Source organism: Nocardia sp. NPDC102475 (assembly GCF_055584605.1).
In genome coordinates, this window is record NZ_JBVJLS010000013.1 from 228655 (window position 1) to 270941 (window position 42287).

At 67.0% G+C, this 42287-nt stretch carries 38 protein-coding genes and 1 pseudogene (1 of these 39 running past the window's edge); 14 read left to right on the forward strand and 25 right to left on the reverse strand.

Annotated features, from left to right (window positions below; genetic code table 11):
- The 3 genes in view from ACZ60G_RS24275 to ACZ60G_RS24285 are tightly spaced (at most 9 nt apart) and all read right to left on the reverse strand, a layout consistent with a single transcriptional unit that may run on beyond the window.
- Positions 1–649, reverse strand: the 5' portion of a protein-coding gene (locus ACZ60G_RS24275; protein WP_465812492.1) for a sucrase ferredoxin. It extends 263 nt beyond the left edge of the window; the window shows 649 of its 912 coding nt (coding positions 1–649); its start codon is at positions 647–649; the stop codon falls past the left edge of the window.
- Positions 649–1215: a YdeI/OmpD-associated family protein gene (locus tag ACZ60G_RS24280; protein WP_465812494.1), complete on the reverse strand. Its 567-nt coding sequence runs from the start codon at positions 1213–1215 to the stop codon at positions 649–651. The genes ACZ60G_RS24275 and ACZ60G_RS24280 overlap by 1 nt, the downstream gene beginning before the upstream one ends.
- Positions 1216–1224: 9 nt before the next feature.
- Positions 1225–2019, reverse strand: coding sequence for an alpha/beta fold hydrolase (locus tag ACZ60G_RS24285; RefSeq protein ID WP_465812496.1), 795 nt, complete (start codon positions 2017–2019; stop codon positions 1225–1227).
- A 402-nt stretch (positions 2020–2421) separates the two neighbouring features.
- Here ACZ60G_RS24285 and ACZ60G_RS24290 point away from each other — a divergent pair, with 402 nt between their 5' ends.
- Positions 2422–3120 (forward strand): class I SAM-dependent DNA methyltransferase, encoded by a 699-nt coding sequence (locus tag ACZ60G_RS24290; RefSeq protein ID WP_465812498.1) that lies wholly within the window; start codon positions 2422–2424, stop codon positions 3118–3120.
- Here the strand turns inward: ACZ60G_RS24290 and ACZ60G_RS24295 are convergent, their stop codons facing one another.
- The 3 genes and pseudogenes from ACZ60G_RS24295 to ACZ60G_RS24305 form a co-directional block, all read right to left on the reverse strand.
- Positions 3121–4689: a DNA polymerase Y family protein gene (locus ACZ60G_RS24295; protein ID WP_465812571.1), complete on the reverse strand. Its 1569-nt coding sequence runs from the start codon at positions 4687–4689 to the stop codon at positions 3121–3123.
- Between the two features lie 661 nt (positions 4690–5350).
- Positions 5351–6130: a hypothetical protein gene (locus ACZ60G_RS24300; RefSeq protein ID WP_465812500.1), complete on the reverse strand. Its 780-nt coding sequence runs from the start codon at positions 6128–6130 to the stop codon at positions 5351–5353.
- 316 nt (positions 6131–6446) lie between these two features.
- A pseudogene (locus ACZ60G_RS24305) lies at positions 6447–6758 on the reverse strand (RNA-guided endonuclease InsQ/TnpB family protein); the annotation flags it as partial.
- On the opposite strand from ACZ60G_RS24305, the gene ACZ60G_RS24310 reads away from it, so the two are divergent.
- Positions 6712–6915 carry a hypothetical protein gene (locus tag ACZ60G_RS24310; protein WP_465812576.1) on the forward strand — a complete coding sequence of 68 codons (204 nt, stop codon included), beginning with the start codon at positions 6712–6714 and terminating at the stop codon, positions 6913–6915. The pseudogene ACZ60G_RS24305 and the gene ACZ60G_RS24310 overlap by 47 nt on opposite strands.
- A gap of 61 nt (positions 6916–6976) precedes the next feature.
- The gene (locus tag ACZ60G_RS24315) at positions 6977–8104 is read left to right on the forward strand and encodes a serine/threonine-protein kinase (RefSeq protein WP_465812501.1); all 1128 of its coding nucleotides are present in this window, start codon (positions 6977–6979) and stop codon (positions 8102–8104) included.
- A gap of 194 nt (positions 8105–8298) precedes the next feature.
- Here ACZ60G_RS24315 and ACZ60G_RS24320 read toward each other — a convergent pair whose 3' ends face one another.
- Complete coding sequence (locus ACZ60G_RS24320) at positions 8299–8934, reverse strand: response regulator (RefSeq protein WP_040686746.1); 636 nt, start codon at positions 8932–8934, stop codon at positions 8299–8301.
- Positions 8935–9079: 145 nt separating this feature from the next.
- Positions 9080–10483, reverse strand: coding sequence for an ATP-binding protein (locus ACZ60G_RS24325; protein WP_465812503.1), 1404 nt, complete (start codon positions 10481–10483; stop codon positions 9080–9082).
- A gap of 340 nt (positions 10484–10823) precedes the next feature.
- On the opposite strand from ACZ60G_RS24325, the gene ACZ60G_RS24330 reads away from it, so the two are divergent.
- The 4 genes from ACZ60G_RS24330 (at position 10824) to ACZ60G_RS24345 (ending at position 17640) form a co-directional block, all read left to right on the forward strand.
- Positions 10824–11468, forward strand: coding sequence for an MspA family porin (locus ACZ60G_RS24330; protein ID WP_465812505.1), 645 nt, complete (start codon positions 10824–10826; stop codon positions 11466–11468).
- Positions 11469–11586: 118 nt separating this feature from the next.
- Positions 11587–15627, forward strand: a complete 4041-nt coding sequence (locus ACZ60G_RS24335) for an NACHT and WD repeat domain-containing protein (protein WP_465812507.1) — start codon at positions 11587–11589, stop codon at positions 15625–15627.
- Positions 15628–15716: 89 nt separating this feature from the next.
- Entirely contained in the window at positions 15717–17435 is a 1719-nt protein-coding gene (locus ACZ60G_RS24340; RefSeq protein WP_465812509.1) for a PspC domain-containing protein, read from the forward strand.
- Complete coding sequence (locus ACZ60G_RS24345; protein WP_465812511.1) at positions 17428–17640, forward strand: hypothetical protein; 213 nt, start codon at positions 17428–17430, stop codon at positions 17638–17640. The genes ACZ60G_RS24340 and ACZ60G_RS24345 overlap by 8 nt, the downstream gene beginning before the upstream one ends.
- A gap of 216 nt (positions 17641–17856) precedes the next feature.
- Here the strand turns inward: ACZ60G_RS24345 and ACZ60G_RS24350 are convergent, their stop codons facing one another.
- On the reverse strand, positions 17857–18312 hold the full coding sequence (locus ACZ60G_RS24350; protein ID WP_465812513.1) for a hypothetical protein: 456 nt from the start codon (positions 18310–18312) through the stop codon (positions 17857–17859).
- Between the two features lie 75 nt (positions 18313–18387).
- Positions 18388–19962, reverse strand: coding sequence for a glutamine-hydrolyzing GMP synthase (gene guaA, locus ACZ60G_RS24355; RefSeq protein WP_465812515.1), 1575 nt, complete (start codon positions 19960–19962; stop codon positions 18388–18390).
- A 60-nt stretch (positions 19963–20022) separates the two neighbouring features.
- Between guaA and ACZ60G_RS24360 the strand changes: the two genes are divergently transcribed.
- The gene (locus ACZ60G_RS24360) at positions 20023–20823 is read left to right on the forward strand and encodes an alpha/beta fold hydrolase (RefSeq protein WP_465812517.1); all 801 of its coding nucleotides are present in this window, start codon (positions 20023–20025) and stop codon (positions 20821–20823) included.
- 88 nt (positions 20824–20911) lie between these two features.
- Here the strand turns inward: ACZ60G_RS24360 and ACZ60G_RS24365 are convergent, their stop codons facing one another.
- Together ACZ60G_RS24365 and guaB are read right to left on the reverse strand one after the other, a co-directional pair.
- Complete coding sequence (locus ACZ60G_RS24365; RefSeq protein WP_465812519.1) at positions 20912–22084, reverse strand: GuaB3 family IMP dehydrogenase-related protein; 1173 nt, start codon at positions 22082–22084, stop codon at positions 20912–20914.
- 331 nt (positions 22085–22415) lie between these two features.
- Positions 22416–23960 (reverse strand): IMP dehydrogenase, encoded by a 1545-nt coding sequence (guaB, locus tag ACZ60G_RS24370; protein ID WP_465812521.1) that lies wholly within the window; start codon positions 23958–23960, stop codon positions 22416–22418.
- Positions 23961–24344: 384 nt separating this feature from the next.
- On the opposite strand from guaB, the gene ACZ60G_RS24375 reads away from it, so the two are divergent.
- A complete protein-coding gene (locus tag ACZ60G_RS24375; protein WP_465812523.1) occupies positions 24345–24758 on the forward strand; it encodes a DUF5319 domain-containing protein in 414 nt (137 codons plus the stop codon).
- 216 nt (positions 24759–24974) lie between these two features.
- Here the strand turns inward: ACZ60G_RS24375 and ACZ60G_RS24380 are convergent, their stop codons facing one another.
- From ACZ60G_RS24380 to ACZ60G_RS24390, 3 genes are all read right to left on the reverse strand, one after another.
- Positions 24975–26060, reverse strand: a complete 1086-nt coding sequence (locus ACZ60G_RS24380) for an anti-sigma-D factor RsdA (RefSeq protein WP_465812525.1) — start codon at positions 26058–26060, stop codon at positions 24975–24977.
- Positions 26053–26631 carry a sigma-70 family RNA polymerase sigma factor gene (locus ACZ60G_RS24385; protein ID WP_040686727.1) on the reverse strand — a complete coding sequence of 193 codons (579 nt, stop codon included), beginning with the start codon at positions 26629–26631 and terminating at the stop codon, positions 26053–26055. The genes ACZ60G_RS24380 and ACZ60G_RS24385 overlap by 8 nt, the downstream gene beginning before the upstream one ends.
- A 127-nt stretch (positions 26632–26758) precedes the next feature.
- A complete protein-coding gene (locus ACZ60G_RS24390) occupies positions 26759–27616 on the reverse strand; it encodes a hypothetical protein (protein WP_465812527.1) in 858 nt (285 codons plus the stop codon).
- A 630-nt stretch (positions 27617–28246) separates the two neighbouring features.
- Between ACZ60G_RS24390 and ACZ60G_RS24395 the strand changes: the two genes are divergently transcribed.
- The 3 genes from ACZ60G_RS24395 (at position 28247) to ACZ60G_RS24405 (ending at position 29707) form a co-directional block, all read left to right on the forward strand.
- A complete protein-coding gene (locus tag ACZ60G_RS24395; RefSeq protein ID WP_014981828.1) occupies positions 28247–28540 on the forward strand; it encodes a WhiB family transcriptional regulator in 294 nt (97 codons plus the stop codon).
- 338 nt (positions 28541–28878) lie between these two features.
- A complete protein-coding gene (locus ACZ60G_RS24400) occupies positions 28879–29454 on the forward strand; it encodes a sigma-70 family RNA polymerase sigma factor (protein WP_040686725.1) in 576 nt (191 codons plus the stop codon).
- A 1-nt stretch (position 29455) separates the two neighbouring features.
- Positions 29456–29707, forward strand: a complete 252-nt coding sequence (locus tag ACZ60G_RS24405; protein WP_465812529.1) for an RskA family anti-sigma factor — start codon at positions 29456–29458, stop codon at positions 29705–29707.
- A 140-nt stretch (positions 29708–29847) separates the two neighbouring features.
- On the opposite strand, the gene groL is transcribed toward ACZ60G_RS24405, so the two are convergent.
- Both groL and groES read right to left on the reverse strand, forming a co-directional pair.
- Positions 29848–31458, reverse strand: a complete 1611-nt coding sequence (gene groL / locus ACZ60G_RS24410) for a chaperonin GroEL (protein ID WP_465812531.1) — start codon at positions 31456–31458, stop codon at positions 29848–29850.
- A gap of 88 nt (positions 31459–31546) precedes the next feature.
- Complete coding sequence (gene groES, locus ACZ60G_RS24415; RefSeq protein WP_040686722.1) at positions 31547–31846, reverse strand: co-chaperone GroES; 300 nt, start codon at positions 31844–31846, stop codon at positions 31547–31549.
- A gap of 707 nt (positions 31847–32553) precedes the next feature.
- Between groES and ACZ60G_RS24420 the strand changes: the two genes are divergently transcribed.
- Entirely contained in the window at positions 32554–34098 is a 1545-nt protein-coding gene (locus ACZ60G_RS24420) for a DUF7159 family protein (RefSeq protein WP_465812534.1), read from the forward strand.
- A 228-nt stretch (positions 34099–34326) separates the two neighbouring features.
- Here ACZ60G_RS24420 and tsaD read toward each other — a convergent pair whose 3' ends face one another.
- The 7 genes from tsaD to ACZ60G_RS24455 form a co-directional block, all read right to left on the reverse strand.
- Positions 34327–35367, reverse strand: coding sequence for a tRNA (adenosine(37)-N6)-threonylcarbamoyltransferase complex transferase subunit TsaD (tsaD, locus tag ACZ60G_RS24425; protein ID WP_465812536.1), 1041 nt, complete (start codon positions 35365–35367; stop codon positions 34327–34329).
- Complete coding sequence (rimI, locus tag ACZ60G_RS24430) at positions 35364–35867, reverse strand: ribosomal protein S18-alanine N-acetyltransferase (RefSeq protein ID WP_465812574.1); 504 nt, start codon at positions 35865–35867, stop codon at positions 35364–35366. Before rimI ends, tsaD begins: the two co-directional genes overlap by 4 nt.
- 62 nt (positions 35868–35929) lie before the next feature.
- The gene (tsaB, locus tag ACZ60G_RS24435) at positions 35930–36643 is read right to left on the reverse strand and encodes a tRNA (adenosine(37)-N6)-threonylcarbamoyltransferase complex dimerization subunit type 1 TsaB (protein ID WP_465812538.1); all 714 of its coding nucleotides are present in this window, start codon (positions 36641–36643) and stop codon (positions 35930–35932) included.
- An 89-nt stretch (positions 36644–36732) separates the two neighbouring features.
- Positions 36733–37185: a tRNA (adenosine(37)-N6)-threonylcarbamoyltransferase complex ATPase subunit type 1 TsaE gene (gene tsaE / locus ACZ60G_RS24440; RefSeq protein WP_465812540.1), complete on the reverse strand. Its 453-nt coding sequence runs from the start codon at positions 37183–37185 to the stop codon at positions 36733–36735.
- Positions 37178–38251 (reverse strand): alpha/beta fold hydrolase, encoded by a 1074-nt coding sequence (locus ACZ60G_RS24445; RefSeq protein ID WP_465812542.1) that lies wholly within the window; start codon positions 38249–38251, stop codon positions 37178–37180. Before ACZ60G_RS24445 ends, tsaE begins: the two co-directional genes overlap by 8 nt.
- A complete protein-coding gene (gene alr, locus ACZ60G_RS24450) occupies positions 38248–39387 on the reverse strand; it encodes an alanine racemase (protein ID WP_465812544.1) in 1140 nt (379 codons plus the stop codon). Before alr ends, ACZ60G_RS24445 begins: the two co-directional genes overlap by 4 nt.
- Positions 39388–39568: 181 nt before the next feature.
- Entirely contained in the window at positions 39569–41128 is a 1560-nt protein-coding gene (locus ACZ60G_RS24455; protein ID WP_465812546.1) for an NAD(P)H-hydrate dehydratase, read from the reverse strand.
- A 120-nt stretch (positions 41129–41248) separates the two neighbouring features.
- Between ACZ60G_RS24455 and ACZ60G_RS24460 the strand changes: the two genes are divergently transcribed.
- Positions 41249–41671: a cupredoxin domain-containing protein gene (locus tag ACZ60G_RS24460; protein WP_465812547.1), complete on the forward strand. Its 423-nt coding sequence runs from the start codon at positions 41249–41251 to the stop codon at positions 41669–41671.
- 34 nt (positions 41672–41705) lie between these two features.
- Here the strand turns inward: ACZ60G_RS24460 and ACZ60G_RS24465 are convergent, their stop codons facing one another.
- A complete protein-coding gene (locus ACZ60G_RS24465) occupies positions 41706–42188 on the reverse strand; it encodes a MarR family winged helix-turn-helix transcriptional regulator (RefSeq protein WP_465812549.1) in 483 nt (160 codons plus the stop codon).
- Positions 42189–42287 lie beyond the last annotated feature (99 nt).

The window sequence follows — 42287 nt, forward strand, 5'->3', positions numbered from 1 at the left end:
GACCGCTGCGACCACGCAGTCCGTCCAGCGAAACCGCACCGCGCTGCACGGCTTCGACCGCCGCGATGGCGGCCGCGGTATCGACGCGACCGTAGGTCAGTCCGGAAGGCAACAGCACCATGGCGGGTGCGAAGCGATGACCACCGGTGTGCGAGCACTCCCAGACCCGGTCCGGATAGTCGGCAGCCATATTCGCGGCGATCGGACGACCGAACAGCGCGCAGCACTGATCACGCTTTCCGTGCGCGCACACCAGGATCAGCGGATCGCGCACGGGCACACCGATTCCCGGCGGTGGACCGTTCAGCAGATTCAGGTCCAGGTCGAGCAACTGCTTCAGGTCGGTGATCTCGAAGCGTTCGCACCAGAAGTCCTGAGGACGCGAGCTGGCGATCAAAACCGTTCGGACACCGGTGAATTCGTTGCGGCCGGGCCGCCGGATCAGCGTCGGACGAACCTTCGCGGTGGTGGTGCGGGCGGCGAGTTCGGCGGTGATCTCCTGACCGAGCACCTCATCACCGATCACATCCCGGCCCCACGCGCCCGGTTGCTCGACGCACAACCATCCCGTCACCCGAGTTGCCGTGCCGGGCAAGGGCACATCGACCGCGGCCGCCGCCGAGCAGAGCATCCCTTCGAATCCGGTCATCAGCCCAACGTCTGTCCGTCGGCAAACTTCTGCACGAACTTCTCGATGCGCCGGGCCCGGGTCTCGGGCTTCACAGCGTCGGCGAGCAAATAGCCGACGGCGGCGCGCTGTTGGTTGCCGAGGGTCTGGAAGAAGGCCTCGGCCTCAGGATTTCGCGCGAGTGCCGTGAGGAAATCCTGAGGCACCGAGTCTGCGCCATACGCCACGTCCCAGCGGCCGTCGGCCTTTGCCCGATCGATCTCGGCTTGACCGGCCGGATGCATCAGCCCCTGCTCGATCAGCTCGGCGACCAGGCCGATATTGCGCAGTGACCATGGGCTGCGCTTGCGCCGCGGGGTGAAGCCGACCTGCCAGAACTCCGCATCCTCACCGCGCGCCTGCCCGTCGATCCAGCCGAAGCACAGTGCCTGCCGCAGCGCGCCGGCATGATTCAGCGAAACGCGTCCGGAGCCCTTCTTGGCGAAACGCAGCCAGACCCCGTCCACCGAGGCATGGTTGGTCAGCAGCCAGTCGCGGAACGACTGCTCGTCGGGGAAGAACAGAACCGGACGGTCTTGCGCGGGCACCGCTTCACTCTAGATAGCTGCGGGTGAGAGCGTCGCGAGGAACGGCAGCACGGTCGCCTCGAATTCGCGGTAGCGGTCGCGGTGGATGCTGTGACCGCAGGTGAAGGCGGTCACCGCGCAGTTCGGGATGGTGTCGCGCAGAATCGCCAGCTTCTCCGGATCGACCATGCCGCCGGGACCGCCGCGCAGCACCAGAGTCGGCGCGGTGATGTCGGAGAGCCGATCCCACCACTCCGGATTCGGTTTGCGGAACTGTTCGAGCGCGGTCCGCGTCATCGAGCGATCGAAAGCGAGCACCGCGCGCGGATGCCGGAGCAGGCTGGTGGTGGCGTGCCAGAGTTCCGGAATGGTCGGGAAGCGACGGGTCAGCTTCACCTCTTCATCACCGGAACGCAGCGGCATCGGGCACTCCTCGATGACCAGCCGCCGCACCAGCTCGGGCCGTTCCTGCGCGACACAGGAAACCGCGTAACCGCCGAGCGAATGTCCGACCAGATCCACCGAGTCCAGCTCGAGGTGATCACAGAGATTCAGCACGTCCGCGCCGAATTCGGCGAACAGATAGGACTCGGTGTGCGCGCTGCGCCCGTGCCCGCGCAGATCGGGAATGATGACCCGCCGCCCGGCCCGCATCAAGGTGTGCGCGAACCGATCCCAGGTATGCCCGTCCCCGCCCATACCGTGCACCAGCACCACCGGCACGCCATCGCCCACCACGGAATCCCGATAGGCGATCCGCACGCCGTCGAGCACAGCCCTGGTCACCGCGAGATCCACGATTTCCGAGAGTACCGGTGCTGTCACAGCCACACCCTCGACTTGTCGCACGCATCACGGTGTTGGATTTGCCACAGTGTTGGATTGCCGTGCCTGCAGCGGCGTGTTCGCAGCCTGGCGTCTCGCATCCGACCATTTCGAGCGACCCGCAAGCAGTCGCTAGCGGCCCATCTCGAGCGACCCGCAAGCAGCCGCTAGCGGCGCCGTCACCTCGCCCATGTGCTTGGATGACTCGGCTGAGTCGATAGCCGCACCTTCGCGCGGACGCAGGACAGGTCCGCGAACGGTCACTGATACGACTCGCCCCCACGGAGTCACCAAGGCCGCGTGGTCCTGGCACCGCCATTGCTCGGCATTCGAAACCACCGCGGAGTGCAGTGCCGGGAAAAGGTCTGGCGGGTGCCGGGGTATCGCGGCAATACTGCGGCCATGCCCTCCTTCGCCGACTTCGATCGCCGCAACTATCGCACCGTTGACGTCGCCGCCGGGTACGACGGATGGGCACCGACGTATGAGCAGACCGTCATGGACGAGATGGATCTCGCACTGCTGAATCGGCTACGGCGACCGGACTGGGGTGGGGTGCGACGCGCTGCGGATCTCGGTTGCGGGACCGGGCGGACCGGAACTTGGTTGCGAGAGCGTGGAATTCGCCATATCGATGGCGTCGACGTGAGTGCGGGAATGCTGACGCGGGCACGCGAGCGCGGGGTGCACACCACACTCACTCAGGCCGACGTCCGAGACACCGGATTGACAAGTGGCGCATACGATTTGGTGATCTCCTCGCTGATCGACGAGCACCTGGACGAGCTGACGCCCTTCTACGCCGAAGCCTGGCGGCTGGCCGCACCCGGCGGCACCTGTGTCACGGTCAGCTATCACCCGCAGTTCATGATGGTGACCGGCATGCCGACGCACTACACACCCGCGTCCGGTGACCCGGTTGCGATCAGCACGCATTTGCACTTGATCAGCGAGCAGGTGTCGGCGGCATCCGCGGCGGGCTGGATGCTCACCGAGATGGCCGAGGCGCTGGTGGATGACGCATGGATCGCGGCCAAGCCGAAATGGGCGGAGCTGCGCGGACATCCGTTCACGCTGGCGCTGGTGTGGTCGCGCAGGTAGTCAGTCGTAAAGCCCCTCGGCGCGCCAGGTCTGATCGTTGTAGATGAGCAGCAGGACACGGACGTCGGCCGGTTCACCGGCGAGCTGCACCTGGATGCGGGCGGCGATTCCGGCGCAGAGGGTTGCGGATTCCGGGGTCCACCAGTGTTCGTCCACCGGCCACGGACCGGCCCAGCCCGCAAGGGGCCACTGCTTGCTCCCCCAACGCAGCAGGGCCGGGTCGGCGGTGAAGAGGCCGCGGTCGGTGACCTGCACGGGCGTTCCGTCGGCGGCCTCCAGCCGCACCACCGGACGGTTCACCAGGATCACCGCGGGTGCGGGGCGGGGCAGGCGGCCGGGCCACGGCAGGGCCGGGTCGGCGGCCGGAATCGGCTCGTCACCGAGCGCGACCATGGTGATGCGTTCAGCGGGTCCGCGGCCGCCACTGAGCACACCGACCCGGACCGCCTCGCCGCCGAGCAGACCCTGCACCCGGATCAGGGCGCGGCGGGCCCGCTCGTCCTCCTCCCCGACGCCGCCCCACAGACCGAGCTGAAGTGCGCTCGCCGCAACGACTTCGACGGGTTCCAGGCGCAGCAGCGTGATCGGTGCGGTCGGCCGGTCGCGGCGGGTGAGCCAGCCGTCCAGCTGCCAGCGCACCCGATCCGCGGTGCCCTCCGGGGTCAGCGGTTCGGCGCACCGCCAGATGCGCGAAAGTTGTTCGCCCGCCTCGGTTTCCGCGAGCACCGATAACCGGGTGCAGGCCATCGAGGCATTGGACAGCGCCTCGTGCAACTGGGCGGCGAGCATGCGCCCCGCGAAGGCGGCGGCATCGACCCGATCGATCGGTGGCTCGCAGCGATACTGCACCGCCAGATCCTTCGGCGGACGACGTGCGGACGGCGGACGCTCCGGCACGGCCCTGGCACAGCGATGCGCCAGCACGGCATCGGCGCCGAAGCGCGAGGTGACCTCGATCGGGGTCAGCGCGGCGAAATCACCGATCCGCCGTAACCCCAAGCGATGCAGCAGATCCACCAGCTCGATGCGTTCCGGTGCGGACAGGCTCGGTTCGAGCGCGAGTTCGCGCACCGGCAGTGGCGCCAGGAATCGCGCACCGTCGCCGGGCGGCACGATCGCGGCGAAACGCGCGGCGATCACCGCCGTGGACAATTCGTCGGCAATACCGATCTGCGCCTCCACCCCCACCGCGGCGGCCGCGTCGACGAGCCGTTCGGCCGCCGCCTCCTCGGACCCGAAAAACCGGGCCGCACCCCGCGCACCGAGCACCAACAGCCCAGGACGCAGCACCTCTACTCCCGGCACCGTCGCATCGATGGCCGCCACCACCGGCTCGAACAATCGCGCATCTCGATCCGGATCTACCTGCGCGACATACACGTTCGGACACCGCGCCTGCGCCTCCCGCTTGGTCAGTCCACGCCGCACCCCCTCGGCCCTGGCAATGGCCGAACACTCCACCACCTTATTGGCGAACAGCACCGCCACCGGCCGCGTCGCAGGCACCCGCGCCACCGCCGCCGCCGTCACCGCCGACCAGTCCGGACACCACAGCGCCAGCACCCGCATCCCACCCACCCGACTCGGCCGGATCACCACCCCGGCACCCCGTGTAGCGACCGGGCACCAGCTGTCCGGGGTGCCCGGTCACAGGACAGGATGTCCGGACGAATCTCGCTGCCGACCGGCGGCGCGGGTGCCACGAGATCCCGCGCATCGAGGCAGGGGCGGCCGACCCTGGCGTGCTCACCTGCACACGGCCCGCCCACCCGTGCATTGCGAAGGCGAATCATGAGGCTGCACAGTCCACCCTCGCTGCCGACCGGCGACGCGCCTTGGTCGGCAGCGCAGGTTTTGGTGTGGCGCGGCTGCGGCGCGAAGTCCCGCGCTTCGAGGTAAGAGCGGTCGATCCTGGTGCGCTCGCCTCGGCACCGATGAGCACACGGCCTGTCCACCCGCGTATTGCGAAGGAGTATCAGGACGCTACGCAGTCCAGCTCTGGGGCCGATGTGACAGTCGGCCGTTATCTCCTGACCACCGTCAATGCGACAGTCGACCGTTAGCCTCTGACCGCCGTTGCTCACGGCAGGGAGCGTCACTGCGCGCGGATCACGCCGACACACCGCACGCATGGAACGTCACCTCACTTGCTCCGGCCTCGTCGCCGAGTCGGAACCCCGAATCGACGAAAAGCCGCTTCGCGCAGCTGAGCATGACGCGACGGGCCGACTCATGACGCCGCACCGCGCGCCTCGACGGTCGCTTCATCAGCCGCGGCGACCGTTTCCAGTGCCACCCATTCCACTCGACTCGCACTGGGGCGCAGTTCGATTCGGCCGTGGCAGGGTGGGCCCGCCTTGCCCCGGACCGCGACCTCCAGGCGGAGCGAGCGGAGGCGGCCGCGGCCCGCACCGAGGCCGCCGTACCCGGCGATGCGGGTATCCACGCGTAGGGACGGATTGGGCCAGCGGCCGTCGGTGACCACCAGGGTGGCCCCTTTGCTGCGCGCGCGGGCGGCGATGACGCGGGTGCGGGACGGGGCGACGGCCGCGCCTGCGAGGCCGAGCACCACCAGATCGAGGCCGTCGAGCAACACCGCGGCCACCTCCACCGGATCCGGCCCGGGATCGGCGACGACGGCGAGGCGCTGCAATTGCGCACCCATCTCGACCGCGGCGAGCAGCCCGAGCCGCGGCACCCCGACCACCGCGGCATGCCCACCGCCCTCGGTCACCGCGGCGAGCAGCCCGGCCAGCAGCGAACTCGCACCCGAATAGGCCACCACCGAACCCTTGACCAGGCCGCCATCAGGCAACAGCTCCGCAAGGGCGGGCGGCACCGCGAGTGCTTCCCTGCGCAATTCGGCGGCGTGCGGAATCCGCTCGGCCGCCGCTTCCCCGCGCCCGGGTATCGCCGCCATCCGTCGGCGCAGCTCATCCAGTGTTGGTTTATCCCTCGGCGGTATCCCGTCCCGCCGTCTCCCCGCCCCTGAATCCTCATCCGAACCCATCACAACCACCTACTTCCAACGATGGACCCGAGGCGAAGCGCGGCCCGAACCTCCACGATCAAAGGTTCAGCACCGATCCAGCTATCGATCGCTATCGAATATACGTTCGATACTCGCTCAGTAGAAACCCGCCCCCGATTTCCGTCAAGTACGCGCACCGACCGCGATCACTTCGCAACGTTGCCGTTGTTTTCGGAATTACCCCCGCTTCGAACCGAACCGCCAGCGCGGCGGCCGGCTCCGGCGGCGGCGTCGCAGTTACAGATCTTGACTTCCTCCTCACGCCTGAAGGCGCAGGATTCCAATCCTTCACAGGTCAGATTTCCTGTTTCACCGGCGACTGCCCGCCCGACGTCCGTCGTTGAGGTCTTACACCGCCTCCGCAGGCCGTAACCGCCAGCCCGGCGGCCAAAATATTTCGTGCGGCGTTCACGTCCCGGTCATGGGTCACACCGCAGCGGCACGTCCATTCCCGAACCTGTAACGGCATACTCGTGGCCGAGCGACCACAGTCCGCACATGTTTTGCTGGACGGATACCAGCGGTCGATGACCACCAGCTCACGCCCATACCATGCGCACTTGTACTCCAGCATGCTGCGCAGCTCCGACCACGACGCATCGCTAACCAAAGCACAGGGTCTGCGCGCTATGTTCCCGATCAATATCGACACGGGCGAAAATACCCAACTCCTGCACCCCGACGATGGCTTCTATCCGGCGCCGCGAGCGCGAAAGGCATTGTCGGCGGCCACCATCTGGGCATGCACCCGCATCGACTATTGACGCACTAGAGTGTCGGCCCCGAATCAGGCCAGCTGGCCTTGTTTTCCGCTACCCTCGCACCGTGACCGAACGCGCTCGTCCCATTGTCGGCCCCGATTATCTGGTTGCCGGCCGCTACCGTCTGCAGTCGAAACTGGGCGGCGGCGGTATGGGCGCGGTCTGGCTCGCACACGACCGCCTGCTCAACCGGGATGTCGCGATCAAACAGGTGCTCTCCACCGCCGGACTCCCGGAGGCGCAGGCCAATGAGATCCGCAACCAGATCATGCACGAGGGCCGGGTCGCGGCCAAGCTCTCGCATGAGCACGCCATCGCCGTCTACGACGTGGTGCTGGAGGCCGGCGAGCCGTGGCTGGTGATGGAACATCTGCCATCACGCAGTGTCGCAAAGGCATTGGCGCTGGTGAACGCGCTGCCGCCGATCGAGGTGGCGCAGATCGGGGCGCAGGTCGCCGACGCGTTGGCCGCCGCGCACGCCGCGGGCATCGTGCACCGCGATATCAAGCCGGGCAATATTCTCGTCGCCGATCGCGGACCCGTCGTCGGCATGGCCAAGCTCAGCGACTTCGGCATCTCGCGTGGCGCGACCGACAACTCCGACGAACCGGACGGCGTGATCACCGGCACCCCCGCCTATCTCCCCCCGGAGGTGGCGCGCGGCGCGCAGCCGACCACGGCCAGCGATGTGTTCTCCCTCGGCGCCACGCTCTACACCGCGATCGAGGGGCAACCGCCGTTCGGTATGGACGACGACACCGATGCCGTGGTCTATCGCGCGGCCATGGCCCAGATCATCCCGCCCAGCCGCAGCGGCGTGCTCACCAACGCGCTGCTGCACATGATGGAACCGGCCCCGCAGCGCAGGCCGACCATGGCCGAGGCGCGGGACGAAATCCTCACCGCCGCATTCGGTCCCGGCACCGGTCCGTATATCCTCGGCGCTCCGGTGCGCACCGAGGACGGCACCATTCCGGCATGGGCCGCCCGCAATTCGGCATCGGGCCTGCGCAGTCCGCACTCGACTCCGCTGCCGCGCCCGCACCGCAGCAACCCGTCGGGTCCAGCGGCCGCCGCACCCCAGCGCCCGAAGGCGAAGTCGAAGGAAGCGAGCAATGCCCCGCTCGCCATCGCCATCGGCCTGCTGATCGGCCTGATCCTCATCATCGCCGTCATCATCGCGATGATGTGATCGCTGCGACCGGAATCTGCTGCACCACAGCTTCTTAGCTGCCGCGCGACTTCACGCCGCGCGTACGAACCAGCGCGGCGCACGAACCAGCGCGGCGCACCAACCAGCGCGGCGCACCAACCAGCGCGGCGAACCAACCAGCGCGGCGAACCGTGTGCGGATAGGAAGTGCGCGGCGGCCGGAATGCTTGCGGCTCAGTCGATGCGGCGGCGGTGCGCCCAGCGGGTGAGTGCGTTGCGGTTGGACTGCTGAGTCTTGCGGAGCACGTTGGAGGCGTGTGTCTCGACGGTTTTCACCGAGATATAGAGCTTCTCCGCGATTTCCCGATAGGTGTAGCCGCGGGCGAGCAGCCGCAGCACTTCCAGTTCGCGCGGGGTGAGCGAATCCAGTTCGGGATCCAGCGGCGGCTCCGGGACCGGCGATTTTCCGGTGAACGAGTCGAGGACGAAACCGGCCAGCCGCGGACTGAACACCGCATCACCACCGGCGACCCGCCGAATGCCATCGGCCAGTTCGGATCCCGAGATGGTCTTGGTCACATAGCCCCGCGCACCCGCACGGATCACCGCGATCACATCCTCGGCGGCATCGGAGACGCTCAATGCCAGGCATACCGGACCGTCATCGATGCCGGCCAGCACCGCGACCCCACCGCCGTCGGGCATATGCACATCGAGCAGTACGACATCCGGACGCGCGGCATTGATTCCGGCGACCGCCTCGGCCACGCCCCCGGCCTCTCCGACGACCTCCATATCGGTCTCCCGGCTCAATTCGGCCCGCACACCCGAGCGGAATACGGCGTGATCATCGACGAGAAAGACCCGCACGGTCACCTACTTCTCCTCACCCTCGGTGGGTCCACCCACCCAGACGCGCGGACCGCCCGCAGGCCGTCCGCACTTCATCGGTACCACAACTGCCACCACAGCCGTCGTCATCCGAGCTACGACCTGCGTCGCATCATCGGGGCGATCACTTGGCGTTGCGAACTGTCTGTCGTACTCCGTCGACCTGATCGTCGCCGACCGGCTGTTCCGCCTCGGCCCGGTCCCGATCGGCACCGGAATCGGTGCGCGGCATGATGATCCGCACCTCGGTGCCCCGACCGGGCGTGGACAGGATCTCCACCTGACCGCCGCGCCGCTCGATTCTGGCGCGAATGGATTTCGCGACACCCCGCCGATCCTGCGGCACCGCCGCGATATCGAATCCGGCACCGCGATCGCGCACGAAGATGCTCACCTGATGCGGTTCCGCCTCGGCGAACAGATCGATCTCCGGAACGCCCGCATGTTTGGCGGCATTCACCAGCGCCTCCCGGCTCGCGCCGAGCAATGCGGTGAAATGCTCCTTCGGCAGGCCGGACCCGCTATCGGCACCGTCCATCGTCACATCGCCGACGGTGACCGGAGTCACCTTCACCCCGTACTGATCCTCGACCTCGCCCGCGATCGTGCGCAGCGCCGCGGCCAGACTCGACTGCGCGGGCCCGGAATCCTCGAAGAGCCAGCGGCGCAACTCCCGCTCCTGACTGCGCGCCAGCCGGGCCACCTCTTGCGGATCGTCGGCCTGACGCTGGATGAGCGCCAACGTCTGCAGCACCGAATCATGCAGGTGGGACGCGATTTCCTCGCGTTCCTCATTGCGAATGCGGGCCGCGCGCTCGGCGTTCAGTGCGCGCATCATGCGCAGCCACAGCGGCACCGTCAGCAGACCGGCACCGATCAATGTGACCGCCACCGCGATCAGCGCGGAGCCGAGCGAGCTCAGATCGATCCTGGCCAGCACCACCACGCCGAGTCCGAGCACGATCATGGTGATCCCGGCGACGATGCGCGACCAGGTCACCACCGAGGGACGGGCGGGCAGTCCGAGCAGCGACCGCGGGCCGTCGGTGTCGTACTCGCGCCACACCAGCGCCGCACCCACCGCCACCACGACGATCGGCACGATCACCTTCGCCGCGGTACCGCTGAACAACCACGACACCCCGACCGCGAGCCCGAGTCCGAGCAGGGCCAACCCGATCGCCTGACGGCGCTCCTTACCGGTCGGCTTCACCGCATCATGGCCGCCCGGAGTGAAGATCCACAGCATCCCGTAGGCGACGATCCCCGCCCCCGCCAGCGCGGACAGCAATACGAACGCCATCCGCACTTTGAACACATCGAGCCCGAGGTGATCGGCGATACCGCCGGCGACACCGCCGACGATCCGGCCACCCGAACGCCGCACCATCCGCGGATACGGCGGTGTGGGCGGGAGGGCCGGCGCGGCGCCGAAGCGGCCGGGGCCCGGCGCGAACCCGGGCGCGGCGCCGAAACCCCGGGGATCGGCCCCCCGAGCAGCATCGAACACGGGCACGGACGGGTACATGCCTTCGATACTGGCACGACCCACCGACACCGACCATCAGGAATCACCCTGATCTTCGCCTATGCCGTCCGGTCCGGACAAGAAACCCGCGCTGACCTGTCGTTCTTATCCGCCGCTCAGCCGTCGCGGGAGGCACGGAGCGGATACGAAGCCGATTCGTGATCCGCCGGACCGGATAACCGGTCCCGAACGCATCTACCAGCACTTTTCATACCTCCCACCGGACAACGGCCGCGGCGGCGCACCACCGCGTGCCATACGTTTCTTCCGGGTCGGAAACGTCCCACTGAACACCGGGACTCGCGCCGCAGGGGGCCGAGCACAGGTTCGGGGAGGAATCATGAATATCAAGTCGGTACTGCTCACCGCCGCCACCTCGGTCGGAATCGCATTGGCGGGCATGCCATTCGCCGCCGCCCAGGGGATGGCGCCGCACGAGAAGAACTACTCGGGTCCGGGGGGATTCGAGCTCACCGTCGGCCATATGGACGAACAGTTCCGCCCGGTCCCCCCGCTCAACGGAATGCCGACCAACCGAGAGGTGTTCCTGGACAACACCTTCTACGGCACCATCCCCGCGAATGCGACGGGCACCATGAAGGCGGGCTATCTGGTCGCCTGTGCGGTCGATCTCGATCTCACGATCGGTATCCAGGCCGGGATCGGCTTCGACGCCGGGTTCAGCATCGGTGTCAGCGGCAGCGGCGACTCGACGTCACCGAACTTCGATGCCAGCATCGGCCCGAAGATCTACGCCGGAGTCAGCCTCGACATGTCGATCAGCCCCGGCGAGATCAAACCGATCGAAGTGGGCACCAAGGCCCTGGCTCGCGGTGGCACCGGATATCTGGTCAGCCACGACTACCACCTGGTGGTCGAGAACTGCGGCGGCCCGCTCACCATCCAGTCCTATGTGACCCTCACGGCCGACACACCCGAGGTCACCGCCGCCGACGCCGTGACAGGAGACCGGATCTTCCTGTAATCCGGCAACACACGGGCGGCGGTGCGGTCGACGATCGCACCGCCGCCCGACCCGTCCGGGCACCTCGAACCGGCTAGATTGTTCCTATGTTTGTGTCGCCCAAAAGGATCGGGCGCACGTGGTAGCAGGGGACACCACCGCCGAGGCCCGGGGGGAAATCCGATCACCGCGTGCGGTTTTCGCGCAACGATTCGCCGATCTCTATGCGGCCGCAGGCAATCCGACGCTGCGACGGGTGGCCACGGCGGCCGAAGCGAGGATGCGGGCCGCACAGGGTACGCGGGCTACCGCGAGTGCTTCGGTGCAGCGGATCAGCGATTGGAAGGCGGGGCGCAATGTTCCGGCTCGCTTCGAATCGATGCTTCCGGTGGTGCTCACCCTGATCGACCTGGCCAAGAAGGCCGGGTCGCAGACCAGTCGGCAATTGCTGGAAGTGCGTGAGTGGCAGCGGCTCTGGCAGGCCGCCATCACCTGGACACCGAATGACGAGGACGACGCGGGCTGTCCCTACCTAGGACTCACCTCGTATCGCAAGCAGCACCGGGACCTCTTCTTCGGCAGAACCCGATCCACTGCCGAACTCGTCGATTTGGTCCAGGGCGCCGCCGCTGACGCGGATGGCGTCGTCGTGCTGATCGGCGCATCGGGTGCGGGCAAGTCCTCGCTGTTGGCCGCGGGACTCATACCCGCGGTCACCGACAGTTGGTCGACCGCCACGATGACACCCGGGGCGAGGCCGCTCCGCGCGCTGGCCAAGGCTTTTCACGCGGACAACACGATAGCCAAGCCGTCCGCCGACGAGGTGTGCACGGCACTCGACCAGTGGAGCGCCGACCAACGCCGCCTGCTCATCGTGGACCAGTTCGAGGAACTGTTCACCGCCTGCCCCGATGAACGCGAGCGCGAAGCCTTCCTGAATGTCTTGGACCGCTGCGCAACTCGGGCCGAGAATGCCCTCACCGTCGTCATCGCCCTGCGCGCCGATTTCTATGCCCAGTGCCTCGACTACCCGATCCTGCAGCACGCTCTCGAACACCGGAGCTATCTACTCGGCCCCATGCGGTTGGACGAACTGGACCTGGCACTCATCGGGCCGGCCAACCACGCTGGGCTCGAACTGGAGTCCGGTCTGGCAGAACTGGTGATCACCGAACTCTGCGGACTAGGCGATCACGAGAACCGCCAGAGCTACGATCCGGGCGCACTCCCGCTGCTGTCGCACGTCATGGCCGCCACCTGGCAGCACCGCGAAGGCCGCAAACTCACTGTCGCCGGATATCGCAAGGCGGGCGGTGTCCTCGGCTCCATCGCCGCCACCGCCGAACAGGCATGGAGCGAACTATCCGACACCCAGCAGTCCTCCGCGAAGGATGTGCTGCTCGGACTCGTTGCCGTCGCCAATGATTCGCGCGATACCCGGCGCATCGCCGTCCGCCCGAACCTGTTGCAACGCACCACCGACCCGGTATCCGCCACGGCCGCACTGGAACTGCTTGCCCGCACCCGCCTGATCACCCTCGACTCCGACTCGGTGTACCTGACCCACGAGATCGTGCTGGACGCGTGGCCGCGACTGCATACCTGGATCGATGAGGACCGCGTCGGCTACCTCGTCCGGCAGCGGTTGGAAGCCGATGCCGCGGAATGGGATTCGACCGGACAGGATCCCTCATTGCTCTATCGGGGCACCCGGCTCGAGACCGCACTCGGTCATGTCGATCCCCCCATGGTCGGCGGCCAGATCCGCACTTTCCTCGAGCATTCCCGAGCAGCGCGAACGCATACCCGCAGACGGTCGTCGGTGACCCGGGTTGCCCTCGCCATGCTCGGCGTCGGCCTACTCGCACTCGGCACGGTCGCCTACGCGCAGGTCGAGCTCGCCGAACAGCAGCGCAATGACAAGAACTTCGGATCCGTACTGGCAGAGGCGGATCGACTACAACAAATCGATCCATCGCTGTCCGCCCAGCTATATCTCGTTGCCGGACAACTCAGGCCGGGCGATTCCGAGGTGCGGGCACGGTTGCTCGCGACCCAGAACCTCGCCCTCGCAACACCATTTGTCGCACATGACGAGGGAATCAGGACCATCGCGTACCGGCCCGATGGCCGGGTGCTGGCTTCCGCGAGCAACGACAACACCATCCGCCTCTGGGACGTCGCCGATCCGCGACATCCCCACCCGCTGGGCGAGCCGTTACGCGAATCCCCTTCCGGGGCGACGTCCATGGCATTCAACCCGGATGGCACGGTGCTCGCGACCACCGGCACTTCGGCGCGACCGCAGCTGTGGGATGTCCGTGATCCGGCGCGTCCCCGGCTGTTCGGATCACCGCCGACGGCCACCAGCGATACGGGTTATCTGGTGTCCTTCAGTCCGAACGGACGGACGCTGGCAGTCGGGTCCATGCGCGACAAAGGCGTCACCCTGTGGGAGGTCGGCAACCCGGCCGAACCGATCCAGGGTCGGTTCATCCCCGCGCCGCGCAATCGGGACCTGTCCGCGTTCGCGTTCAGCGGCAATGGACGGCTACTGGCGGTCGCGACCAGCGACTGGGACCGCAGTGTCGCTACGGTCGAATTGTGGTCCGTCCCGGCCGCGGGGGAAATTACCCGCGCTGGAACACCATTCGAGGTGACCCACGATGTCGAAGCGATCCGGTTCAGCCCTGACAACAACGTCTTCGCCCTGGCCGGTCCACGCCTGACCGTACGACACACCTACGTCAGCGTGACCCAGTTGTGGGCCGCCGATGATCCCGCCCACCCGCGCCCGCTCGGAAATCCGCTGGTGGATAACGTGGTTCAGCAGCCGGTCCCCCTGCTCGCCTTCAGCCCGGACGGCCACACACTGGCGACCGGTGGTGCCACCGGCGCGAAACTGTGGAATATCGCCGATCCCGCGCAGCCGACCCCGTTGGGCGCCCAGCTGTCGGCGATTCCGTCCCGCTGCCTCAACGACGCGAGAATTCCCACCCGATGTACCGGTGAACCGACGGGGCTGGCGTTCAGCTCGGATGGAAAGATTTTGGCCGTCGGTGGCACCGAGGGAGTCGTGCGGCTGTGGTCCCTGGCTCCTGCGGTACTCAGTGGACACACCGATTGGGGCCGGAGTCCGATATTCGATGCCACCGGTACCCGAATGGTGAGCGATTCCAGCGACGGCTCATTCGTCATATGGGATACCGGTAACCCCCGGGAACCAGTCCGGATCGGGGAATTCCGGGCGAAACCGGGATCATCGATCCGGGCCCTGAGTCCTGATGGAAAGTCCCTGATAGCGCGGGACGGTCCGACGGGGCCGATGTTCCTTGTCGACCTCTCCGACCCGAAGAACATTCGGGTATCGGGCGACTGGCAGGCCGCGTCGTCGCAATGGTCGCGCCTGAGCTTCAACCGCGACTGGACCCTGGCGGCGCAGACTCTGGATCCCAAGGTCGATACTTTCCAACTTGCGAACATTGCGGACCGCCCCCGCCCGGTGCTGCTCGGAACACCGACGTCCGTGGCTCCCGCGCAGGTCCAAGCCATCGGATTCAATCCGACCGGGCCCACCCTCGCGATCATCGAGTCGACCCTGTCCGAACCGAGTTCGCCGGCGATGGCCCTGCGAACCAGGCTGGCACTGTGGGATATTTCCAACCCGGACCACCCTGTCCGGATGGGTACATCCCCACCGGAGCACTCGCCGCTGATGCTCGACGTGATCATGCACCCCGACGGCCGCACCGCCGTCACCGTGGCGAACGAAACCTTCCAAGTCTGGGACATCAGTAACCCGGCATCGCCCGAACCGATCGGTGACCGGGTCACCGCACATAATCTGGCGATCATCTCGACCTCGTTCAGTCCCGACGGCAAGACGATGGCCACCAGTGGAAACGACGGATCGGTGCGGTTGTGGGACTTCACCGATCGCCGTCATCCCCGCCTCATGTCCAGTTCCATCGCACCGCCCGGGCCCAACGTCTGGTTCATCCAGTTCCATCCACAAGGCGACTATCTGTCCGCCTCGAGTAGCGGTGGCGAGCGTCGACTGTGGGATCTGGACGAGCAGCACGCGATCGAACGCATCTGTCATGCCACCGCCACCCTCATGACGCCCGAACTCTGGCAGCGCTACCTGCCCCAACTCCCCTACCGTCCGCCCTGCGACTGAACAAGAGACCGCTTGGTCCAAAGAGATCAGAGATTTTCTCAGGGTTCCCCCCGATGCGCCGAAGTGCTGGTCAGCACGACCATGGAACCATGACGAAAACGAGCTTCGGCGATCAGATTCACCAGATGTGGCAGTCGCGGCCCGTCCGGTTGCCGCGGCAAGGTCCGATCGCGGGCGTCGCGGCCGGGTTCGGGCAGCGCTACGGGATCGATCCGGTGCTCGTGCGGGTCGCGCTCGTGGTGTCGACAATTTTCGGCGGGGCAGGCATCGTGCTCTACTTGCTCGCCTGGCTGCTGTTCAGCGAGGTGGGTGATCAGTCCTCGGCGGCCGAGTCGCTGTTCGGCAAGGGGCACAGCTCGCAGTCGCAGACCAAGACCATCGTGTTGATCGTGGCACTGGCCATCGCGGTCAGCACCATCGGACCGGTCGGCGTCGGACTGGCCGGCTCGGGCATGATCAGCATGTCGCTGCTGCTGGCCGGTTGGTGGATGCTGCATATGCGAAACCCGCAGCCGCCGCCCGGCACGAGTTCGCTCGGTGGCTTCGACGGCGGTCTCACCGCGACCGGCTACCCTGGGGCCGTATTCCCCCCGCGCACGATGACCGGCGACTTCTACGCACCCGATGTGCCGCCGGTGTACACCCCCTACACGAAGTTGCCGGACGCATATGTTCCAGACGCTCCGGCCCAGGCAGCACCGAATACCCCAGCGCAGCAGGCAGATCCGGACACAGTTCTCTTGCCGGATGCCGAAAATGACGACGCTGAAACCGAACTGATCGAAAAGGGCGGCACGCCGATCGATGCGGGCGCTACGCCAGACACCGTCCTGCTGCGTAAGGACGATGCCGAAACCGTCCTGCTCGACAAGGACGATGTGGGAACCACGGCGCCACCCACCGAGACCACAACGCCCGACAACGGAACAACGCCGGGAATTCCGGCCTCCGAACCGCCGCGCACGACGGGCGGGACCACGACGTCCAGCGCAACAGGTCTCGACACCACACAACCTGCCGCTACCTCTGGCGCGAACGACACCGACTCGGAAAGCGGCAGTAGCTCGTCGCGAACCGAATCCACCTCGCGCACAAGCGCTCCCCCATCCCGCACAACGGCCGCGACCCCCACCGGTCTGACCCCACCCTCCTGGGACCCCCTCGGCGTAGCCCCACTCGCCTGGGACCTCCCCGAACCCACCCCGGCCCGCACCATCGTCGCGCCCCCGCCGAAGCGCCCCCGCTCCCGGCTCACCCCGATGGTGCTCGGCCTGGCCATCCTGGCCGCCGCGGGTGCGGGTGCGCTGGCCGCCTCCGGCGTCGAGTGGATGACACCGGGACGCATCGGCGCGGTGGCGCTGGCGGTGATCGGGTTGGGTCTGGTGATCGGCGCATTCCTCCGTCGCGGCTTCGGCCTGCTGGTGTTGACCGCACCGCTCGCCGGATTCGTGGTGCTGGCCTCGATGCTCGGCCCGATCGAATTCGACAGCGCCACCGTCGGCGATCGCACCTGGGCGCCGACCTCGATGGCCGACCTGGCCCCGAAGTACGACTTGACGGTGGGGACAGGCACATTGGATCTGCGGTCGCTGAACCTGACCGAGAACCGGACCGTCGAGGTCGCGGTCCGGCTCGGCGATGCCAGGATCCTGCTGCCCCAGAGCATGGCGGTGCGCACCGATTGCACCGTCAATCTGGGAGATGTCAACTGCCCCACCGGTATTACCGGACCGCATGCCGACGGCGCACCGGTGCTCGACCTGAAAGTCCATGTCCGGACCGGCAATGCGGAGGTGCACCGTGGCTGACCCCACCGATGACAACGTCACCAAGCGAGGACCGTCCGTCTCCCTGCTGATCGTCGGACTGCTCGCCCTCGGTGTGAGCATCTGGGCCTTCATCGGCCCGGCCACCATGACCGCCACCGGGGTGGCCTCGCTCGGCTGGGTCGTCGTGATCGCCGCCATCGTGGTCGGCATCTTCCTGGTCATTTCCCCGCGCAGACCCAGCTGATCACCGGAATGGCCCGTCCTGCGGACGGGCCATTTTCTTTACGGAGGAGCAGAACGCCAATGCCCATGGAACAGTTCGACACCCACGACGAACCGACCGACCATACGGGAATCCCGATCGGCCGTTTCATGCCGCTGACACCGAGCCGCAGTTATCTCGGCGGCGGCTTATTACTCGGGCAACTCATCCTCGGCCGCACACCGCCGCGCACAACCACTACTCCAAATAGGCCGGACAGCCCAAATGTTCACTGATCCGGTCGAGTAGCCGCTGCAAACTCATCCGCTGCTTGCCCTCGACACCCCGCGCGATCATCGGCACCATCCACCGCCCACTGGTCGCGACGTTGAACATCTGCTGGATCACCCGAGCGCCCTTCGGATGCGGCAGCACTCGACATTCGGCGCGAAACCACCGCTGCCCCTCGACCGCGAACATCGCCTGCGCCCGATCCACCTCGACCCGAATCCCATTGAGATCCCCGGCGATCGCGGCCCGGAATTCATTCGGGCCGCCGCGCAACTCGATGCCGGGGTCGGGCCCGTCGACGAGGAAGAAGGCGTTGTCCGGACCGACCGGGCCCGCGCTCACCGTGGTGAGCAGCGCGGCCACCACCCCACACGGTGCCTCGACAACCGCGTGGAAGGTGCAGAGCGGCTTCTTCGCTGCCATCCGGACCCCCTGGGGAACTGGTCTATCCGGCTGACGGTACTCCCGAAATCCGGCAAATCAGGCCCGATTGCGGGGTCACTCCCATTCGATGGTGCCCGGCGGCTTGCTCGTCACATCGAGGACAACCCGGTTGACCTCGGCCACCTCATTGGTGATGCGGGTGGAAATGCGCTCGAGTACGTCATAGGGCAGCCGAGTCCAGTCGGCGGTCATCGCGTCCTCACTGGAGACCGGGCGCAACACGATCGGATGACCGTAGGTGCGGCCGTCGCCCTGCACGCCGACGCTGCGCACATCCGCGAGCAGCACCACGGGGCACTGCCAGATCTGGCGATCGAGTCCGGCGGCGGTCAACTCCTCGCGTGCGATGGCATCGGCCTGTCGCAGCGTGTCCAGGCGGTCCGCGGTGACCTCGCCGACAATGCGGATGGCCAGGCCCGGCCCCGGGAACGGCTGCCGGGCAACGATTTCCTCGGGCAGCCCGAGTTCGCGGCCGACCGCGCGCACCTCGTCCTTGAACAGCAACCGCAGCGGCTCGACGAGGTCGAACTCCAGATCGTCGGGCAGACCGCCGACATTGTGGTGGCTCTTGATATTCGCGGTGCCGCTGCCGCCACCGGATTCGACGACGTCGGGGTAGAGCGTGCCCTGCACCAGGAACTCGACCTCGGGCTTGACGCCGCCGCTCTGTTCCACGACGACCTCGGAGACAGCATCCTCGAACGACCGGATGAACTCCCGGCCGATGATCTTGCGCTTCTCCTCCGGATCGGTGACACCCTTCAGTTCACCGAGGAACTTGTCGACCGCGTCGACGGTGACCAGCTTGGCGCCGGTCGCGGCGACGAAGTCCTGCTGCACCTGCTCACGCTCGCCCGCCCGCAACAGGCCATGGTCGACGAACACACAGGTCAGCCGGTCGCCGATCGCGCGCTGCACCAGAGCGGCGGCGACCGCGCTGTCCACACCGCCGGACAGCCCGCAGATCGCATGGCCGTCGCCGATCTGCTCGCGCACCGAAGTGATCAACGACTCGGCGATATTGGCCGGGGTCCAGGTGGCGGGGATGCCGGCGAGCTCGTGCAGGAAGCGGCTGAGCACCTGCTGACCGTGCGGCGAGTGCAGCACCTCCGGGTGGTACTGCACACCGGCCAGCTTGCGGGCCCGGTTCTCGAATGCGGCGACCGGAGCGCCCGCGCTGGTGCCGGTGACCTCGAAGCCCTCGGGCGCGTCGGTGACCGCATCGCCGTGGCTCATCCACACCGGCTGTCTAGTGGGCAGGCCGCCGTGCAGCAGACCGCCATCGATATCGAGGTCGGTGCGACCGTATTCGCGGGTGCCGGTTTGCGCGACGGTGCCGCCGAGGGCTTGCGCCATGGCCTGGAAGCCGTAGCAGATGCCGAAGACCGGAATGTCGAGATCGAACAGCCGCGCGTCCAGCTGCGGTGCGCCCTCGGCGTACACGCTGGACGGTCCGCCGGACAGGATCACCGCGAGCGGCTGCTTCTCGGCGATCTCGTCCACCGTGGCGGTATGCGGGATCACCTCCGAATACACACTCGATTCACGGACCCGCCGGGCGATCAGCTGGGCGTACTGTGCGCCGAAGTCGACGACGAGGACCGGTCTCTGAGTTTCTGCCACCCGCACAGTTTAGTGAGGGGCGGAAATCGTCCCGCGCGCCCCCGCACTGCTGGTTATCCTCATGCCGTGCCCTTCGCCCGCGCGATAGACGCCGACATCCACTACGAGGACAGTGGCGGCGACGGTCCGGTGGTCTTATTAGCGCACGAATTCTTCATGGACCGGACGATGTTCGCATCCCAGATGGCCGCGCTCGCACCGGAATTCCGGATCGTGTCCTGGGATGCGCGCGGACACGGCCGCACCAGGGACCAGGGACTACCGTTCACCTACTGGACCGCCGCGCGCGACGCCCTCACCGTGCTCGATCATCTCGGCGCCGAACGCGCCGTGTTCGGCGGCACCGCACAAGGGGGATTCACCGCGCTGCGCACCGCGCTCATCGCACCCGAGCGGGTTTCCGCGCTGATCCTGATCAGCACCGAGGCGAACGGCCCGACGCCCGAGCAATCCACCGCGACCCAGAAATTCCTGGACGAGTGGTACGACGACGGCTCCCGGCAGGAGGCCGTCGAACAGCTCGCGTATTGGCTGATCGGCGATGACGAGTGGTACCGGGCGATCTGGACCAAACGCTGGCTGGTCCGCGACCGCGAAGGCATCGAGGTCGCCGCGGGCTGTCTGCTCGGCCGCGATTCGGTATCGGATCGCTTATCCGAAATCACCTGCCCCGCCTTGGTGATTCACGCCACCGACAGCGGCATCGCCCGCGAGCGCGCCCAGCAGCTGGCCGCCGACCTCACCGCATCGACCTTCGTCGAGATCGCGGGCGCACGCCTGGCAGTCACCATGACCCACCCCGAACCAGTGAATCACGCCATCCAGCAGTTCCTCCGCGAGCGCACTGTCCCCACCCACGTCCGCTGACCCGTACTACGCCGACGGTAGTCGAATGGCGGCTCCGAACTGCCTCGACGACCACCATTCGACTACGCTCGGCGAGCCATGGGCTAGGTCAGGCGCGGACGCTCAGGCCGACGCGCTGGAATTCCTTGAGGTCGGAGTAGCCGGCCTTGGCCATCGAGCGACGCAGGCCGCCAACGAGATTCAGCGAGCCGAACGGGTCGTCGGAGGGTCCGTACAGGACACGCTCCAGGCTCGGACGCACCGACTCGCCGGTATCACCGGACAGCTCGCCGCCCAGATCCCACGGATCCTCCACGTGCAGCAGCGAACCGCGCGGCACCGACGGATGCGCGGCCGAGGACGGCCAGTACCAGCCGCGACCAGGCGCCGCGGCGGCCAGCGCAAGCGGGACCCCGAGCATGGCGGCATCGGCGCCACAGGCGATGGCCTTGGCCAGCTGACCCGAGGTGGCGATATCACCGTCGGCGATCACGTGCACATAGCGGCCGCCGGTCTCGTCCAGGTAGTCGCGGCGCGCGGCGGCGGCGTCGGCGATGGCGGTGGCCATCGGCACCCCGATGCCGAGCACCTCGCCGGTGGTCGTCGCGCCGGGGTAGGAACCGTAACCGACGATGACGCCCGCGGCGCCGGTGCGCATCAGGTGCAGCGCGGTCTTGTGATCGCTCACGCCACCGGCCACCACCGGCACATCCAGTTCGGCGATGAAGGTCTTGAGGTTCAACGGCTCACCATCGCCGACGTGTTCGGCGGAGATGATGGTGCCGTGCACCACGAGTAGGTCGATACCGGCCTGCAGCAGCGCCGGGGTCAGCGCGCGGGCGTTCTGCGGGCTCACCCGCACCGCCACCGTCACACCGGCGGCCCGCACCTGCGCGACCGCGGCGGCCAGCAGATCCGGCTGCATCGGCGCGGCATGCAGTTCCTGCAGCAGCCCGACGGCACGCTCATAGCCGCCCTTTGCGACGAGTTCGAGCAGCTGGTCGATCTTCGCGGCGACATCGGCGTGCCGGGCCCACAGCCCCTCACCGTTGATGACGCCGAGTCCGCCGAGCCTGCCGAGTTCGATGGCGAACTCCGGCGAGACCAGCGCATCGGTCGGGTGCGCCAGGAACGGGATCTCGAATCGGTAGGCGTCCAACTGCCACGCCAGCGATACCTGCTTCGACGAACGAGTCCGCCGCGACGGGACGATATCGACATCGTCCAGTTCATAGGTACGCCGGGCGGTCCGACCCATACCGATCTCGACCATGTCGCGCACGCTTGCTCCTTTGTATCTTTGGCCGCGCGCCTGCGGCGCGGCGTGTTCGCGGGCTCTGTCTGATTTGCGACGCCTTCGGCGCCGCGTGTTCGCGGCCCCCTGGTGTCTCGCGTCCGAGCCGTCGAGACTCGCGCCTACGGCGCATGCGCTTCGACGACTCGGACGCGAGACGGGCCGCGAACGTCGCTCGTAAGACTCGCTCCGTCGTAGGCACGTAGCGACGACAGGTTTATGCCCGATTCGCCCGACCATTGGTTCAGTGTCGCGAAGGACAGCAGACGAGCCCAATCATGCACGGACCGGACGGTCCAGTACACAAACGTCAACCGGGCTAGCCGCGACCAGTGTAGTTGGGCGCCTCGACGGTCATGGTGATGTCGTGCGGGTGGCTCTCCTTGAGCCCCGCCGCGGTGATCTGCACGAACTGCGCCTCCTGCAGATCCGCGATGGACTGCGACCCGGTGTAGCCCATGGCCGCCCGCAGCCCGCCGACGAGCTGATGGATCACCTGGTTGACCGGTCCGCGGAACGGCACCCGCCCCTCGATGCCCTCGGGCACCAGCTTGTCCTCGGCGAGCACGTCGTCCTGGAAGTAGCGGTCCTTGGAGTAGGACTTGGCTTGGCCGCGGCCCTGCATGGCGCCCAGCGAGCCCATGCCGCGGTAGCTCTTGAACTGCTTGCCGCCCACCAGGATCAGCTCACCCGGGGACTCGGCGGTACCGGCCAGCAGCGAGCCGAGCATCACGGTGGACGCGCCCGCCGCGATGGCCTTGGCGATATCACCGGAGAACTGGATACCGCCGTCGGCGATCACCGGAACGCCATACGGCTTGCACGCGGCGACGGCCTCGAGGATCGCGGTGATCTGCGGCGCGCCGACACCGGCGACCACGCGAGTGGTGCAGATGGAGCCGGGACCGACACCGACCTTGACAGCATCCGCGCCCGCCTCGACCAGCGCGGCCGCACCGGCCCTGGTGGCCACATTGCCGCCGACGATCTGGATACGATCGCCGACCTCGGCCTTGACCTTGGTCACCATCTGCAGCACACCGGCCTGATGGCCGTGCGCGGTATCGACGATGAGCACGTCCACCCCGGCGTCGGCCAAAGTCATGGCGCGCGACCAGGAGTCCTCGCCGACACCGATCGCGGCGCCGACGAGCAGGCGGCCGTCACGGTCCTTGGTGGCGTTCGGGTACTGATCGGTCTTGACGAAGTCCTTGACGGTGATGAGTCCGCGCAGGCGGCCGTTACCGTCGACGATCGGCAGCTTCTCGATCTTGTGGCGACGCAGCAGACCGAGCGCGGCCTCGGCGGTGACGCCCTCCTGCGCGGTGATCAACGGCGCCTTGGTCATCACATCGGCGACCCGCCGGTTCTGATCCACCTCGAAGCGCATATCGCGGTTGGTGATAATGCCCACAAGCGCACCGGTCTCATCCACCACCGGCAGGCCGGAAATGCGGAAGCGGGCGCACATCGCGTCGACCTCTGCGAGGCTGTCGGTGGGGCGACAAGTCACCGGGTCGGTGACCATGCCCGCCTCGGACCGCTTGACGGTCTCGACCTGCGCGGCTTGGTCGGCGACGGCGAGATTGCGGTGCAACACACCCATGCCGCCCGCGCGCGCCATGGAGATGGCCATCCGCGCCTCGGTCACGGTGTCCATGGCGGAACTGCAGAGCGGGGTGCGCAACCGGATCTCACGGGTCAGCTGGCTGGAGGTTTCCACCGAGCTCGGGATGAGATCCGAAGCGGCCGGTAGCAACAGCACATCGTCGAACGTGAGGCCGAGCATGGCGATCTTGTTCGGATCGTCACCACCCGTAGGAGGGCGGACCGCGATTCGTTCGCCCGATACGGGATTACTCATTCGGATCGACTCCTCCTGGACGTCGAAAGCAACGAACGCCGGGGTGGCCGGCGTCGTGGAAGCTGATGGGATGGACGGTGGCGGCTCCGCCAGCGCTGTCGGATACTGGCCGGGGCCTGTCACCCATGGTATCTGTCCCGCAAACACGCTCACGACTGCGCCTCGCTGACGCTCGGCTCCGCCGTGCGCGTGAGCGCCTGTGCCTATGGTTCACTCGCTGCGCTCGCTCACGACTGCGCCTCGCTGACGCTCGGCTCCGCCGTGCGCGTGAGCGCCTGTGCCCATGGTTCACTCGCTGCGCTCGCTCACGGAACTGAGCCCACCACCGAAACTGGCGCGCCACATAGCTGGCGAAGAGCACCCTGTTCTGCGTACCGTGGGGGTGTGCGTGACCATCTACCACCTGGCTTGCCGCCGGATCCGTTTGCCGGAGACCCCTCCGACCCGTCCGCCGCGCTCGATGCCATCGAGCCCGGTGAACCGCTGGATCCCCACGAGCGCCTTGCGGTCGAGGAGGATCTCGCCGACCTTGCGGTGTATGAGGCACTACTAGCGCACCGTGGCATCCGAGGACTCGTGGTCAGCTGCGAAGACTGCAGACAAGATCACTACCACGACTGGGATATGCTGCGCGCCAACCTGCTTCAGCTGCTGGTCGACGGCACAGTGCGCCCGCACGAGCCCGCCTACGACCCGATGCCGGAAGCGTATGTCACCTGGGATTACTGCCGGGGATACGCGGACGCCTCGATGAACGAGGCATTCCACGGTGACGGATTCGACGGTTTCGACAACTGACATCGCGCGCTCACACAGCGCGCTGACGCGCGGGCGCGATGTGAAATAGCTGACAGACAAAAAGCCGACCGCCGGTCGGCGATCGGTTCATGCACAACAATTCGAATGTCCGCGCACCCACGCACGCGCGGAAGTGGCGGATATGCATCCGCCACAGCGCTTCTGCTGGATCGAGCGCTTTTCACGAACCAAGCGCTGTTGGAGTATCGACTCCGATTAAGTGGCCGGCCCCGATCCGGGCAACCCCGGCAAAGACGGCAAACCCGTGGGAACCACGAAGGTCGGCGGCTGCTGATGAGTCGGGGGTTGCGCGGGCGGGCCGGAATCCACGCTCGGCACGACCCCCGTGGGCTGGGTTCCCACGGTGGTCGGCGGAGCCTGAGTCGGATGACTGGGCTGGGTGGGCTGTTCGGGAGCGGGAGTGGTCACCGGCGGCGCGGTTGTCGGCGGTGTCGACTTACCCGGTGTGTTCGGTTCCGTCGTCGGCACCTTCGTATCGACCGGCGGCACCACCGAGGAGGTAGAACCAGCATCGCCGGACGGCTTGGTGGCCGGCGAGCTGGTGCCATCGGTCGTTGCCGAGTTGGGTGTCGTCGTCGGTGTCGTGCTCGCCGCGAGTGACTTCCCGATCTCCGGAGCGATCTTGTTCAACTCCGCGAGCAAGACGTTGAATTCGTTGATTCGCTTATCCCGCTTGACCGGATCGTCGATCAGCTCGGCATTCGCCTTGGCGCCCTCCAGCTTTGCCCTTGCCTGCTCCGGATTGTCCTGAGCGAGCATCGTTTTCGCATTGGCCAGATCGCTGTCGGCGCGCTGCACCACGGTCGACTGCGCCTGTTCGCTGAACACGACTTCCTTGACCCGCCAGAGCGGATCACCAGGAGCGGCGCCATAGGAGAACGCCGAAAGACCACCGATGACCAGAGCCAGCGCGGCAGCCGTCCCGAGAATCGGACGGATGAGCCGTAGTCGCCCACCGGACTGCGCACCGATCCGGACCTGCCGGGCACCGATCTCCTGATTGACCGCGGCAACGATCTCATCGAGATTCGGTTCAGCGGGCAACGGCGGAGAAATCAGCTCCGCTCGCCAGTCCGCCAGCAGCGACGCGAGCTGAAACTCCTCCGCGCTGTCGGTCTGTACCGGGCCGTTGCTAGCAATGGCATCGATCAGCGCATCGTCTCTGCGCACCGCCGCGATGTCCACCGGACCGGTGTCACCACTCCCGGCGTAGGGACCGCTGTTTCGCGATCCACGTCGCGCCTTCCAGTCGCCCCGACCGCGCTCGCCATCCCTAGCCATACATTTCACCTGCCCTCGCCACTTGTGACTTCAGTTTCGCGAGCGCCCGGTGTTGGGCGACGCGTATCGCACCCGCCGTACTGCCCACGGCGACTGCGGTTTCTTCTGCTGACAAACCCATGACCAAACGCAGGATCAGAATCTCTCGATGCTTCTCCGGAAGCGTCGCGAGCAGACTGTTCATCTGCCTGCTCGTTTCGGACTCGAGAGCTCGCTGTTCCGGCCCCTGGTCGGTGGATATGACATCTGGTACTTCGGCCATTGCCTCCGCCTTGTTACGGGCGGCGTTGCGATGAGCGTCGGCAACCTTGTGCGAAGCGATTCCGTATACGAAGGCCATGAAGGGCCTGCCCTGGTCCTGATACCGGGGCAGAGCTGTCATCACAGCCAGACATACCTCCTGCGCAACGTCGTCCGCAGAGAGCTGTCCACGCTCCGCGGCGCCGATCCGCGCGCGGCAATAGCGCACCACCAACGGGCGGACCAATTCGAGTACCTGGGCTAAAGCGGATCTGTCGCCCTGCGCAGCGGCAGCGACGGCGAGGTCCAACTCTTCGCCCGTGTTCGTCATCGTCAGAGAATTTCCTGGCGTTACAAGTGGCACCGGCAGTGATGACCAGTGCTTCCGCCGAAGGGGCGGAACGGGTCTAACAATAGCGATACAACCCGTGGATCCGGGCAACACGGTGGTGTCTTGATCAGACTCGGGAATCACTCATGGGACGAAAGTGCCCGCCACGACGGCCGATTGCCTGCGCGCACTCCTGCGCATCGATCGCGGCCGCGCTCGCGCGAGCCCCCGTGGACACCCCGGAGCGCAACATCGAACTGGCCCAACGCAATGGGAGCAATCCATGCTCGCGGCACTGCTCGGCGACCTCATCGGCCAGCGTTCGCGCACGCTCGACATCACCGGCTGCCGCGGCGGTCGCGGCGACCAAGAGCCGGGACTTGACCCGGTGCCGGACGGACGGTCCGTCCTCGGCGAGCGCGAGGGCCGTCGCGGCATGGGGTGCGGCGGTGCCGGCGGCACCGGCAGCGAGTGCGGTCTCCGCGCAGACCCAATGCCACCGGATCAGCGTTCGCCAGCCGTGCGGCGACTGCGCCTGAGCCATCGCGTCATGACTGCGGCGGAGCAGGCGGGAGGCGAGCGCCAGACGGCCGGTGCCGAGCGCATCGGCCGCGAGACCGGTCAGCGCGTCACAGATCGCGTCCACGCGTTCGGGACCGACCGCATCCCCCGTCGGCAGGATCAACGCGGCCGCGCGACCGTCGTATCCGGCGGCACGGGCATGCCAGCCGAGCTGACGCACAAACGAGCCCTCGGTACTCGCGGCCAGCGACAGCAGCACCGGATCGGTGGTGCGCGCGCGCAATACTCGCAACTCTTCGCGTGCCGCGGCGTAGCGACCCTGACCACCGAAAATCACCGCCCGGTGCCAGGAATCGAGCGGGTTCGCGGCGGTCGGCAACTCGGTAGCGGCATGGCCGGGGCAGACGCCGAAAGCCGCGTCGGCAAGCATGGCGGACTCGATATATATGGGGGAAGCAGGCACGAGCACGCCGAACTCTAACCCGAGTGCCGCAGGGGATCGCGCAGCGAGAAACCGTCCGTCAGGTACTTCCGGCTAATATTGAGCATTTCATCGCCGTCGCCATGTTTCCATCAAGTAAAAGTACTTCCGGCAATCACATACCGTGTGCGATCGGAATTCACATGCGTTGCGCGCAATTAACCTCAGCGCCCCGTTTCTGCCATCTCCGACCGACCGGACATCGTAGCGGGCCGTCGACCATGTGATAGGACCCACGTCTGCACCTACTTGCTACCACACGGGGATGCAACCGCCGACCCGTTCCCACCTGCGGGAATGCGGAATACTGAGGCCATGCGAAGACATACCGGCCTCTGACCAACCGATCAGTATTACCGGGCGGGCCCAAAAAGTAAACAGCTTCGAGGTTAATTTTCGCAGCTTAAGATTTAGAAAACTGCTGCATCGAACTATTGACGGAATTTCACGGCTGGACCTAACGTAACTCATCGCCACGGTCGGCGCCGCGCGAAATTGCAGCGACCGCAATAGGCGAGCCCATGGCACGCCGCCGACCCAGCGCCGTGGCCACAACTGTTGCAGAACAACTGCTCGACAACGCTGACGAGCTCGCACCACGAGGAGTTCACCATGCCCATGCCGACCCACCTCCCCGGACCGAACGCGGACGTCTGGGACTGGCAGATGCGAGGATCCTGCCGAGGCCAGGACTCCGCGGTGTTTTTCCATCCGGACGGTGAACGTGGCCGCGCCCGCACCGCACGCGAGATGCGCGCCAAGGAGATCTGCCGGGCCTGCCCAGTGCTCATGCAGTGCCGCAGCCACGCGCTCAAAGTCAGCGAGCCCTACGGCATCTGGGGCGGTATGTCCGAAACCGAGCGGGAGATGCACGCTCGACGCAACCGTCGTCGGATGGCCGTTTAAAACCAACTTCTTCCCATCCAGGTGGCGCGGCGCGCCGAATGCCTAGCAAACACCCGGCGATGGCCACAAGCCGAAGTCGGTTGTAGATACGGCGTTTCGTAAAACCAGCGGCGTGTCACGGCGTGTCCCCTCCAGAAACGTCTGGCGTGTCGAGGTTTACAGGGAAGTTGCCGACCCGCATGCGGGTCGCTGATACCCCACCGCACGGGGTCCGATAGCGGCCCGCTACGGTAGTGACCGATGACACAGAATGGAGCGTTGTGACAACGCGGCCGCCGGCCGCAGAGGGCGACTCGTTCCGAAGAGAAGCCATCCCACCCACCATTGCGTCGAATCGGGTGGAATCTGCGGTAACGGCACGCGCCGCCGAAAGTATCGAGCTCGCCGCACTTCTCGAACGTTGCGGCCGGTCCGACCAGGAGGCATTCGCCGAGCTGTACGACCGAACGTGCGCGCGCGTGTTCGGCTTGGTGCTACGCGTCCTGCACGACCCCGGCTACGCGGAGGAGACCACCCAGGAGGTGTATCTCCAAATCTGGCGGACCGCGTCGAGTTTCGACGCGACCAAAGGTTCCGCGGTGACATGGTTGATGACCCTCGCTCATCGGCGGGCCGTCGACCGGGTCCGCGCCGAACAAGCCCATACCCTGCGCGAAGTCGCCTATGGGATAAGGGTTCTCGGCAACGAATTCGATGAGGTCACCGAAGAAGTAGAGCGAAGGCTCGAGCAGCAGGCCGTCCAGCAGGGTCTAGGGACATTGACACAGACTCAGCGGGAAGCCATTTCGCTCGCCTACTACGGCGGGCGAACCTACGCGGAAGTCGCCGACTTCCTCGGCGTAGGGTTACCGACCGTTAAGTCCCGTATACGGGACGGATTGACACGACTGAAGAAAAGTTTGGGGGTGACGTGAGATGAACGAAGCCCGGATCGATCTCGCGCACGCCGTCGCGCTCGGATCGATCGACGACGAAGACCACAATGCGGTGCAGGAAGTGCTCGACGGCGAGGACCCCGTACTACGCGCTGAATTCATGACCGAAGCCCAGCAGACGAAGGAAGTCCTCGGCGCTCTCGCGGAGGCGACGGCGGCCCAGCCGCCCGCCGCCCTGCGTGCCAGATTGCTCGCCGCCATCGCCGCTGAGCAACCACCCGTCGCCTCTTAGAACTTCACCGACCCGAGTCGGAATCAGTTCTCGCGATTGATATTTTTCGACTTGTTGCGCGCCATTGCGTTCATATTGTTCATAAGACGAAGGCCCCCGGGACACGCGGTCCCGGGGGCCTTCTGCCGTGCGGCCTGCGCTCAGTGCGCGTGACCGTGGTGGCTGTGGTCGTGCTCCTCTTCGGCGGGCTTGTCGACCACGGCGCTCTCGGTGGTGAGGATCATCCGGGCCACCGACGCCGCGTTCACGACCGCGGAGCGAGTCACCTTGACCGGGTCAACGACACCGTCGGTGAGCAGATCACCGTAGGCGAGGGTGGCGGCATTGAAGCCTTCCTTGCCGTCGGCGACCTTGCTGACCACCACAGCGCCGTCCACGCCCGCGTTGGTGGCGATCCAGAACAGCGGCGCCGACAGTGCGGTGCGCACCACCTCGACGCCGATGGCCTCGTCACCGGAGAGCGAGTCGCGCAGTTCGACGAGCTTGGCGGCGGCATGTACCAGGGCGGTGCCACCACCGGGCACGATGCCCTCGTCGACGGCGGCCTTGGCCGCGCTCACCGCGTCCTCGACCCGGTACTTGCGCTCCTTGAGCGCGGTCTCGGTGGCCGCGCCGACCTTGATCACCGCGACGCCGCCGGCCAGCTTGGCCAAGCGCTCCTCGAGCTTCTCCCGATCCCAATCGGAATCGGTGGCCTCGATCTCGCGCCGCAGCTGCGTGCCGCGGGCCGCGATGTCCTCGGCGGTGCCCGCACCGTCGATGATCGTGGTGTCGTCCTTGGTGACGACGATGCGACGCGCCTTGCCGAGCACCTCGATGCCCGCCTCGCGCAGCGAGATGCCCAGATCCGGGTTGACCACGGTGCCCGCGGTGACGACGGCGAGGTCGTCGAGGAAGGCCTTGCGCCGGTCACCGAAGAACGGGGCCTTCACCGCAACGGCCTTGAGGGTCTTGCGGATCGAGTTGACCACCAGGGTGGACAGCGCCTCGCCATCGACGTCCTCGGCGATGATCAGCACCGGCTTGCCGGATTCGGCGATCTTCTCCAGCAGCGGGAGCAGATCGGGCAGCGAGCTGATCTTCTCCCGGTTCAGCAGGATGTAGGCATCCTCTAGGACGGCCTGCTGGCTGTCGGCGTCGGTGACGAAGTAGGGCGAGAGGTAGCCCTTGTCGAACTGGACGCCCTCGGTGACGACGAGTTCGGTCTGCAGCGTCGAGGACTCCTCGACGGTGACAACGCCGTCCTTGCCGACGGTGGTCAGCGCCTTGCCGACCATTTCGCCGATCTCCTCGTCGCGCGAGGAGACGGTGGCGACCTGTGCGATTGCCTGCGCGCCGGAGACCGGGGTGGCCAGCGCGAGCAGCGCCTCGGAGACCGCGTCGGCGGCCTTGGCGATGCCCGAACCCACCACGATCGGATTCGCGCCCGCCGCAACGTTCTTCAGACCCGCGCGCACCAGCGCCTGGGCCAGCACGGTGGCGGTGGTGGTGCCGTCACCGGCAACATCGTTGGTCTTGGTCGCGACGCTCTTGACCAGCTGCGCGCCGAGATTCTCGAACGGATCCTCGAGGTCGATATCGCGCGCGATGGTGACGCCGTCGTTGGTCACGGTCGGGCCGCCGAAGGCCTTCGCGAGCACAACGTGGCGACCACGCGGCCCGAGGGTGACCTTCACCGCGTCGGCGAGCTTGTCGACGCCGCGCTCGAGAGCACGACGAGCCTTCTCGTCGAACTCGATCTGCTTTGCCATGTTTTTGTCAGCTCCTGTGTGTTCTGGGCCGAACGCACTCCGCCCCGGGTCGCGAAAGACACCGGGGCGGAACGCATGTGCCTATCGGCTACTTGGTGACGACGGCCAGGATGTCGCGCGCCGACAGGATGAGGTACTCCTCGCCCTGGTACTTGATCTCGGTGCCGCCGTACTTGCTGTAGATGACGACGTCGCCTTCCTTGACGTCGACCGGGATGCGGTCACCCTTGTCGGTGACGCGTCCTTCGCCGACGGCGATGACGGTGCCCTCCTGCGGCTTCTCCTTCGCCGTGTCGGGGATGACCAGGCCGGAGGCCGTCGTCGTCTCGGCCTCGTTGGCCTGGACGAGGATCTTGTCCTCGAGCGGCTTGATGTTCACGCTCGCCACGTTGAGCCCTCCACTTTCAGGGGATTTACGGTCGTCCGGAACTGTTGTCCCGGACCATCGGTATCGGTTTGTATCGAGCGGCCCGCAAGCAGTCGCCGACGGTCACTCGAACTCGACCCTGCGCATCAGCCCCGTCGTCGCGGGTGCCGGGACCCCTGCTCAGTAGTCGAACTGGCACACGCACATCACACAGTGCCGACTAGCACTCTATACATGAGAGTGCCAGCGCTCAAGGTTGGACGGTGCCAAAACCGTTGGCCCCCGCCTACGCGTGTCGTTTTCCGACACGCGTGCGCCACGCCACGCCCAGATGTCTGAGGGCTTCCCAAGACTTCGGCAAATCTGTAACGTTCGGATAACGGATTGTGACAGTATTGACGACGGTCGTGCTCCGCTCGCCGTGTTCGTCACGAACCGGCGCCGTGGGGGGAGCACCAAGCGTCACGAAACACCCAGTGCCACAGAGCAATACCCGCTCCGCAAGAGCAAGATCAACGTCAGTACCAGCGTCACGACACCAGCGTTTTCAAACAAGAAGCTTCACCAGAGGGCAAGACCACACGTGATCCATGGCCGTCCCAGCGACCCATCCGGACAACGGGTCGGCCCGGTCCCGCGTCCGGATCGCTCGTCATCCACGCGAGCTGTCCGGCTGTCCATTCGAGATGGTCGGCGACACCATGACCATCCGCTCGAAGGGAGGTGACATGCGAACATCCCTCGGCATATCGGCCGGTAACGAGGTCGTGTGCTCGGCGCTGGTCGCTACCGCGTCCAATGGCGCGCAGAGTTTCGACTATCGAGTGGTTTCCGCGGACGCGGCCCACTCCGATCTCGGCGATCTCGTCGCGTCCTCGATCGAGCTCATGACCACCCAGCTTCCGACCACGCAGCTCTCCTATGACGTGGCCTTTCCGAAGCATCCGGTCGGCGCGCGCTTCGCCGGTGCGAAATCGGTCGGTGTCGATTCCGCCGCCGGTCGCCCGCCCACCAGCGTCGCGGTCGCCTATCGCAGTAAAGAGCAGGCGCAGGTGATCCGGTCGGCCACCGGCAAACAGCGCGATCTGCGGCTGGTGCCGGAAGGTACTGCGGCACTTACGTATTTGCGGCACACCGGACTCGTGGACCGCTACGAGACGGTCGCCATCGTCGACCTCGGCGCGACCGGTCTCAGCGTCACCGTGGCCGACCAAGCCGACTCCACCATCCTGCGCACCGAACGCACCGCGGCGATCAGCGGCAACGCCGTCGACGAGCTGATCTATCACCACCTCGTCGATCTGCACTACGCCCGGCGCGGCACCCGCCCCAACCGGGGCATGCTGACCAACCGCGGCCGCGCCGCCAAAGAACACCTATCGATCGCGCCTGCCGTGACCATCGATCACGTCGCGGGCCAGCCGCTCAAGCTGACCAGGGCCGACTTCGAGGAACTGATCTCGGATCTGCTGCGCGAGACCGCCGTTTTCGTCGCCGCGGTTTTCGCGCGGGCGCCCACGTTTCCGCAGGCCGTCATTGTGATCGGCGGCGGGGCCAATATTCCGGCCGTCCTGTCCACCCTCGAACGCGCGCTGGACATTCCGGTGCACACCATCGACGATCCGGAGGCGGTGATCGCGAAAGGCGCCGCGCTGGTGGCCGATTCGGTGCAGCCGTCGGTATTCCCGGTCGTCGGCGCCGCCGACGCGCCGGTCGGTACCTTCACCAAGGTCGTCGGCACGCTGGCGGGTGCGATCGTGGTGGTCGGGCTGATCATCGGCTACGGGGTGAAGACCTTCGCACCGACCGGGGACGACGAGATCTCCCCCGCGGGCACCACCAGCAGTGCGCAACTACCCACGGCGCCGGTGACGGTAGCGCCGCCGACCGGTGCGGGCACTTCGACCACCGGCCCGAACCGGGAGAGCACCAACCGGCCCTCCGGCGCCAATATCCCCTCGCTCACTCCGGACCGCAGCCAACCGGCCACCTCGACCGCCTCGTCGCCCGTCGGGACCACCCCGTCCGCGCCGACGCTGCGCCCGGATCCGAACCTGCCGCCGATTCCGTTCCCCGAGTTGCTCGGACCGCTGTTCGGAAATCCGAATTCGCCGGGTGCCGGGTCGTCGGGGCAGGACCGCGGTCCGGCGTCATCGGCACCGCAACTGGAGCCCACGCAGGCGCCCGCACAATCGCGGATTCCATTCCCGCCCAGAGCGAATTCAGGCTCGAGCGCAGGGCGGTCAGGGCAACTAATCGGGCCGCACGACTGAAAGCCAGGCAGGCAGGGCGGTTCGGGAGCCGGAGCAATTTGTGCGTTGCCACCATCCAGACGCAGCTCACCCGTCGAGGGTAGTCAAATGGTTGCTCAGAATCCCACCCACAACCACCATTCGACTACCCTCGGCAAACTCTCGACAAGGCGACCACAGCACCACCAACAGGCGCGCCCGGCTGGTCGAACCTCAGTGCCACCTGATCTTGATCGCGTCCGCGCTCCCCTAGACTTGGCTGACGGAGACCGGGAGGCCGGGGTCGGTGGCGACGGTCAGGGGGGATGGGGTTGCGCCGCCTGCGATGACGTGGGCGCCGAGGGCGGCGATCATTACGCCGTTGTCGGTGCACAGGCGAGGTTTGGGGACGCGCAGGCGCAATCCGGCTGCGACGCAGCGGTCTTCGGCCATCGAGCGGATTCTGGAGTTGGCGGTGGCGCCGCCGCCGAGGACCAGGGTCTCCACGCCGACATCCTGGGCGGCACGTACCGCCTTCATGGTGAGTACGTCGGCGACCGACTCCTGGAACGATGCCGCGATGTCCGGGATCGGCAGTTCATCGGCGGTGAAGCCGTTGCGCTGGGCCGCCTCGACGTAGCGGGCGACGGCGGTTTTGAGGCCGGAGAAGGAGAAGTCGTAGCGGGGGTCGCGCGGGCCGGTCATGCCGCGGGGGAAGGCAATGGCCTTCGGATCGCCGTGTGCCGCAGCGGCATCCAGCGCCGGTCCGCCCGGGAAGCCGAGGCCGAGTAGCCGGGCGACCTTGTCGAAGGCTTCGCCCGCCGCGTCGTCGACGGTGCTGCCCAGTTCGACGATCGGCTCGGCCAGATCGGTGACGTGCAGCAGATGCGTGTGCCCGCCGGAGACCAGCAGCGCGACGCACGGCGGCATCGGACCGTGTTCGAGGGTGTCCACCGCAACGTGTCCACCGAGATGGTTCAGTGCGTAGAACGGCACATCCCACGCTGCCGCATAGGCTTTCGCGGCCGCGACGCCGACCAGCAGCGCACCGGCCAGTCCGGGTCCGATGGTCACCGCGAGTGCGTCGGGCTTGCTGATGCCCACGGCGGCCAGCGCTCGGCGCATCGCGGGCACGATGGCCTCGAGATGTGCGCGCGAGGCGATCTCCGGGACCACACCGCCGAAGCGGGCGTGCTGTTCGACGCTGGAGGCGACCTCGTCGGCGAGCAGTTCACAGGTGCCGTCGGGATGTCGGCGCACGATACCGACTCCCGTTTCGTCGCAGGAACTTTCGATGCCCATGACGATCACGAAAGCACCTCGTTCGGTTGTGCCGATTCGGCCGGCTGCGGGCCCCAGGCCGGGTTCGCTGCTAGTTCCGGTCTGCGCATGGTGTACGCGTCGGCGCCGCTGGGGTGGTAGTAGTTCTTGCGCAGGCCGATGATGTGGAAGCCGTGCTTGGCATAGAGCGCGATGGCGGGGGCGTTATCGGTGCGCACCTCGAGGAAGACCGGCCCGCCGCGCTTACCCGCCTCGGCGAGCAGCGCCTCCAGCAGCATCGTGCCGACACCGCCGCGATGACAGCCTGGATCGACGCCGATGGTGTGCACCTCGGCCTCGGGGTGTTCGGCATCACCGAGCAGCGCGATACCCGCATAGCCGACCATTCGCCCGGCCTCGTCGCGCGCGACGATATAGCGGTTGTGCGGTCCGGCCAGTTCAGAGCGGAAGGACACCGCCTGCCACGGATCGTCCTCCGGGAACAACAACTGCTCGAGTTCGACACAGCGCTCGATATCGGCGACGTCCATGGGCTCGATGCGAGTCACGGGTCGGCTTCGCCCCTCGGACCTCCGGTCGGGTTCCACGGCCGTCACGCTCCCGTCCGGTCGAGCGTGCGGTAGCTCCGTTCCACCGCATCCGGTCTGCGCAGGTACAGCGGGATCAACGGTTCCGGGACGGCGCGCGCCAGCAGTTCGGCAGCGGCGACCCGCACCAGACCCGCGGGTGACGGGGTTTCGGCCGGGAGCACGGGCAGGTCGAACAGGTCCACGTGCGAGGCAGAACCGGCGATCATGGTGGCCTGCACGGGATCCAGGTCATGGGGCTTGCTCACCTCCGGGCCCTCGATGCGATATCCGTCACGGTAGCGGGCCCAGTACACCTCGCGGCGGCGCGCGTCGGTGACCACGAGCAGTTCGCTCTCGGGTGTGATGCCCGGCAGCAGCGACGGTTCGAGCACCGCGTCGGCGGCGATCGCGTCGAGGCTGCACACGCCGTAGACCGGGACGCCGAGCGCGTCACCGAAGGCAGCGGCGGTCGCCATGCCGACGCGCAGTCCGGTGAACGGCCCCGGCCCGATGCCGACCACGACGGCCTCGATATCGGCCCTGGAACGATCTGCCTCCGAGAGGCATTCGAGGATTTGCGGAGTGAGCACCTCGGCGTGAGCGCGGGCGTCGACCCTGACGCGAGCGGCGACGGTGTGCACCCGCGCCGGGGCGACGGTGCCGGGTGCGGCCTGCTCCAGTTCCACCAATCCCGCCGTTACGGCGGGTGTCGCGGTGTCGACGGCTAGTACAAGCATGATTGGCCCAACGATACCGGGTGGTACCTGGGCGTGGTGCGGACCTACTCGGTAGTTACGGCACCCTGGTCAAGGGGCCTCTTCGCGACCTATCCGACCCATTCCCAGATCGCGGTGCGGACTTCGGAATTCGGTTCGCGTGATAGCAACACATACAGGTGCCGGTCGGCGAGGTGTTCCACGACACCCTTGCCCCACTCCACCACCACGACCGCCTGATGCAGATCGGTGTCGAGATCCAGGGCGTCCAGTTCGTCCAGATCGCCGCCGAGTCGGTAGGCGTCCACATGCACCAGCGGCACCGCCGCGGCGCCCTCGCGCTGTCCGGCCCGGTGCTGGCGGGCGATGATGAAGGTCGGTGAGCTGACCCGGCCCTGCACACCGAGGCCCTCGGCGATACCGCGAGTCAGTGCGGTTTTGCCCGCGCCGAGCGGTCCATCGAGTACCACAAGATCACCCGCGCCCAGACCGGCGGCGAGTTCGCGACCGAAAGCCTCGGTGTCCGCGACCGTGGGCAGAATCCGTTGCTGCCGTTCAGCCACCGGCTACCTCCCCGGTTGATCGGGTGCCGTCGATGACGCCCGCACGTACGAGCAGCCGGTCGAGCGCGGCGTTGACGAGATCCGGGAACTGCATATGCGCCATATGCGCGGCGTCATCGAGGCGGACGAGTTCGCTCTCGGGCAATTCGCGTGCCAGCGCCCGCGAATTGCGGAACGGAATCACGACATCGTGCGCACCGCCGAGCACCAGCACCGGCAGGTCCGCGAGCGTCGGCAGCGCGGCAGATTCGTCGTGCAGTTCGAAGGCCTTCAGGAATTTCACGATCGTTTCGACGGGCGTGCGGTCGATCATGAGCGTGGTGAAGCGCGACAGGGTGGGGCCGACGGGTCCGTGAAACGAGCTGACGTGCAGTATCGGCGCGATCACATGCCGGACGGTGCTGCGCCCGGCCTGCACCAACGTCGGCGCGGTGTGCACGGCCAAGCGGAAGCCGTCGACCGCCGGGTTGCGCAGCAGCTGCGCGATACCCGCCGAGGTGACCTCGGCGGCGGCGGTCGAGAGCAGACCGACCCCGATCACCCGCGCCGCGAACAACTCCGGGAACTGCGCCGCCGCCGCGAGCACCGCCATGCCGCCGAGCGAATGACCGACCAGAACCACCGGCCCGGTCGGAGCGGTCGCCTCGATGACGGCCGCCAGATCGCGCCCGAGTTGGGCGACAGTGCAGCTGTCGGTGGTCGGGGTGCCGGAGCGGCCATGGCCGCGCAGATCGAAGAAGACCAGGCGAGCTCTTGTGCCCCAACGCTTTTCCAGATCACGGCGCTGGAAGTGGTACGACTCCATGGTGTTGCAGAAGCCGTGCACGAAGATCACGGTGACCGGGGCGGCGGGCGGGCCGCATTCCCGGGTGGCCAGGCGCACACCGTCTTCGGTGAGCACCGCACCGGAGCGGTCCTCGTCGAGCAGGTCGAAGTTCTCGTCGCGATATTCGTCGACACGAGCGGGCCAGAGCACCCGGGCGCCGATGCGGCGCAAGGCATGGGCGCCGGCCAGCGCGCCGACCACACCGGCGGTTGCCAATCCGCCGCGGACGACTGTTCTCATCGAATTCCCCCTACGTGGCGCCGCACCACTCGGCCGTGTGGGGAGCACACGATTTCATAGTGGATGGTGCCGAGCAGATCTGCCCAGTCCTGGGCGCGCGGTTGGTCCGCGCCGAACAGGATCGCGGTATCGCCCTCGACGACGCCCGCGGCATTGTCGCCCAGATCGACGACGAATTGGTCCATACAGATGCGACCGATGTTGGGGCGCAATGCGCCACCGAGCCACACCGCGAAGCGGTTGCTCAACGGACGGAACACACCGTCGGCGTATCCGGCGGGGATGAGGGCGACGGTGGTGTCGTGCGGAGCGATCCACTGGTGGCCGTAGGAGACGCCCTCACCGGCGGCGACCTCTTTGACCAGGGCGACTCGCGCTTGAAAGGTCATCGCGGGCCGCAGGCCGAACTCGCCGAGTTCGGGTATCGGAGTCAGGCCGTACATCGCGATACCGGGGCGGACCATATCGAAGGCCAGATCCGGGCGGGTGAGCGTGGCGGCCGAGTTCGCGAGGTGGACCAGTTCCGGTTCGAGGCCGTGTTCCTTGGCGACGGCTACGGCCTCGACGAAGCGGTCGCGCTGGACGTCGAGAAAGGGGTGTTCCGGCTCGTCGGCGTGTGCGAGGTGAGAGAAGATCGCGCGGAACCGCACGACCTGTTCGTCCACCAGCGTGCGCAGGGCCGCGAGCACCGCCGGGTACTCGAGCGGCGCAATGCCGTTGCGGTTGAGGCCGGAGTCGACCTTGAGCGAGACGATGGCAGTCCGGCCGGAGGCGCGCGCCACAGCCTCGATCGCCCGCAGGTGCTCCAGGGAGGAGACGCCGATCTCGATATCGTGTTCGACCGCGGCGCCGAAGTCGGCATCGGAATTATTGAGCCAGCACAGGATCGGGGCGGTAATTCCGGCGGTGCGCAACTGCACCGCCTCGGCGACAGTGGTGACCCCGAGTTCCGCCGCACCGGCCGCCAGCGCGGCCCGCCCGACCTCGACGGCGCCGTGGTTGTAGCCGTCGGCCTTGACCACCGCCATCACCGCCGCATCCCCCGCATATTCACGCAGGATCCGCACGTTGTGGGCAATGGCATCCAGATCGATAACCGTCTCCACTTGCGCCTCCACGCTTATTGATCCTGCCATTCGGCATCTGGCTCGCGCGAGGGCGTCGGTTCATGGCCCAGCGGCGAGGAGCGGAGCAGGGGCGCTTGGAGGACAGCGCAGGTAGGACTCGGATGCCCCGGACGGCCGCCGGTTGCCGAGACCAGCGCGTCTTGCAGGGGCGTCGATGCGGCAATAAAAGCGCGGTCCGGGGCAGCGCACTTCACTTCGACGCAAGCGTGCGCAAGATGCGGATTGCCGGACGCACGTGGCCGAGGAGCGGTGATGCGGAGGTGGGAGCGGCGGATGGGTGGTTTTCGTGGGCGGCGAGGTTGGCGGCGAGTGCGTGGACGCGGGCGGCAGCGGCGGCGGACCAGGCGGGATCGTAGCCCGCAGCGAGGAGGGCGCCGATGATGCCGGAGAGGACGTCACCCGCACCGGCGGTGGCGGCCCAGGAACCCCCTGCTTCGTTGACGAGTACAGGGCGGCCCGGCGTGGCGACGAGGGTGGCTCGGCCTTTGAGCAGGACGGTGAGTTGCCAGGATTCGGCGAGCTCGCGGACGGCGGCCACCCGGTCCTGGCCGACTTCGTGCCCGGTCAGGCGGGCGAATTCGCCTGCGTGCGGGGTTAATACGGTCGGGGCGGTGCGGCCGCGGACCTGGTCGGGATCGGCGGCGAGCAAGGTGAGGCCGTCAGCGTCGACGACGACGGGCAGGTCGGTGGCGAGGATTTCGGCGAGTCGTTTGTGGGCGTCGGTGTCGGTGCCCGCGCCGGGGCCGAATACCCAGGCCTGCACTCGACCGGTGGACGAGATGGTCTGGGCGGCAATAACTTCGGGGAAATGATCGAGAACCTCGGCCGCGCCGGTTCCGGCGTAGCGGACCATACCGGAGGTGGCCGCGACCGCGGCGCCGGTGCACAGCACGGCTGCGCCGGGGTAGGTCGCGCTGCCCGCGCAGATGCCGGTGACGCCCTGGGTGTATTTGTCGTCGACGGGTCCCGGGATCGGCCACCGGGCACCGATCTCCGCCGGTTCCAGCGCTGCGAGGTTCGGTTCGGGTAGCCGTAAACCGATGGGCACCAATTCGATTCGGCCGCAGTAGGGCGCGGCCAAGGCATGTACCGGCTTGTGAGCGCCGAATGCGACCGTCACCTCGGCTCGGACAGCGGGGCCGGTCACCGCGCCGGTGTCCGGATCGACTCCGCTCGGCAGGTCGGCGGCGATGATCGGAACATTCAGAGCGGCAACGATTTCCGCGGCCATCGGGCGCAGCGGGCCGCGGCCGGAGATGCCGACGATGCCATCGATCACTAGATCGGGTCTCGAGTCCGTTGCGCCACCTGGCTCAACAGAACTCACCCCCGTCGCACTAGCCGCCCCGGCGGGAATCGATCCGGCGTCGCCTGACGTGGCCGAGCCCGCACCATCGGCACGCAATACATCCGACGCATTTCGGATTCGACCGCCTGCCTTTCGCAGTGCGGCAAGGCCTTTCGCGTGGGTCCGTTCCGGATTCAGCAGCAGAGCGGTAACGGCGACGCCGCGGCGACGCAGCATTGATCCGGCCCAGAGTACGTCGCCGCCGTTATCGCCGGAGCCCACCAGCAGCAACACCGACCTGCCCGCGATGCCGCCGGTCCGCGTACGCAACTCGCTCGCGACCACCGTCGCCAATCCGTAGGCCGCCCGATGCATGGGCATGCCCTCGGGGACACGGGTGAACAGCTCGGCCTCGGCCGCGCGCACTTCATCGGCGGTGAAATAGCCTCGCTGGCTGGACATGAACGCTCGCCTCCACTGTGTCGATCGGGCACTGCGGTTCCGCTCGTACGGGATACGCCGAAGCGACAACGCCATGGCGCCGCGCGGGCCCGCACCGTCAGCAGACTACGCTTGGCCGTCATGCCGAAGGTGCGCCGCACGATGTCCACCCGGATCGCAATCGGGTTCGTCCTGGCCGCGACACTACTGCTGGCAGGCTGCGGCTCCAGCGATACGAACTCGACCACCGCGTCGACCACCGCGAAGACCGGCCGGCCGACGACCACCAAGTCCGGCGATTCGAAACCCGCCGCCGTCACCGTCGACGTCACGGATATGAAGTTCTCCCCCGCCGAGGTCACCGTCAAGGTCGGCGAGACCGTGACCTGGAAATTCAAGGACTCCGTCCCGCACACCGTCCAGGGCATCGGCGATAAGGCCATGGGCATCAACAGCCCGATCTTCGACAAGGGCGAATGGAGCTACACCTTCTTCGCCCCCGGCACCTACCGCTACCTGTGCTCCCTGCACCCCCAGATGCGCGGCACCGTCACCGTCGAATAGCCCGGTCGCGCTGATCAATCGGTGCGCTGAACCGCTATGCCTGCGGGATTCGGGTGCCGCGGGCCGCGTTGGTGTTCATCGCTTCGACGGCGGCGACCAAAGGGGCCAGTTCGGGGTCGGCGGCGGCTTGACCCAGCGCGCTGGACAGGGCGGTGTCGTGGGTGGGGCGGGCGCGGGCCAGTAGTTCGAGGCCCGCGGGGGTGACGTCGGTGTAGATGCCGCGGCGATCATCGGGGCATAGGTAACGCTGCAGCAGGCCGCGGTCTTCGAGACGGGTGACCAGGCGGGTTGTCGCGCTCTGGCTGAGCACCACGGCTTCGGCGACCTGGTTCATGCGCAGGTGCCCGCCGGGTCCGTCGTGCTGGCGACTGAGCACTACGAGCAGCGAAAATTCGCGCACGCTCAGCTCGTGACCGGATTGCAGGGCACGTTCGATATGCGCCTCGATCTGATCGTGCAGCAGCGTCAGTGCGTACCAACCATCGGCCAGGCCGGTCAGGGCGGCATCCGCGGTCATGGCATTCCCTAAGTTCGTTGTTGTCTGGGGTTGGTGCCCTGGATGCCCAGAGCGGTGGGGTGTAGCTGATGGCTTTCTGCCTCGGTCGAGGCTCCGAAG

Coding starts and splice junctions, on each gene's coding strand:
- ACZ60G_RS24290 (WP_465812498.1), top strand. CDS start 2,422: ATGCCCTCCTTCGCCGACTTCGATCGCCGCAACTATCGCACCGTTGAC.
- ACZ60G_RS24350 (WP_465812513.1), bottom strand. CDS start 18,312: ATGGCAGCGAAGAAGCCGCTCTGCACCTTCCACGCGGTTGTCGAGGCA.
- ACZ60G_RS24405 (WP_465812529.1), top strand. CDS start 29,456: ATGAACGAAGCCCGGATCGATCTCGCGCACGCCGTCGCGCTCGGATCG.
- ACZ60G_RS24385 (WP_040686727.1), bottom strand. CDS start 26,631: ATGACGAACACGGGCGAAGAGTTGGACCTCGCCGTCGCTGCCGCTGCG.
- groL (WP_465812531.1), bottom strand. CDS start 31,458: ATGGCAAAGCAGATCGAGTTCGACGAGAAGGCTCGTCGTGCTCTCGAG.
- alr (WP_465812544.1), bottom strand. CDS start 39,387: ATGGCAGGATCAATAAGCGTGGAGGCGCAAGTGGAGACGGTTATCGAT.
- ACZ60G_RS24460 (WP_465812547.1), top strand. CDS start 41,249: ATGCCGAAGGTGCGCCGCACGATGTCCACCCGGATCGCAATCGGGTTC.
- guaB (WP_465812521.1), bottom strand. CDS start 23,960: ATGAGTAATCCCGTATCGGGCGAACGAATCGCGGTCCGCCCTCCTACG.
- ACZ60G_RS24395 (WP_014981828.1), top strand. CDS start 28,247: ATGCCCATGCCGACCCACCTCCCCGGACCGAACGCGGACGTCTGGGAC.
- ACZ60G_RS24380 (WP_465812525.1), bottom strand. CDS start 26,060: ATGGCTAGGGATGGCGAGCGCGGTCGGGGCGACTGGAAGGCGCGACGT.
- ACZ60G_RS24420 (WP_465812534.1), top strand. CDS start 32,554: ATGCGAACATCCCTCGGCATATCGGCCGGTAACGAGGTCGTGTGCTCG.
- ACZ60G_RS24325 (WP_465812503.1), bottom strand. CDS start 10,483: ATGTACCCGTCCGTGCCCGTGTTCGATGCTGCTCGGGGGGCCGATCCC.
- ACZ60G_RS24340 (WP_465812509.1), top strand. CDS start 15,717: ATGACGAAAACGAGCTTCGGCGATCAGATTCACCAGATGTGGCAGTCG.
- ACZ60G_RS24455 (WP_465812546.1), bottom strand. CDS start 41,128: ATGTCCAGCCAGCGAGGCTATTTCACCGCCGATGAAGTGCGCGCGGCC.
- ACZ60G_RS24300 (WP_465812500.1), bottom strand. CDS start 6,130: ATGGGTTCGGATGAGGATTCAGGGGCGGGGAGACGGCGGGACGGGATA.
- ACZ60G_RS24465 (WP_465812549.1), bottom strand. CDS start 42,188: ATGACCGCGGATGCCGCCCTGACCGGCCTGGCCGATGGTTGGTACGCA.
- tsaB (WP_465812538.1), bottom strand. CDS start 36,643: ATGCTTGTACTAGCCGTCGACACCGCGACACCCGCCGTAACGGCGGGA.
- ACZ60G_RS24445 (WP_465812542.1), bottom strand. CDS start 38,251: ATGAGAACAGTCGTCCGCGGCGGATTGGCAACCGCCGGTGTGGTCGGC.
- ACZ60G_RS24330 (WP_465812505.1), top strand. CDS start 10,824: ATGAATATCAAGTCGGTACTGCTCACCGCCGCCACCTCGGTCGGAATC.
- ACZ60G_RS24295 (WP_465812571.1), bottom strand. CDS start 4,689: ATGCGGGTGCTGGCGCTGTGGTGTCCGGACTGGTCGGCGGTGACGGCG.
- rimI (WP_465812574.1), bottom strand. CDS start 35,867: ATGGACGTCGCCGATATCGAGCGCTGTGTCGAACTCGAGCAGTTGTTG.